The organism is Pantoea sp. AS142 (assembly GCF_037152305.1).
Classification (GTDB): domain Bacteria; phylum Pseudomonadota; class Gammaproteobacteria; order Enterobacterales; family Enterobacteriaceae; genus Pantoea.
Window position 1 is genome coordinate 230,429 of record NZ_JBBCMO010000003.1, and the last position, 57,671, is coordinate 288,099.

Consider the following 57,671-nt stretch of genomic DNA (forward strand, 5'->3'; position numbering starts at 1 on the left):
GGCCGCACTCGCCAGCCTGGACGAGATTTTTACCCAGGATATTGCGCCCCATGATGTCGCCGCGATTGTGCTGGAGCCGGTGCAGGGCGAAGGTGGCTTCCATGCAGCACCCGCAGAGTTTATGGTGCAACTGCGTGAGCTGGCTGACCGTCACGGCATTCTGCTGATTGCGGATGAAGTTCAGAGCGGATTTGCCCGTACCGGCAAGCTGTTCGCCATGGAGCATTACCCGGTTAAGGCCGATATCATCACCATGGCGAAAAGCCTGGCAGGTGGGATGCCGCTCTCCGCTGTCGCTGGCCGTGCTGAGGTGATGGATGCCCCTGCACCAGGTGGCCTGGGCGGAACCTATGCCGGAAATCCACTGGCTATCGCCTCAGCCCATGCAGTGCTGGATGTGATTGAAGAGGAGCAGCTCTGCCAGCGCGCTGTTGAACTCGGTGCCCGCCTTGAAGCTGAACTGCAGGAGCAGCAACGCGAACACCCGGACATTGCCGAAGTCCGTGCGCTGGGTTCGATGGTGGCGATGGAGTTCTATCAGCCCAGCACTGCGCAGGCGGTTCAGAAGATGGCAATGGAACAGGGCTTGCTGCTGCTGACCTGCGGGGCCAGGGGCAACGTTATCCGCTTCCTCTATCCGCTCACCATTCCGGATGCCCAGTTCAGTCAGGCGCTGACCATTCTTTCCACAGTGATCAATCACTGTGTCGCCCCCGCCGGACATCCCGTCGTCCCGGCCTGATTTCGCTGGCACGTTAACGCAAGCCTATTCCCTGTTCGTCCGGCCACGCAGGCCGGGCGTCGTCTGGAGACGTTTACATGACGATGACTCAGAATACGAATGAAGATTCGCTGGCTCAAAACCTGAAACCGCGCCACGTGCGTATGCTCTCAATTGCTGGTGTGATTGGTGCAGGTCTGTTTGTCGGCTCTGGCCATGCTATCTCTGAAGCTGGTCCCGCAGTGCTGATCTCTTATGCAGCTGCCGGTGCGCTGGTGGTACTGATTATGCGGATGCTGGCCGAGATGGCCGTGGCTACACCCGATTCAGGCTCGTTCTCAACCTACGCGGAGAAAGCCCTGGGACGCTGGGCCGGATTCACCATCGGCTGGCTCTACTGGTGGTTTTGGGTGCTGGTGATTCCACTTGAAGCCAATGCAGCGGGAACGATTTTGCACGCCTGGTTCCCTGATGTCGCCATCTGGCAGTTCACTTTCGCCATCACGCTCCTTCTGACCATCACCAACCTGCTGAGCGTGAAAAATTATGGTGAATTTGAATTCTGGTTTGCACTGATAAAGGTTGTTGCCATCATCCTGTTCCTCTGTGTGGCGGGTGCGGCGGTGTGTGGTCTGCTGCCTGACAGCAATACCAGTGGCCTGTCTCATCTCTATGACACTCACGGATTTATGCCGAATGGCATCGGCGCGGTAGTGGCTGCCATTCTGACCACCATGTTCTCTTTTATGGGCACAGAGATTGTCACGATTGCCGCCGCAGAGTCGAAAAATCCTGGCAAGCAGATTACTCAGGCAACGAATTCAGTTATCTGGCGTATTGCTCTGTTCTATCTGCTATCGATTTTCTTTGTGGTGGCACTGGTGCCGTGGAACACACCAGGACTGGTTGAACAGGGTTCATGGCAGACCGTATTACAGGCGATGAACATTCCACACGCCCGGTTGATTGTCGATCTGGTGGTGCTGATGGCGGTGTGCAGTTGTCTTAACTCCGCGCTCTATACCTCATCGCGCATGCTCTATTCTCTGTCACGCCGCAAAGATGCCCCTGCTGCTGCTTCACGCACCAACCGCAGTGGCACGCCGTGGGTTGCAGTGCTGCTCTCTACTGCGGCTGCGTTTCTGGCGGTGATTGCGAATTATCTGGCACCCAGCGTGGTGTTTGAATTTTTACTGGCCACATCGGGGGCGATTGCACTGCTGGTCTATCTGGTGATCGCCTTATCGCATCTGGTGTTGCGTAAAAAGCGCGAAAAAGCGGGTGAAATCCTGAGTTACCGGATGTGGCTCTTCCCTGGACTGACGTGGGCCACTATTCTGTTTATCGTTACGGTGCTGATCATTATGTTGTTTGATAAAAAGCATCAGGCAGAATTACTGGCAACCGGCGGTTTAACACTGCTGATTATTACCACCAGCCTGGTTGTGCGTCGTAAAAAGGAAAAGCGTCAGCGAACAAAATATTTTACTCAGCGCTCTTCTGATCCATCCTGATTATCTAACTTTTTTATAAAAAAGAGCCATGCCCGCCTTTTACAGAAAAGGTGGGCATTTCTTTTTGTCCATTGGTGATCAGGTGATAAACACATTAACCCGTTATTGTGCAGGGGCTAATGTGAAGCACATTATCTGCTTATTGAGGTAAATGAGATTCTCCGATGCTGACGGCTAAACTTTAAAAAAGCGTGTTTCATTCAACATAAATAACTGACTAATTAGCCCCGCAAAACACGGGGTGATTCCTTTAGTATCAGCATAACCGTTGCTGCCAATGCATTACATCAAGCAATGCATTACATTAATGCTAAGGAATTAAGTCGTAAACTCAGAGGAAAGTGTTAAAGATAAGTAACGTAAAGTATCCCTTTGCTCTTTTCAGGATTCAGCCAGTGCATTTTTACTTCTACAGGTAAGCTGGATAGCGATTTAGCATTCCTCAGGTCAGCAGTAGTGACAACAGCTTTGCCACTGGCGGGATCATAACAGTCAATCACCACAGGGTTTTGTCCCACATCCATATTACATGAACCATTCGTAATGGCGCCACTGAAGGTGATAGCGCCTGAATTCGAATCCGCATTAACAGGCCCGGCCAGGGTCATCAACAGTGTGGTAAAGCAGATTAAAAATAATTTCATTGTGCGTCCTCTTGAGTATGTATCACCTGTTATCGGCTCACATACCCAAAGATTAAGTGCTGAGTGAAAGAATAAATGTAAATTTTCGAGCACCTGGCTCAATGAAATCCATCAGCAATTTGCTGTTAATAATGATCCCGATTCAGCTAAGTAATGTGAGTGTAGACCATAGCGGTAAAAAAACTTCACGCTTACATTCATTTTTTCTTAATGACTTTGCAGAAAATAATCAAGCCCTTTTTTTATTTAGGTTTTTCAATGATTACCACGCTATATATGGGTCATTTTGTTATCGGAATAGGTAATAATTAATGTTGCCACCGTAAACAGCCGGTTGTTTTTCGCGCCGCAACGGAAACAACGTCGGTGGAAGTAAAGATTTTCATTTATCATGACGGCGTATTCAAAATAAGAAAATTAGAGAATAGTGGCTTTATTCATGTTATCACCATGATTATTAACATTGTCGGAAATGCTTTCAGCTTATTCCAGATACTGACTGAAACGCAGCAAATAACCGTCCGGATCCTGTACCAGCAACTCCCGCTGACAGGCAGTCGTCTCGCCGGTGTTGTAAAGGTTATCGCGTAGCGTCCGATAGAGCGGAACGGCATGCTGCTGCAAACGCGTCAGTACCGCTTCAATGTCATCGACTTCAATCTGGAAATTAATGCCCCGCCCTAGCGGCCAGTCTAATTCGGCGGTGTTCCAGCCCTGCACATGGCACTGCTCAATCATTAATTGCGCCTCTCCATGGCAGAGGTAAGCAAAATCAGGCTGCTGGCGCTGAATTCTCACACTGAAACCCAGCACAACGGTGTAAAAATGCAGCGACGCGGCGAAGTCAGTGACAGTCAGTTCTGGCACCATAGGGTTCCAGTAGAGCTTTTGATTAGCATCCATAACGGCCTCCTTTTTTGTCAGTGACTCTCATCTTTCATTAACGGCTCAGGATCCTGCCTGGCACTTCATCCAGCATCAGTCGCAATGCGGCAGACTGATGGTCTTGTGACAGATAAAGTCCCAATCTGCCAAATGCGTTGCGACTCATAGTCGGGCAGTCACTTCACCTGCTTCCCGTGCGACGGGGCCTTCTGCTCAGTCACCATCGCTATCACGCCATCCGCAATCGTTGCGTCGCACAATAGTGAAGCGGTCAACACGGAAATTCCCTTTGACGGCAACCGCGATTGTTTCCCCACCAGTGAATGGTAAAGTGCGCAGCATTTCAGTGGGTAAATCATGCTGATGCTATTGAGCCGAGGGAACATGCCCGGACGCTATCTTTTAGCCAGATAGCGCCTGTCGTCACGTGCCTGTAAACGCGCCTCCGCTGGCGTGGGGAAAATATAGTGAAACAGATCACGGTAAAAACTCAGGTGCTTTAGTAATCCTTCCTGAATAGATTTACTGATATCTTTGATCAGAAATGCCTGGGTAGTATTGAAGTTAGCCACGCTGAAAAAGGTTTTATCATAGACATTAACCACGCCTTCCCATTTCATCACCTGCTCTTCAGGTAATAAACCTTCCGAAGCGACAAACTTCCCTTTATGGGATTTCACACCTTGCTTACTGACATAGGTGGTTAATGCGTCATAGCCGCGCTTGTTGCGCCAGCGGCAGAATTCATACGGTACATCGTAATGCGGCAGCACAAAGTCCGGGTTACGAAAATGTTCATCCCCAATTAACCCATCCAGTGTGACCGTGAAGTGAAGAAAGTCCTGCAGGAAGTCAAACTGGCGGGTTTTGGTCAGCGTGACATTAATAGTGTAGTGACCTGCCTGCACGTACCAGTAATTGGTAAAGCCCGTGACCAGAATACAGAATGCCTGCCAGTCACTGAGTCTTCGATCCCCTGCCAGCCCCCTGAAACGGCTGATCATCATCCGTGATTTGGGATGCTGATACGCTTTTAGCAGCGGATCGCTCATACCTTTCAGTAACATCAGGCACACTCCTTGATAGATTGCGCTTATCCTGCCACGCCCTTATCAGGGTGAAAAGTGTCGTTGTTCTGAATGTGAGCACATTAAAATCGGGGGGAGGCGTGGAACGTACGACATAATCGGGGCAGAGGGGTGTCAGGTTTAGCCTCGTCAGGCATGCGAGGGTGGCTGGAAGCCTCCGTGATGTCATGCGATGCCAGCCATACGGGCAGGCATGTCAGAGCTTCGCAAGGAATTTCAACATCTCGGGGTTCTGCTGCACCCTGCCGTTCAATAAGACAGCCTGGGCGTCAGGTCTGGCTCTGCTCAGCACCCCGCATCACCACCAGCACCTCATTTAACCGCGCCACCAGTTGACGCACTTTATCAGGAATGAAACGGGCATCGGGGAAAACAGCATACAGATAGCGGTCTGGAAGCCGCCAGGCCGGTAAAATCCGCATCAGCCTGCCAGATGCCAGCGCGTCTGCGCCAATCAGGGTCTGTAAACCGCCGATCCCGAGTCCCGCCGCCAGAGCCTGCATTAATGCATCACTGTTGTTAGTCCGAAACACACTTTCCACCGGCACAGACACCCTTACTGTCGCGGACACCAACTGCAGCGGCGCATCGGGCAACACGCCGCTAAAACGTATGTGGGGATGGTGCTGTAGGTCATCGGGTGTTTGCGGCATGCCGTTACGCGCTATCCAGTCCGGGGAAGCCACCAGCACGGTTTCAACCGTGGTCAGTGAACGGGCAGCCAGTGTGGCGGGCGGCGATTCGCTGAGACGGATAGCCACATCAACGCCTTCCGCAATGAGGTCCGAGAGGCGATCCTCCAGCGCAATATTCAGACGCAGGGCTGGGTGTACCTGCTGGAATGCAATCAGGTGCGGCATTAATCGCTGTCCTATGCCGCTGGGCAGCTGAATATGCAGTTTGCCATGAAGAGGCTGAGACCCGGGGCGCAATTGCTGCTCCAGATCCTCCATCGCGCTGAGCAGTTGCCTGACCTGTTGCAGATAATGCTGACCGTGCTCCGTTAACGCCATAGTTCGCGTGGTGCGATGCAGCAGCACCACGCCCAGCGCCTCTTCTAGCGCGGCAATCTGCTGGCTCACTGCCGACTGCTTCATCCCGTTTTGCCGTGCCGCCGCCGAAAAAGATCCCGCTTCCGCTACCCGAATAAAGGTCTTAATCGCATTCAGCTTATTCTGCATTTATTTATTTTCCTGATAAGTGATATCCGTTTAAGGGGATTTAATCAGAATTAAACGCAGGTGAGAATGCGGTTTCTCTTTAAATAAGGCTGTGAATATGAAAACGACGCAGGGTAACAAGGTAGCGCTGGTGGCCGGTGCCAGCGGAATTGTCGGTCAGCAACTGAGTCAGGCGCTGGTAACAAACCACTGGCAGGTCACCGCCCTGACTCACCGATCAGACTTTGCCGTGAGCGGAACAGACGTCATCGCGGTTGATCTGTGCGATAGGCAACAGAGCCAGCAGCGGCTCTCCTCGCTCAGCAACGTCACACATATCTTTTACAGCGCCTGGCTGAACGCCTCTGACTGGGGGGCGATGGTCGGGCCAAATCTGGCCATGCTGCAAAATCTGGTTCAGGCAATGGAGGACATTGCCCCCCTTGAGCATGTTAGCCTGATGCAGGGATACAAAGTGTATGGTGCCCATCTCGGACGGTTTAAAACCCCGGCGCGGGAGAGTGATCCCGGCGTGCCGGGTGCCGAGTTCAACGCCGCGCAGCTAAACTGGCTGACCGCACAGCAGCAGGATAAAGCCTGGCACTGGAGTGCGATACGGCCCGGCGTCGTTGGCAGTGAACGGCCTGGCAACAGCATGAATCTGGCGCTGAGTCTGGCGCTGTATGCTTCACTCTGTCGCGCGTCGCGGCTACCTCTTCGCTTCCCGGGTTCGCGGGAAACCTGGCACAGCATGGTCGATTTTACCGAGGCCACACTGCTGGCCGACGCCACGATCTGGGCCTCGTGCAACGCTGACGCGCGAAATCAGGCGTTTAATATTAATAATGGGGATCTCTGGCGCTGGAGTGAACTGTGGCCTGTGATTGCCGAGTGGTTTGAACTGGAGATTGCACCGCCAGTTTCGCTGTCCTTCCGACAGATATTTCGGGACTATCGTGCGTTATGGCGGGACATCGCCACTGAGAATGCATTAGTCCAGCCCGATATCCTGGCACTCAGTGATGGTGCCTTCGCTGATTTTGTATTTGGCTGGAACTACGACATGTTTGGCGACGGCAGCAAGATAAGGCGTGCGGGATTTCACGGTTATCGGGCAACAGATGAGATGTTTTGCGATCTGTTTGCACGCTTTCGGACGGCCCGGATCATTCCGTGATGCTCGGTTGATAGCGCAGAACATTAACGCAGAGAGCGAGGATTTCACTCTCTGCATCGGATAGGCATTAGCGCCCTTTTTTCTTACGTCCCGGCTGGACAAAGCGCTTACGTGAGGCACCGTTCGCATCGGCTTTTTCAGCCGGTCTGGCAGCACTCCTGGGCGGTTTCTTTGCGGCAGCGGCTTTCACCGGGGCTTTGGCTTTCTTCGCGGGTTTGTCTTCTGACGAGGAGTTCTCCAGCAGTTTAAACAGCTCAACAAGTTCGTCGTCGGTGAGATCGCGCCATTCCCCCAGCGGCAACCCCTTGAGATTGACGTTCATGATGCGGGTACGCTCAAGCTTCGTCACTTCAAAGCCAAAATGCTTACACATTCGGCGAATCTGGCGATTTAGCCCCTGAACCAGCGTAATACGGAAGACAAAGGGGGCTTCCTTTTTCACTTTGCACTTTTTGGTCACCGTGCCCAGCATCGGCACGCCTGCGCTCATCCCGGCAATAAATTCATCCGTGACCGGCTTGTCGACGGTAACGACATACTCTTTTTCGTGATTATTACCGGCCCGCAGGATCTTGTTAACCAGATCGCCGTGGTTGGTCAGAAAAATCAGGCCCTGAGAATCTTTATCGAGTCGGCCAATCGGGAAGACCCGCTTGCTGTGGTTGACGAAATCGCTGATGTTATCGCGCTCGCCCTCTTCCATGGTGGTGATGATACCCACCGGCTTATTCAGGGCGATCAGCACCAGATCATCTTCATCGCGCGGCTCAATACGCTGACCATTCACCTTCACCACATCGCCTGCAAATACCTGCGCGCCCACAGTGGCGCGTTTGCCGTTAATAAACACGTTGCCCTGCTCAATGTAACGATCGGCGTCACGGCGGGAGCAGATACCGCTCTCGCTGATGTATTTATTAAGACGCGTTGATGACTCAGTCAGCATGGTTCCTCCAAAAAACGCGGACTATACCTTACCGGCGGGGGCTTGCGAAGTCTTTGCGCGGGAAACTTTTACCGCATTTTGCCAGCCTGTCGGCAGCGGGCGTTCACAGGTCAATCGCCATCTCAATACAGCGCAACGCGCTGCCCGCCAGCTTTGACGGATAGAGGCTTTCTCTCAGTTGCTGGAAGTCATGCCGCCGATAAAAGCTCACGGCGTTGGGGGTTGACGCGAGCGTCAGACGGCGATAGCCGCGCTGCAGCGCCTCCGCTTTGATGGAGTCGATGATCAGACCCGCCAATCCCTGTCCGGTGAAGTCGGGCAGCGTAAAAATGGCTTCAACAGTGGCGGCGGCGAGATCCAGCGAACCGGTGGCAACCGGCACGCCGTCCGGACCATCAATCACGAAAAACGGATTCACGCGAATCATCGCAGGAAAGCTGGCGGGCATCCGATCCGGCGTCCAGGCGGCAATCACATCAGGCGGATAGACGTGCTGGCAGCCATGACGAATTGCCAGATTTCGGATGTTCCATAACGTGTGCGCCTCTTCGGGCGATGCCTGTCTGACAATCATGATGTTCTCCAGCTTTGAATCCGTCTGCCAGGTTATCACTGCTGCGCCGGTATATGCGAATGCTGCCTGGCTCGTGCGGCAGCGACCTTTCTACAATGACATGGGATCATGAAATGCTGCCGCATTGGCAACCCGGCTGTTTCCGTACTGCTGCGTTTGCAACAGTTTCTCAATGCAGCTTGTAAATTAACACAATATAAACAGTCGCTTACTCTCTGGCATGATTAATGCTCTACCTTAATGCTTTATACCTGAAAGTTTGGAAAATTTAATATTGCCATTAATTCAGATATATACCAGGAGCAAATTATGTCAGTTACTCAACCTTTGCAGTTCGCCTACTGGGTGCCAAATGTCTCGGGCGGACTGGTGATCAGTCAGATAGAGCAGCGTACCCGCTGGGATGCCGAATACAACCGTAAACTGGCGCAGATCGCCGAACAGGCGGGTTTTGATTATGCGCTGACGCAGATCCGTTTTACCGCCGGATATGGTGCGGATAATCAGCATGAATCGGTAACCTTTTCACAGGATTTACTCAGCCACACGTCGAAATTAAAAGTGATTGCTGCCCTGCTGCCCGGCCCGTGGAATCCGGTATTAGCGGCAAAGCAGATTGCCACCATCAGCCATCTTTATGGGCCACGCATTGCCGTTAACATTGTCAGTGGCTGGTTCCGGGGCGAGTTCAAGGCGATTGGTGAACCCTGGCTCGATCACGAAGAGCGCTATCTGCGCTCAGAAGAGTTTATCCTCTGCCTGCAAGGCATCTGGCGCGAAGAGAGCTTTAGCTTTGCCGGTGACTTTTACCGCTTCCGTGACTACGCAATGAAACCCAAACCTCTGTCACCGCTGCCGGAAATTTTCCAGGGCGGCAGTTCACGAGCGGCGCGCGACATGGCCGCCCGGGTGTCAGACTGGTATTTCACCAACGGTAATACCCCGGATGGCGTCCGTCTGCAGGTTGCGGACATCCGTGAAAAAGCCGGACGCCATCAGCATCAGGTTCGAATCGGACTGAATGGTTTTGTCATTGCGCGGGAGAGCGAACAGCAGGCACAGGCGGTGTTGCAGGAGATCATCAGCAAAGCTAACCCGGATGCGGTGAAAGGCTTTCAGCATGAGGTCAAAAATGCCGGCAGTGCCTCACCCGAAGGAGAGGGAAACTGGGCGAAATCCTCGTTTGAGGATCTGGTGCAGTACAACGACGGCTTTAAAACCAATCTGATTGGCACACCGCAGCAAATTGCAGAACGGATTATCGAACTGAAGCAGGCCGGTGTGGATCTGCTGCTGCTGGCGTTTCTGCACTTTCATGAAGAGGTAGAATTCTTTGGCCGCGAAGTCATACCGCGGGTTCGCGAGCTTGAGGCGCAGTCGGCGCTGATCGAAGCGTGAAAACTGGATGTCAGGGGAAAAAACAGACGCCAGACTTCGCCATGAAAAGCGCAAACGCCTGGCCTTTCCGCAACCTCGCCCGCCGCCATCATCCTGATAGCGGGGGGGCGGCGTATCTCTGTTTATCACTTAGCAAACCAGCCAGGTCAAAAGCGGGCGTTAAGTCCAGCGTTCCAGGTGATCTGATGATAGTCGCTGTTGCCTGTCACCGCCGAAACGCCGGCAAACGCATTCACCGATGTGCCCAGCGGCACACTGGCACCTACAGCCATGTCTATCCAGTTATCATCGCGGGAACCGCTGCTGCGGGTAAAGGCGGTGCGGGTCGATGTCAGTCCGGCGGTCACCGCCGACTCGCTGTCACCAAACTGGTGGTTATAGCTGACCTGCGCCCAGGGATTGATCAGCAGGTCTTTGCTGTCAATGCGCCAGCCCAGTGCGCCGATTTGAGAATGCAGCGTCTGGTCACCAAAGCGCATTGAGGTGCTGCTGCTGCCCTCTTCTTTATAGCCATCGACCTGGGTGTAGTCGAGCGCATAACTGGCCACCGGCCCGGTGGAAACATAGCGACCGAGCGGCAAATCCCAGCCCGTCTGCAGCCGCATCCCCAGCACTTTACCGTCACTGCTGCTCTTTTCCGTGCGGGTCGCAGGCCCCAGTCTGACCTGACGCTCAATATCATCAAAGTTGAGATTGGCATAATGGGCATCAGCATTAATCCATCCCCGATCGAGATAACTGAGCTGACTCCAGAGCGCCACCAGATTGCCGCGTAAACGGTAATCGTAACGCGGTGAGGGATCCTGACGTTGCGAAGTGGCGGAGAGCATCGCCCCGGCTTGCCAGTGATCGGTCAGTTGATAGCCCACACCCACGGTGCCGGTGGCACTGATGGCATCGCCATCCAACAGGCTGTCGCCGCGGAAATCGCGCTGCTGGCCGGCATAACCGCCGAAAACGGTAAACTCTCCCGCGCTGGCGGGCTGCTGACGCTGCTGTTGCAGATGGCCATCCAGCGTACTGTGCGCATCGCCCACCAGTACCGACGGCGCCTGACTCAGCGCTGCTACCTGTAACGGTGCATTCAGCACCGACTGAATATAATCGGCAATCAGCGCATGAACTGTCGGGCTGGGATGGAGTCGATCGGCAAACAGATACTGTTGAGCTTGCGAAAATCCTGGCGTCGAGGCGGTACAGTCCATTGCCGAGACGCCTGGCGGGCAGGCCATTCCGGCCGTATTGCTCAGTCCATACAGGCCGGGATGATCAATCACCTCATTAAACAGGCCATTAATATCCACTCGCACGATGTTCCCGCGTGCTGCCACCAGCCCCTGCTCTTCAGCCTGATTGTAACGGTCAGTCAGTGCTGCTGCCTCCTGACTGAGTAGCTGCCAGGCGGCAATCAGCTGTTGCGCAAGGGCCGCCCGGATAAGCGGAATCGAAGAGATCTGTCCGGCCGCCTCGCCAAGAGCAGTTTCAATCGCCTGCTCTCTTGCGGCACGGTCAGGGGTGGTGGTGGTGCTCAACGACTGAAACAGCGCCGCCGTGGCAGGTTGTGCGGCTGGGCCCAGGGTCTGAAGAATCGCCTGCAGCAGGGCGGGCGTTGCCCCCACATTGGGCACAGTGGGCACAATCACCGTTCCGGCGCCAGCATTCAGCAACCGGCTGATCTGTGAGGCCGCCGCACTGGCGCTGTTATCCACTATCTGTGCGGCAGCAAGTGGCGAAAGGGCTGCCGCCGCTAAATCATTGCCACCAATCCAGTGGATATAGAGCCCTTCCGGATCAGCCCGTCCGCCACGTGCTGCAAGATAGCTATCAAGCTGATCCTGCGTGTTTAACAGGGGGTTGATCGCCGACACCGCGACTGCGCCGCCCTCGGCATAGTTGCTTCCGCCCTGGGATGAGGGCCTCAGGGTATCACCCAACGACTGCGCCACGATCTCGTCATAGAGCGGATGTGTCGCGCCATCATAGGTAAATCGTCCTACATTCCCGCCATCACTGAGGCTATCGCCAAAGACGGTGACATCGCTCCATGCCGCCGCAGGCAGCGGCGACAGCAGGCTCAGGGTCGCAAAGCAGAAAAGGTATTGCGCGTGAAGGGGTTTCATCAGCAGCTCCGCACAAATCAAATTTTGGTGAGAAAAAGAGTAAGAACTGCCCCTGGAGGCGCAGCACGCTGTAAGCGTAGTCGTCTGAGTAGATTGGCAGCAGAAAAGGCGCGATCGCGCTCGCAAAGCGGGGAAATTTGACGTAAAGATGAGCCATGACCTTCCGGCTGACATGAAATACCGGTCAGCAGCGGGCACGGCTGAGTAACAGAAACTACTTTTTGCTGGCGGGTTTCAGCCCACGATAGAGATCCTGCAACCGTTTCATGGTTTTAACAGTGCGCTGCGGCAGCGTAGAAGCAACCGACAGGATCAACATCTCCAGACAGACCATAATCGTGCCGTGCAGGGGAATGCGCCCTTTTTCACCGCCTCGGGGCACATTGATCACCACATTCGCCTCGCGAGCGAAAAAAGAGTCGGTGGCGTGGGTCAGCAGAATAATCGGAATACCAAGCCGTTTCGCTTCACGTACCACGGTAGTGCCTTCCCGGTGAGCCGACTGTTGCGCCATCATCACCAGCACATCGCCACGCTGCAGCGCCAACATCTGCTCTGCCAAAGCAATACCGGCACGATTGAGTGAAAAGGCAGGCAGACCGATGCGGTTCAGCAACCGCACGCTGTAATCTGCCAGAATACCTGAGGCATTAATGCCAAAAATAGCCACTTCCCGCGCTTCACCCAGCAGCGCCACGGCATCCGCTGCCGCCACGCGATTCTGCGGCTGCGACAACGCCTCACAGGCGTGTCGGTGGCCCTCCAGCACAAAGTCGATAGCGCTGTTGACGTCGCTGGTTACCTCACTGACGGTAGTGATCATCTTATCTTCGGAGGTCAGCGAGGGGCCAAACCAGGCCTTGAGTGTCTGTTTCAGATCGCGCAGTCCGCTAAAACCCAGCGCCTGAATGGCGCGGATCACGGTGGCATCTGAAGTATGATTCGCCACGGCGATCTCCATTGCAGTGCTCTCCAGCACCGTTTCCCGCTGTTGATCGATATAGCGTGCCACCGCCAGTAGACGGGGAGAGAGCTGCTTTTCGCGGGCGCGAAGGCGGTCTGCCACCACATCCACTCTGTTTCTAACTGCCCGGTTCTGTTTCATGCCACTCCTGCTGCTGGGGTCAAAAGTCCTGAAAGTTCCTCGTCGGTCTGGCTCAACGGATGCGTTCTGGACCGAAAAGATGTAGTAAAACCGTAATGCTGTTTTCTATTTCACCCGCAGAATATGTGGATTTAGCCTACCCTGCCATCTTTTAATCTTAAAATAATCTTTTTTTTCAAGGAAATAAAACTAAAACCAAACCCTGATTAAGTAATAATCGAAGCAGCAAACATGTAGTGATTTACTCTAAAATTATGTTTACTACTACATTACCGGATGTTTGAATGATTCTCAATTACAGATGAGAAGTGTTGTCGTCCGGTCGGTGTAAAGCCCTTACTCAAACCTGATGCTGACCTTCTTTGTTTAACGACTGCATATTGCAAAACACCTCCAGGTAGCCCTGCCTGACAGACAGTTTGTCAGCCATAAGGGCGTTGTTTGCTTCAGAAACAGCCAGCTTCAGAAACGAAAAGAAAAATGAAAAACAGTACAGACACCCGATATCCGGCCCGACACCCCGCTCTGGTCGTGGCAATCTGCAGCAGCATCATGCTGCCACAGGTCAATGCAGCAACCGACAGCACCCCCGATATGACCGTAACCGCTGATGCCAGTTCAGAGGGAAACTACAGCGCCAGCCAGAGTAGCGTCGCCAGCAAAATGCCAACCGCGCGGGTCGATGAGGCGCAGTCGGTCAGCGTGGTCACGCAGCAGCAACTGGACGATTACCAGGCAAGCTCACTGGCGGATGCGATGCGCTTTGTCAGCGGTGTGACCGAAGCGAACACGCTGGCTGGCACTGAAGATGGCTTTGTACGACGCGGGTTTGGCAGCAACGCCGATGGCTCCATCTACCGGGATGGGATCCGCAGTAGTCAGGGGCTGAATTTTGATGCCACGACTGAGCGGGTTGAGGTGCTGAAAGGCTCGTCCTCTCTGCTGTACGGCATTCAGAATCCGGGTGGCATTATCAATGTGGTCAGCAAAAAGCCGCAATACAGCTGGCACTCTAGCGTCAGCGGACGTTACACCAGTGAAGGTGGTGGTGCAGGCACGCTGGATGTCACCGGTCCGCTGGGCAACGGCTTTGCCTTCCGGCTGATCGCCGAAAAGCAGAATCAGGATTACTGGCGCAACTTTGGCAGTGAAGAGCACACACTGCTGGCACCGTCGCTGCAGTGGTATGGCGAGCAGGCCAGTTTTCTGATCAGCTATGCCGACTACCGCTATGACATTCCTTACGATCGCGGCACGGCCTTTATCGATGGCAGGCCGATTGATATCGGTTATAAAGATCGTCTGGATGACAAAGCCAATCACGCATGGGGCCATAACAAAACCCTGAATGCTCACTATGAGTGGCAGTTTAATGATGAGTGGCGCACCCGGTTAACGCTGGGCTGGAATCAGCGGCGCTATGACAACAATGAAGTGCGCGTGACGGCGGTGAATGCCAGCAGCGGCGTGGTGACGCGTCGGGCCGATGCCAATCGCGGTTTTAACCATAAAACCAAATACCTGAGCTGGGACCTGCTGGGCAACCCGGAGATTATGGGCATGTCGCACGCGCTGGTGGTGGGCACCGATTATGAGATGAACCAGACTTATCGTGCCCATCAGTATTTGGGCAATGTCAACCGCCAGTTCAATTACTTCAATCCCGACTATGATCAGCTATCACCGGTCACTGACGCCAGCACGGAAATTAGCGCAGCAGCTAATAATCTGAACCGTATTCATAGCCGGTCGATCTACGCCAAAGACAGCATTTCGCTTTCATCTGACTGGATTGCGGTGCTGGGCGGACGTTACCAGCATTATGAACAGCGCGCCTCCCGCGGTTTTGATCCGCAGGTGGAAACCCTGAATGACGAGGGCAATAAGTTTCTGCCGCAGGCGGGAGTGATCTACAAATTCACGCCTGACCTCTCTTTCTACACCAGCGTCAGCAAGTCGTTCACGCCGTCAACCGACGTGGATGATGATGGCAATGTCGGCAAACCGGAACAGGGCACCAACTGGGAAGTCGGCAGTAAATGGCAGCTTTCACCGAAACTGTTCGCCAGTGTGGCGCTCTATCGGATAGATGAGAAAGCGATGTCGCTGAATATCAATGGCAGCACGCGAGCCATTGATAAGGCGCGCTCGACCGGGGCTGAATTTGAGCTGAATGGCGAGATTTCACCCGGCTGGGATTTGAATGCGAATTACAGCTATGATCAGGCGGAAATCGTCAGTGATCGGGTTAATCCGGATAACAACGGTAATCGCTTGCAGAATGCGCCGCGTCATGCCGGTGCGCTCTATCTCAGCCATGAACTGCAGGTTACCGGTCTGCCTGGCTCACTGCGACTCGGCGGCGGCGCACGCTACGTTGGCAGCCGTGCAGGTGATCCCGATAACAGTTTCACCCTGCCTGACTATGTGGTGGCAGACAGCTTCGTGGCGTGGAATAACCGCCTGTTCGGTGAAAAAACCCAGCTGCGTCTGAATCTCAATAACCTGTTTAATAAGCACTATTACAGTTCAAGCGGCGGCAATCTGCGCGTCCGTGAAGGTGAAACCCGCAATCTGATGGTACAGGCCCGTGTTGAATTTTAAATGGCTACGCTGTGCGCTGCTGATGCTTACCGTGATAGTGGCCAGCGCCGGGGCGGATGCACGCACGCTGACCGACATCACCGGCCGCCAGGTTACTATCCCCGATCATCCGCAGCGTATTGTGCTGGGTGAAAGCCGGATGCTCTATAGCGTCGCGCTGCTGACGCCCGGCAATCCCCTGCAGCATATCGCTGGCTGGCCGCAGGATCTGAAAAAGTATGATCCCCAGACCTGGCAAATTTTTGCCAGTAAGTTTCCGCAGATGGAAGATATTCCGGTTCTGGGTCTGGATGGCGTCAATGACATGAATCCCGAACAGGTGATCGCACTGAAACCGGACCTGGTGATCCTGCCGCAGCTGGCGCGCGGCAGTGAAAGCGGAGCAGTGCTGGAGAAGATGCTCAGCGCGGCGCATATCCCGGTGGTGAAGATCGATCTGCGGGTTGAGCTGCTGAAAAATACCGAGCGCAGCATCACCCTGCTTGGCGAGGTGCTGAATCAGCCACAGCGGGCGGCTGACTTTAATCGCTTTTACCACAGCCATATGCAGCGCATTGAGAGCCGGCTGGCGCGCTATCACGGCCCTAAACCTACCGTACTGTTGCAGCTGCACCTCGGACGGCGCAGTGAATGCTGCGTGACCTCGGTGAATGGTAATCTTGGTGAGTTGCTGCGGTTTGCCGGGGGCGATAACATCGCCAGTCAGCAGATAAAAGGGGTGTTCGGGCGGCTGAGTGAAGAGCGCGTGATTGCCGCACAGCCAGACTACTACTTTGCCACCGGCACCGGCAGCGCTGATGAGGCGGGGGCACTGAAACTCGGCCCCGCCGTCACGGCGGCGCAGACCCGGCAGAGCCTGCTGGCACTGACCAGCCAGCAGAATGCGCTAAAGCAGCTGACGGCATTGCGGGACGGTCACGCCGGGGCAATCTGGCACAACTTTTACCTCAGTCCGTGGCACGTAGTGGCGACAGAATTCTTCGCCACCACGCTCTATCCGCAACTGTTCCGTGATGTCGATCCTGAACAGACATTGCGGCAGATGTTCCGTGATTTCCTGCCGATCCCCTGGTCGGGCAGCTACCTCTACCGGCTGGCACCCGAGGCGACGCCGGGTTCAGGCGGCTGACTGCCCGCGATTCTTCACCCGGACGATATCGGCCATCACCGACAGCGCAATCTCTGCCGGAGTTTTGCTGCCGATAGGCAGGCCGATGGGCGCATGGATGCGATCCAGTTCGGCACGATCCATTCCGGCGATTCGTTGCAGTCGCGCCCGCCGTTTCTCGCTGTTTTTCGCCGAACCCATGATGCCGATATAGAAGGCTGGCGTGGCGATCGCTTCCATCATCGTCAAATCGTCGATGCGAGGATCGTGGGTCAGCGCCACAATCGCCACCGCCGCGTGCGCCCCGTTCAGCTCCAGCCAACGTGCCGGGTGCTGTGACACCAGCGTCACGTTATCCGCGCCGCTAAAGTGACTCTCCAGCTCCGTCAACATTTGCGGTCGGTGCTCACAGACCCGCACATGAAAACCCAGGATCTGTCCAAGCCGGATACACTCAAACGCCACGCTGGAGTAGCCTGCGATCAGCAGTTCCGGTATCGCGCCTACGGGCAGTAACATCAACTGCTCACTGGCATCCAGCGCAGGCAGCCCCCGATCGGTGGTGATCACTTCCCACTGCGCGCGTTCGCCGGGGCGTAGCATTTTCACCATCGGCTGTTGCCCGCTTAGCGCGCACTGCATTGCCGTCAGCAGCGCCAGCGTGGTGTCATCGGGCGGCAAATGCTCAATGACGATCTCCAGGCTGCCACCGCACGGCAGGCTGACGTCAGGACGTATCCCGCCCTCGCCGTACCGCACCCGTTGACTGCTGGCGCGATAGGCACCCGCTGCCAGCTGCGCCAGAAAATCCTCTTCAATGCAGCCACCTGATAGCGAGCCACAGTACGCGCCGGTTTCATTAACTGTCATCAGGGTGCCCGGCGCGCGCGGCGAAGAGCCATAGGTGCGCAACACCGTGCAGAGCCAGACCTGCTGGCCCGCCTGATAACTGCGCATTGCCGCATTAATCACGCGTTGATCCAGCGTTATCATGAAAACTCCTTTATTAACTGGAGATCGGCGGGGAGATCGATATCACACAGGCAGCCGCGATCGTGAAGCGGCAGCCGAAGGGCCGATGATCTGACCGTCGCCTGTGGCCCCGCATCGCCCTGTAACGTGCTCAGCATCGGGTAGCAGCGGTGCTGAAAGCCCACCGGATGGCCCGGCCTGCCGTCGATCCACGGTCTGACGATCGGGGCATCCGCCAGCGCAGCGCTGACGGCGCGGTAACTTTCAGACGTGACAAAAGGCATATCGCCCAGCGCAATCAGCCAGCCATCATAGTCGCGGCTGGCGTTAACCCCCGCGGCGATCGATTCGCCCAGCCCGCCGCTGTCACACAGCACCAGGGTCGCCTGCGTGCAGAGCGCCTGAACTGCAGAAGCGTCCGGGCGCGTTACCACAAACAGGTCAAGCCCACTGGCCGCCGCCTGCTCCAGCGTGCGTTGCAGCACCGGTTTGCCATCCAGGTCGGCCAGCAGCTTATGCTCACGCGCCTGCTGGCGAAAACGCCGACTCAGCCCCGCAGCCAGCACAACCAACGCTATCTTCACTCTTTCTCTCCGCTAAGCGTGAAAAACGGGCGCAGGCTTCAGCCCGCGCCCGCATATCCACAGATCAACCTGCTGGCAGCAGGTCAGGCACAGGCTCAGATAATCTTATCGAGAGTAATCGGTAAGTCGCGCACCCGCTTGCCCGTAGCATGGAAAACCGCATTACTGATCGCCGCCGCCACGCCGACGATACCCAGCTCACCCACCGCTTTACCGCCCATGGTCGTCGCCTCAAAATCGGGCTCACCAACGTTAATAGTGGTAATGCTCGGGATGTCGCTGTTAACCGGTACCAGATAGTCCGCCAGGTTGTTATTGATCACCCGACCATTGCGCGGATCGACGATGCCCTCTTCCATCAGCGCCTGACCGACGCCCATAATCATGCCGCCAATCCACTGGCTGCGCGCCAGTTTCGGGTTGTAGAGACGACCGCTGTCGAGTGCTGCCACCATCCGTTTAACCCGGATGGTGCCGAAATCTTCATCAACCCGGACCTCAACAAACTGCACACTCCAGCTGTGGGCAGAGAACTTTTCGGGCTGGGTGCCGTCATTAAGGTTACGCACCATCTTGTCGCGCTCGCTTTCTGACATATCGTCCGGGAAGGTGCCGCCTTTCACCGTCAGACTCTCTGCCGGGGACAGCGTCGCCAGCTGAGCATAGGAAACGGCGAGATCGCTGCGCCGGTTATGCTGTATCCCGTCGCCATTCAGCGTGAGCTGAGACACAAGTGTGCCTTTCAGTGGCGACTGTGGCAGTTCGCTGGCCAGCTTCAGAAGCTGGTCGCGCATCCGTTTGGCCGTGTCATTAACCGCCGCGGTCACGTTGCCCGCCAGCTGCGACCCCCCCGCCACACCCGCACGCGGCAGCGCGGTATCACCCAGCTGAACTTCAATGGTGGTGGAGGCAACGCCCAGAATGTCGGCAGCGGTCTGCGCCAGAATGGTATAGGTTCCGGTGCCGATATCCGCACCGGCGCACTGCACCACAAAGTTGCCCTGCGGCGTCAGAATGATTTTCGCCTCTGCCGGCAGTTTGTTGACCGGATAGGTGCCCGAGGCCATGCCCCAGCCAATCAGTTCACGTCCTTCGCGCATTGAGCGCGGCGTCATGATGCGCTTGTCCCAGCCAAAGGCTTCAGCCCCTTTCTGATAGGCTTCTTTCAGGCGACGCGAACTCCACGGCAGATCGAGCTGATAATCTTTGTCCGCCCAGTTGCGCAGACGCAGCTCCAGTGGATCGATGTTCAGGGCATAGGCCATCTCATCCATCGCCACTTCAAGACCAAAAGCGCTGGGATTTTCGCCTGGCGCACGCATCCAGCCTGGCGTTACGGTGTTGATCGGCCTGACCTGATGCTGTGCGGAGACGTTACCCACTGCATACATGCGGGCAGTGACTTTGCTGCAGTTTTCAGCGAACACATCAATTAATGACGTTTCACTGAAGCTGCGCTGGATAATCGCCTGGATTTTGCCGTCACGCGAGGCGCCCAGCTCCAGCTGCTGTGAGGTGGCAGGACGTCCACCGAGGCCGGTAAAGGTCTGCGGACGCGTCAGCGACACTTTGATCGGACGCTTCAGCGCCCGCGATGCGACACTGGCCAGCGCGACGTGAGTATACGGCACCGGCTTTGAGCCAAATCCACCGCCGACATAAGGCGAAATGATCCGCACGTCTTCAACGTCAATGCCCATCCATTCGGCAATTTCCGCCTGCGCGCCCGCGACCCACTGGCTCGGCTCCCAGACAGTAATGTGTCCATCCTGCCACTCAGCAACACAGGCGTGTGGCTCCATCGGCATGTTGTATTCGCGCGGTGTGGTATAGCGCTGACTGAGACGCACCTCGGCCTGCTGCATTGCTGTCTGGGCATCGCCCATCTCGATATCCTGCTTCGACACCGGTTTCGGCTCGACGCCCTCATCAGTAGCAAAAATGAGCGCAGGTGAGGTTTCATACTCAATTTCCACCAGCGTGGCAGCATACGTCGCCTGCTCGAAAGTCTCTGCCACCACCAGACCAATGTTCTGACCGTTGTGAATAATCACATTGTCCTGAATCGGGGTGTAGGTTGACTGCGCCGCACCGCCGTCCGCAATCGCGGTAGGTTTGTTGATCTTCAGTTTGTTCAGATGGGTATAAACCGCCACCACACCCGTTGCCTGCTGCGCTTTATCAGTCGACATTCGGCTGATATGGCCGCTGGCGACGGTGGACTGGATCACCACGCCATAGAGCGGATTTTCCGGCTGATGTTCTACCGCATACCGCGCCTCACCGGTCACTTTTACTTTGCCGTCACCCCGTGAGCGCGCAGTACCCAGTCCCTCAATCGGGCGGGTAGTTTCAGTCTCAGGCGTGGCTGTATCACTTTGCAGATCAAGGTCAGTACGGGCTGCCGCTGAGTTCGCCGCCGTCGCCATTTGTAAATCCCGAGGCGATTTTTCGTTTACGTTACTCATGCGGTTTCTCCTGCTGCCATCAGCGCGCGTGCAATCACACGCGGCACCAGTTTCACTTTATAGGCGTTGTGGTTCAGCGCCTGCGTCTCCTGTGTCATCAGTTCTGCCGCCTGGAACACCGTCTCTTCATTGAACGGCTGGCCCTCCAGCGCCTGCTCCACCGATCTGGCCCGCCAGGGTTTGGTCGCCACGCCGCCCAGCGCAATATGCACCTGACGCATCACGCCGTTCTCCAGCGTGAAGCCTGCGGCTGCACTGGCTGCAGCAAACTCATAGGAACTGCGGTCACGGACTTTGAGGTAGTGTGAGTGACGGAGAGAGGGTGTTTGCGGCACTTCGATTGCCACAATGATCTCATCCTCGCGCAGATCATGCTCCAGGTCAGGCGTGTCACCCGGCAACAGGAAAAAATCATCAATCACGATACGACGGGTTTCGCCCCGCTGATTCTGCACGACCACCATGGCGTCAAACGCCACCAGCGCGACCGCCAGATCGCCGGGATAAACCGCGATGCAGCTATCGCTGGCACCCAGGATCGCATGATTGCTGTTGACGCCATCCCGTGCGGCGCAACCGGAACCGGGATGGCGTTTGTTGCAGGCTGTAAAGGTCGCCGGATCCCGGTAATAGGCGCAGCGGGTACGTTGCCGTAAATTGCCGCCCAACGTGGCCATGTTGCGAATCTGTGGCGATGCGGCCTGCCACAGACTGCCATAGATAGCAGGCGCGTTTAGCTGGCAGGCGGGATGATCAGCCAGTGCGCTCATGGTAACCAGCGCACCGGCAGTGATTTTCTCGTCGTCAAACTGCACATTTTTAAGCGCAGTTAATCCGCTGACGCCAATTAACTGTGGTGGCGTGAAGACTCCGCACTTCATCAGATCAAGCTGCGTGGTGCCGCCCGCCAGTAACTGGCCGCCTGACTGCTGTTTCAGGGCTGCTGCCTCGTCAGGCGACTGCGCGACTTTCCAGCTGAATTCATTCATGCGGACTCCTTTGCCATCTCTGCTGCGGCCTGTTTAATCGCATCCACGATGTGGGGATAAGCGCCACAACGGCAGAGGTTGCCGCTCATATATTCACGGATCTCATCTTCCGAACCCGCATGGCCCTCTTTGATACAGGCGACGGCAGACATAATTTGCCCTGGAGTACAGTAACCACATTGGAAAGCGTCATTTTCCACAAAGCAGCGTTGCACCGGGTGCAGTTCACCTTCGCTTGAGGCCAGTCCTTCAATGCTGGTCACTTCGGCGCCGTCCGCCTGAACGGCCAGCGTCAGGCAACTCAGCACCCTCTGCCCATTAATCAGCACCGTGCAGGCACCACACTGCCCCTGATCGCACCCTTTTTTGGTACCGGTCAGGTTAAGATGCTCACGTAGCGCGTCGAGCAGTGTGACGCGCGGATCGACCTGCATCTGTTGAGAATGGCCATTGACCTGCATTGTTAGCGATATTTTTTCCGACATTGTCTGCTTCCCATTGTTGGGGGCTAAAAGATGTAATTTTTATAGGTATGTTTCTGACAGGATTTGAATCGGGGAAAATCGTGATAACCCTAATCTCTACGCGCGTATCTCTGTGTTAAGGTTTAGCAGCTTTTTGGCAACCTGGCGGGCATGTCAGGAAAAAGTCAGCGTTTTCTGATGCGGAAAGGAAAATAAAGCGTTATAAAACCTTCGATATAGCGCTTTTAATCTTTTGATTTTATGAATTTTATTTAAAAATAACTTTGTCTGTTGCGCTCACAGGGTTTATACAGCTGTCTCATTAATTATTCCGCAAAAAGTGCTCACCTGAAGCACACTTTCAGGCTTGCTATCCAGTCAGGCAGCAAAACTGTCTGTAACATCGAAAATTACCTGTATCGGCAGCGTGAACTGTTCTATCCGGTCAGCGGGGCGACGCTAAAAGCAAAATTTAGTGATTTGTTCTCTCTGGCGGTGAGGGTAGAGGACCGCCGCTTCACCCGGGCTGCCGCAAGACCGGGGGTGTCGTAATCCACCCTGAGCCACGCCATTCGCGCTCTGGAAGAGCGTCTGAACCTATGCTTACTCGCGCACCACACGCGTTGCGTGGCCCCGACAGAAACGGGTCAACGGCTGATTAACGCGCACGCCGCGCTGGTCAGCGAAATCGAGACCAAGCGGGTCAATATGGCGAATGGTCTGGGTAAAGTTTCAGGCAACATTCGCCTCACCGCAGGCGAATATGCGCTGACCTCCACACACTCTGGCCACTGCTCAAGCCCTTACTGCAGCGCTACCCGATGTAAATGTGGAAGTGTCAGTGGTTAACAGCCTGACCGATACTATCAGTGGCCGTTTGACGCGCGCGCGACTGGGTGAACAGGTCGAAAAAGATAGAGTGGCGGTGCGCATCGGGCCGGACTGGAATAGGAACGTGGTGGCAGCCAGCAGCTATTGCGATCGGCATGGCAAACCTGCAACACCCTATGATTTACAGCGGCAGAACGGTATCCATCAGCGGCTACCGACGCCGGGGCCTCTATAGCGGGGAATGTATGCGTGATGGCAAAGAGTTCTGAGCAAAATTCAAGGCCAGTAAATCTTTAATCAACTCTCATCGCGCAATGATGCGATGCTGAGTGGGATGGGGACCGGCTATGTGCCGCAGGATAGCGTTGCGGAACACCTTCAGATTGGCCGTCTGGTGCAGGTGCTGGCTGAGTGCTGTGAACCTTTCCCTGATGATTCCCTTTACTATCACAACCGCAGGCAGCACACCCGCGCTTTTGATTGAGGCGGTTCACTATCGCGGCTGAGTGTCAGCCGCGATAGCCAGTCAGCGGGCATTAAGCCGCTGACGTTCCAATTGCCGGGTTTTACGGCCCGCAATCACCATCGTAACGACAAACACGAGCGCAAACAGCACCACAATGGTGGGTGCAGGCGCGCTGTCGATAAAGAACGAGAGATAAACGCCGCTCAGCGACACCAGCACCGACACCACGACCGCCACCAGTAGTGCATGTGAAAAGCGGCGGGTGATCAGAACCGCGATAGCGCCAGGTGCAATCAACAACGAAATCGACAGGATAATCCCCACCGCCTTCAGCGTTGCCACAATGGTCAGCGATACCATGCAGAGCAGTCCGTAATGCAGCCAGCGTGCAGGTAAGCCAGCGATCTGTGCCTGCTGGGGATCGAAACTGAATAGCATAAAATCACGCCATTTCACCGCAATCACTACGACGATCACCGCTGCGATAATCGATGTCTGAATAATATCAGCGCGGGTAACGCCCAGCATGTCACCAAACAGAATATGATCGAGGTGCACTTCAGGTTTCACGGCGATGTAGAGGATGAGTCCCACCGCGAACATGCCGGAAAATACGATTCCCAGAACCGTGTCCTGCTTGATGCGACTGTTGTCCTGCAAAAAGCCACTTGCAACAGCACAGAATAGTCCCGCAACAAATGCACCCACCGCCAGCGGCAATCCCACCATCCAGGCGAGCACAATGCCCGGGAACACCGCATGGCTCATGGCATCGCCCATCAGCGCCCAGCCTTTCAGCACCAGAAACACCGACAGCAGCGCACAGGGGATCGCCACTACCAGCGCGATAAGCAAGGCACTGTTCATAAAAGCGAACTGGAAAGGTTCAGCCACCCACATCAGTCAGGCTCCTTTTGGATAGATGGCGGCCACGACGCCGGTTAGCCAGCAAGCCATGTTTTGGCGCAAAAACAAACGCCAGCAGGAACAGCAACGTCTGCGCCACCACGATGATGCCGCCCGTTGCACCATCCAGATAGTAACTCGCCCATGCACCGAGAAAACTGGTGATGCTGCCCATCGCGACTGCAATCATCAGCAGCCGCGGAAAACGATCGGTAAGCAGCCAGGCCGTCGCGCCTGGCGTCACCACCAGACAGATCACCAGAAACGCACCGACAGTTTGCAACGCCGCTACGGTTGAGACCGCCAGCAGGGTAAAAAAGAGGAGTTTCAACCGTTCAGGCCGCAGCCCGATGGCGCGCGCATGGTTCTCATCGAAAAAGGTGACCATCAAATCTTTCCACTTAAAGAGCAGAATGAGGATCGACAGCCCGCCAATCAGGGCCAGCTGGAGAATATCCTCTGGCGCAATCGCCAGAATATTGCCGAGCACAATGGTCTGAATGTTTACGGCAGTCGGATTGAGCGACACCATAAACAGGCCCAGACCAAAGAAAGAGGAGAAGATCAGGCCGATGATTGCATCTTCTTTTAAGCGGGTACGCTGATTGAGTAACAGCATGCTGCCTGCCGCCAGCCCACCCGAGAGAATCGCGCCCAGCGCAAACGGCAGACCCAGCATGTAAGCACCCGCGACACCCGGCACGATAGAGTGTGAAAGCGCATCACCCATCAGCGACCAGCCTTTAAGCATCAAATAGCTGGAGAGAAACGCGCAGAGTCCGCCCACCATGGCGGAAACCCACATCGCGTTGAGCATGTAGTGATAACCAAAGGGTTCCAGTAACAGCAGCATGGTCAGTTCCCCTCCTCTCGTGCGGCACGTGGCATGATAAAAGGTCGTTCATCGTCGGTGATGATTTGATCGTCCACCCCTTTCACCATCACATGCCGCAACACCCCGCTGAACGCGCGCTCAAGGTTAGCGCCGGTAAAGGTGGTCCGGGTCGGGCCGCTGGCCAGAATGGTGCCTTTTACCATCACGGTGTAATCGCAGAATTCCGTAACCGATCCCAGGTTATGGGTAGAAACCAGCATGGTCTTGCCTTCATCGCGCAGTTCACCCAGCAGGCTGATAATTCTGGCCTCGGTCTGAACATCCACACCGGTAAACGGCTCGTCCAGCAGGATAATGCTGCCCTGCTGGGCAATGGCGCGTGCCAGAAACACCCTTTTTTTCTGTCCGCCAGAGAGTTCGCCAATCTGACGATGGCGATAATCCAGCATATCGACCCGCGCCAGCGCCTCAATAACCCTCTCCTGGTCGTGCGGTTTGGGACGACGCAACAGACCCATGTGACCGTAGCGACCCATCATCACCACATCTTCCACCAACACCGGAAAAGACCAGTCCACCTCTTCCGCTTGCGGCACATAAGCCACCAGACTCTGACGCAGCGCCTGGCGGGTCGGCATGCCCAGCACCGAGATGCTGCCGCTGGCTAACCGGACAAATCCCATTAGCGCTTTGAATAGCGTTGACTTGCCTGAGCCATTCACCCCTATCAGCGCCGCAATTGATCCGCCCGGCACGCTGAAGCTGGCATCATGCAGCGCGGTGTGACCGTTGCGATAGGTCACCGTGACATCGGAAACCACGATGGTATCTGTCATTGCGTTTTCTCTCCGGCTTCAATGCCCTGCACCAGCGTCTCCGTGGTAACTCTGAGCAGATCAAGATAGGTTGGCACCGGTCCCTGAGCATTGCTTAACGAGTCGACGTAGAGCACGCCCCCATAATGCGCACCGGTTTCGCGCGCGACCTGACGGGCGGGCTTGTCCGACACGGTGCTTTCGCTAAACACCGCCGGAATGCTATTTTTCCTGACCTGATCGATCACCTTCCTCACCTGCTGCGGCGTGCCCTGCTGGTCAGCATTGATCGGCCACAGGTAGAGTTCTTTCATGCCCAGGTCACGTGCCAGATAGGAAAATGCCCCTTCGCTGGTCACCATCCAGCGCTTCTCCTCCGGGATGTCGGCAATCTGCTGGCGTAGCGGACCCAGCGCAGAGGTAATTTTTTGCTTATAGTCGGCAGCGTTCTGTTGATAGGTTGCCGCATGAGCCGGGTCATATTTCACCAGCGCATCACGAATATTATCTATATAGATCAGCGCATTATCCGGTGACATCCAGGCGTGCGGGTTCGGTTTACCGTTATAGGGTCCCTCGCCAATGCCCATCGGTTCAATGCCGGCAGAGACCACCACTTCCGGCACCCCATCCAGATGCTGATAAAAGCGCTGAAACCAGCGTTCGAGATTTAGCCCGTTCGCCATAATCAACTGCGCGCCCTGCGCCCGTTTGATATCGCCAGGTGTCGGCTGATATTCATGAATTTCAGCACCCGGTTTAGTAATGGAAGTGACCTCTGCAGCATCACCAGCCACGTTCTTTGCCATATCAGCAATCACTGTAAAGGTGGTCACAATCTTAAATTTTTCTGCTGCATAACAGCTGAGTGACATCAGGGTCGTCAGCAGAGCGCTCAACAGCATCGTGGTTGTTTTCTTTGTCAGCACCATAGTGCGACCTCCAGAGATGATTAAAATGACAACTAAATTAGCACAGGCTATTTTTTATAGCACAGGCTATAATTTTTCGGAAGAGTACGCTTTGTGAAGTTTCTTCAGTGCGCTAAGTCTGATGTCTATTTTTGTAAAAAATAAAATTAAGCAGCTGATAAACAACGTTTTAATTTGCGTTCTATCAGGGGTGCCGCCAAGGGGTTCACTGCCTGTTTCGGCAGAGTAATCCACGCCTGAATAAATGGCGGAATGAGGTGAAATAATGAAAAGAGAGGCCGCTTAGCATGGCACTAGCAAAAAAAATTAATTCACTGCTGAGCAGCAACCTGGCCGCACTCACAGCATTTCAACAATTAATATAATCTTATCGATAGGCTGAATTGATTAAGTTTCGTAAATTTTTTTGCTACAGTTAATGTTACTTACCGCAATCACTCAGGAGGATAATTTGTATTTTTCCAGCGACGAAAAAGCGAATGTCATCATTGGCGAGGCCGCGATGAACCTGTTTAACGCCGGTCAGGAAGTGAACGTTGAGCTGCTGATTAATGAGCTACAGGTTATGGCTGGATCTGAAGTGAATGAGCAACGCCTCGAACAGTTGCAGCATGCGCGCAAATGGCTGATGGGCTTTAAAACCATTGGTTCGCGTAGCACTGGCCCGGCCAACTGGCTTTCCTCCACCCTGGGTAAAGAGACTGCGATGCCTGTTTCAGCTGATGACATATTCTTTAAACAATGACCTTTTTTACCCTTCGCTGCCGACCTGACTATTCAGGTCGGCAGCGAAGGGTGATAACGGTACAGGAATCTGGTACAATTTTTACCTCGCCCCACTCCCTCGTAACACACTGATTCAACAGTCATAGCATTTTTTGCATAAAAAAATTAACACCAAAAATCCAAAATCCTGTACAAGTTTTTGAAAGATGTATAACTTGCGCATCCAGAGCGTGATACATTTTAACCCCCTGAGGACATTAGCATGCGTCAGAACGGACAAACCCCGGAAGCGATTAGTGACATTGCCCGTTACTTCAATCAGGCTAGCTCCCCTTCGCAACAGGAGACACTGGGTTCGGTTGTCGTGGAAATTCTGCGCGCAGGTCATAGCCTCAGCCGTAAAGCAATTTGCAGTAAATTGCTGCTGCGTCTTGAACGCTCTGTTACGCCCGAAGAAGAGAGCCATCTGCATGAGCTAATCGCGCTGCTTTTCCGTCGCGTTGGCTAAGGCCATTTCACTCTTGTAATCGTTATTCAGGACGCCAGCGTTAACCATTCAGCCAGGACGATTTAACAAAGTTAAAAAGCCCAGTTCTGCTTTCCCGTATCAGGCGCAACCAGTCGCGCCCGCAGATGCATACGGATCAGCAGCATGGCCATTGATTAGCAATCAGAGATGCAAGTATGTACAGAAGTGAAGATGAGAAACTGACAGATGTCATAATCGGCGAAGCCGTTCTGACATTGCTCAAGTCAGACAAATCGGTGTCCAGTAATGCCCTGATCGAACAGCTTGAGCTCATGGCCGCTGATGCCGATGACAATGCAAAAGTGGCGATTATCCGCAAAGCCATCACCGAAGTCCGTAACGGTATGATTGCAGCGCGTAAACGTGTAAAGGGTGACCTTGCCGAACGCGAGAATACAACACACCGTATGAACAGTGACGGCCCACCAGATGGATCGAAAAAGCACTAACTGAAGGGGTTGCTTACCTGATACAGGTGGCTAATTTTAAGCGAAGCGGCAGCCTGAATGAAAAATGCTTTATGGCTGGCTGGATAAAACGAAGACAACGAATGTGCTCGTTGTTGACTTTCCGCAATGCGTCTGACTAATTTTCTTCTGAGAATGAATAATCATGCAACACTCTTCATCAGATTTATCCATCATTGAGTATTTTCGCAGTGAAGGCGATTTGCTTGCTCCTGAAACCGAACTGTTGGGCGCAATAATTCGTGACATTGTGGCTGATGAGGGACGCGTGACCAATAAATCGATCATCCTTTATCTGATCGCTGAACTCGAAGGCACTTCAGACGTTGTTAAAATAGATGTACTGCGCAAGACACTGGAGATTGTGGTAGGCCGCACGCCAGACGATACCGGCTTCTGATACCCCGCCCTGCGTTACAGCCAGTAACGCAGGATAAGCTGCCCTCCTTTCATGCTTATAGATTTCCTTCATCACGCCTGCTGACTACCAGACGCCCCTCTGCCCCTTATCAGCGAATAAAATGCTGCAGATCCTGATGGCGTTACAGTTATTTAATTTTTCGTCCGCCGATTCCACTTTTTATTTCAGATAATACTCATTCAGGGAAATAATGATTGCATCCAATGAAAGTCTCTTTCGTTATTAAAATATCCACCAGGTGTTATAGATCATTGCCGGGAAGCTTTGACTGACCTTAATCATTTTATAATAAGCTGAGGGTTGAATTAAAAACAATCTATAAACTGACATTAGCCTCAGGTGCAGTTAATGCCACAATGACTTAATGCACCTTATTCTTACCGGTGCGAAGGGACGGGAAATGAATCGGGCAAACGTCAGCGATGGCGCCAGTCACCGGCGCCATCAACCTTAATGCATCTTGCGGGTAAAAAAGCCTATCGCTTCCTGACATAATGCTTTCAGTCTGCTATCACGCGTCTCTTCGCTCAGGCGAAACAGGGCGTCCGTAATGTCATGAAAATGAACCGGCTCTCCTGCCTTGATCAAATCACTGACCACCGCGCCGACCAGCGCACGGATCTCGTTATGATTGTCGTACTTCACACGACCTCCCCACGGTGTATGCATGTACAGTCTATCATTAGCTGGCGCCAAAAAACATAAAAGCCCTCTTAGCAGAAATATAAGCGAAGCGGCAAAGCGATGATTAATTATACAGACCCAGAATATTATCTGCCGTTATTTTTACGCGGCCCCACTCTGAACCGTTTAATAGTTAAAACCGGGTCACAATAGCTACAATATATTACTGTCAGAACGTCCGGGTATTCAGGGTCGTTAACCCCGCGAAAACGGTTTGATAATCTGTAGGTCCGGTAAGCCAGGTCCCCAGACTGCCAGAATCCTCTTTTGATTATTCACCAGGCCGGCTGGCCGGTCTGTCGTACACTGATATCAGAAGGTCAGATCAATCGCGGTTATTGGCCCGCAATATGATAAAACTGTCGTTTACTTCCGGTGTAACGAGTAGCACATGGCCAGATTCACCCTGAAACAGATTGCTGCCCAGTCAGGTCTTAGCCTGGCGACCATTGATCGTGCCCTGCATCAGCGCGGCAACGTGCATGCCCGGACACAACATCGAATCCAGCAGGCGATAGCGGATCTGGAACTGATGCAAAAAGCAGGGCGCGCCAGGGGAAGAACACTCTATTTCGACGTGATCATGCATACACCTGACCGCTTTCAGCCACTGATACGTGAGGCACTCAGCAGTCAGATTGCCAGCTTCGCCGCCTTTAAACTTCAGCTACGTTTCCACTTCGGGGCGAATCTCACGGCAGAAGCGATTAACACGCTGCTGAACAAAAAGGCGTTTCACAGTCACGGCGTCATTCTTAAGGCGGCCTGTTCTGGAGAGCTTAATCCCACCCTTGAATTGCTGCTGAAACAACGCGTTCCGGTGGTGACCATGATGAGTGATTTACCTGGCAGCGCGCGCCTGCGCTATATCGGGATGGATAATTTTGATGCCGGTAAGGTAGCGGCTTTTCTGATGTCAAAATGGCTGCGGGTTCGCCGATCCCATATCGTTGCGGTGACCGGCAGTCGCGATTTTATTGGCGAACAGGAGAGAATCCAGGGTTTTCAACGTGCGATGCAGCAGTTTGCGCCACAGCATCAGGTCAGTGTGGTGGCAGGCGGTTATGGCATTGACGCCCGGATGTATCAGTCGGTGGCGCAATTTTTACAGAGCCATACGGATGCGGATGCAGTCTATACGGTTGGCGGTGGCAATCCCGGCATACTGCGCGCTTTTGCCGAACAAAAACGTCAGGTTAACGCCTTTATCGGTCACGATCTCGATCAGGAGAATTGTGAACTACTGCAAGCCGGTAAAATTGATGCGCTGATCGAACATAATTTGCAGCTTGATGCGCTGCACGCTTTCAGAACGCTGCTCGAGTTTCATGGATTCTTGCCCGCATCAGAACCACCCGCGCCCTATTCTAAAATCAATATCATCACCCGTTACAACATGACGGCCTGAAGTAGTCAGGCGGTTAACGAGCCCTGCTCATAGCCGCTTGCGGACAGCGGGGCTACTCCTTCTCCCTCCCGTCAGTGATGACACTTCGCATGACCCTTTAAACGCAGGCGTTAATAATGAAAATTATGGACGAACACAAGCGCCTCAAACGCAATTGATGAATAACCATGACTTATGCTCTCCTGGCTTGATATATAAAGCTGGATTTCATGCTTTGATTGCCGTTCAGTTTAAAAAATTTTGTTAACATCGAAATTAACTTTTTTGTTAAGCGAACTAAAACAAAACGTCCGAATTTCTACAGGAAAAATCGGTGACCTATAAATCTTTCATCCTGATTCTACTCACCACAACGCTTATATCTGGCTTTCTGCTTCTGCCAGGCCTGAGCAAGCTGAAGCACAATCCTGAGATTGACTCTTTGGCCAGCAACCCCGATCTTGCCTTTCAGGTTTTTAGCCAGTGTAAAACAGACGTAGCTGACGAGAAGCGTTGTTACGACGCTTACAGCGCAGCCGTCAATCTTGCGAACTCAACGGATTGCTCATCTGAAGGGATTAGACAGCAGTTCAAATTCAAAATGCTGGTTGAGAACAACGTCGTCCGCACCGTTAATGATGAGATAAAAAAGGTTTGCCCGAATGCACGCATCAAAATCTCTGAAGGCTGATTCAGGCGAAATCATCTCATGCATACGCGGACATGATGTTAATCATGCGGCTACAGCTGGTGATGCTTAACAGCCAGTCCCAGGGCAGAACAACCCTGGGACTGGCTGGATTAGTAAAGGCTTCTGCGGGTACGCTGAACGGTGACGGCAATGGCCGTCAAGGCCACCAGCATCAGAAAGACGCCCAGTCCTATCATTGCGTTAAAGCCATAAGCTTTGAACAGCAGCAGACCGGCAATACAGCCGCTCAGGAAGGAGAACACCGTGGTCAGATGGGTGTGCAGAACCTTCTGGAAGAAACGACGATCGTCGGTTTCAAGATGTACAGCGTGCGCAGTGTGAGCAAAGATCCACGAACCCAGCGCAATGCCCGCATCGGTCAGTGTGCCGGTAATATGGGTCGATCTGACGCGGCCATTGGAGAGTTGCGTCGAGGTCGCATTGTGAATCCCCATTAAAAAGCCCAGCATCACCAGGACTTCCCCGTTAAAGCTTGGCCGGTAAAACACACTCTCAAAGATCGATGCTGCAGTCAGCGCTGCCCCTTCCGCCAGAATGATCAGACAGAAAATGGTGCGTAACTTATGTTTGAGCCCCATCACTACCGCCAGCCGGGCAACGGTACAACCCAGCACAAAGGCAATAATCAGCGCCATTAAAAACAGCATCATATGGAGGTCGCTGGTGGTGACTTCCGCGGAGATTTGCGACGTGTTACCGGTCATATGCGAAGGGAAAAATCCAAACGCGCCCAGCGCCATGGCATTAAGAATGCCGGCTGTGGTGGCCAGCACCAACGCCAGCAGTCGGTCTTCGGTATGCGAACGAACTTTCTTCTTTTTTATCAGCACAGGCTTCCTCACATCAGGTAAATACAAAACGTTTTTTATAAGGCTTCAAGCATACAACCTGATGGAAATTATTCCTGTCAGAACCAGATAACTCTGATGAAATAAGCCATTAATTTTGCTGATTTTTATAAAGCTGATTCAGTTTACTTTTAAAAGTGTCAATGACGCGATGAATGACCTGCGGATAATCACCAGGGAGGTTGATAGTCAACTTAGTCAACGATAAAGCGTTGCGCGCCTGTGGATGCTTAGGATCGATGTAGTTCAGCCTCGTTCGCGACCTGATAGCTGAGGCCCGGTGTCAGCACGAAACGGCGGCCATCGGCCAGTTCAGACCGACCTGGCCGGCAGTGTCCTGGGTACGCAGGACGTGGATAACGGTAACACCGTCAGTCTGAACGACGACGGTACGGAGGACAGAAGCCAGGTGGTGACCCATCCCTGGCAGTATGAGGTTCCCTCCCTGCCAGGTCGTCCGGTGAGCGTGACCGAACAGTTCATCGGTGAAGCCGCCCTTACCAGGGCGCATTACGTCTATGCCGACCACCACGGATGCAAAAGGCAACCTGACGCGGGTGACATACGACGTGGCGGGCCTGCTGTCAGGTTGCTGGCGCAACCAGCAAGTTTTGAAGCTGCCATCACGGGATAGTGCAGCTATTCCTTGACGCATCAGGTCGGGCCTGAACAGTCACTGAATACATCCCATCACGAGCCCCCCTGATACACAAACGGCGATTTTCACTTACACTCAACGGATTAATTTCATGCGCAGTTGCTGCGCGATGTTGTGAGTATGATGTCGAAATCCCAATCTGATGTGGTATTAGCCCGGTTTTCACCGGCCACACGACGTTGGTTTTCTGCCGCGTTTGCTGCCCCGACACCAGTACAGCAGGCCGCCTGGCAGGCCATCGCCAGCGGAGAACATGCGCTGGTGATCGCCCCTACCGGCTCAGGAAAAACACTGGCGGCCTTTCTGACCGCCATCGACACGCTGTTTCAGGTCAGAACCGGCCAGCCCGCGCTCACGCGAGAAAACACGACCCGCATTCTCTATATTTCCCCTGTCAAAGCACTGGCCGCTGACGTGCAGCGCAACCTGAATCAGCCGCTGGCAGGCGTATACGCCGAGCGGCAGGCGCTGAATGACCCCGAGCTTATCCTGAACATCGGGATGCGCTCCGGCGACACTCCCAGCGCAGAACGCGCCAGGCTGTTGCGCCGCCCGCCCGATATCCTGATCACCACTCCCGAGTCGCTCTTTCTGATGCTGACATCAAAAGCGCGCACGACGCTGCAAGGCGTGATTACAGTGATTGTCGATGAGGTGCATGCGGTGGCGGGGTCAAAACGCGGTTCCCAGCTGGCGCTGAGCCTTGAGCGTCTTGATGCGCTGTTGCCACAACCTGCCCAGCGTATCGGGCTTTCTGCGACGGTGCGACCGGTGGAGCGTATCGCAGCCTTTCTTGGGGGCTGTCAGCCCGTGCAGGTGGTTAATCCGGCCGCCGACCGCACGCTACACCTGACGATTGAGGTGCCGGTCGAGGATATGACAGATATTGCCAGCCCTGGTGACCTGACCAGTGAAGCCACGCCTGCCAGTGGATCGATCTGGCCCCATATTGAAGCGCGTATTTTGCAACAGGTGATGGCCCATCGTGCCACGCTGGTGTTTGTGAATTCGCGTGGCCTGGCAGAAAAACTTACAGCGCGACTTAACGCTCATTATCTCTCCCGGCAGACAAACGCTGACGATCAGGAGGCAGCCTCTGACGACAGCGACGATCTTATTGCCCGCTCACATCACGGTTCCGTTTCTAAGGAGCAGCGAGGCGAGATTGAAGCCGCCCTGAAGCAGGGCAGGTTGCGCTGCGTAGTAGCGACCTCCAGCCTGGAACTTGGGATTGATATGGGGCCGGTAGAACTGGTGATCCAGGTGGGCGCACCGCTGTCGGTCGCCAGCGCATTACAGCGCGTTGGTCGTGCTGGACATCAGGTTGGCGGCGTATCAACCGGCATCCTGTTTCCGCGCACCCGACGCGACCTGCTGGACTCAGCCGTGACCCTGCAGTCGATGCGGGCGGGCCAGCTTGATGCGCTCGCACCGCCGCGTAACCCGCTCGATATCCTGGCGCAGCAGACGCTGGCGGCCGTCGCAATGGATCCGTTGCAGGTTGATGAGTGGTACACGCAGGTCTGCCGGGCCGATCCGTTTCGCGATCTGTCACGTCGGCTGTTTGATGCCACGCTCGATATGCTGGCCGGAAAATTTCCATCCGACGCCTTTGCTCAACTGCGGCCGCAGTTGGTGTGGGATCGTCTGAGCGGTATTTTGACGGCGCGACCTGGCGCGCAGCATCTGGCCGTGACCAGCGGTGGCACCATTCCCGATCGCGGCATGTTCAGCGTGGTCCTGCCGGAAGGAGAAGAGCAGGCTGGCTCACGCCGGGTCGGCGAACTGGATGAAGAGATGGTGTATGAATCACGGGTTAATGACATCATTACGCTGGGTGCCACCTCATGGCGGATACAGCAGATTACCTACGACCAGGTGCTGGTTGTACCCGCGCCTGGTCGTCAGGCTCGTCTGCCTTTCTGGCGCGGAGAAGGCGTTGGCCGCTCGGCTGATTCCGGTGCCAGCCTCGGCAGGTTTCTGCGTCAGCTGAACACCGCTTCACCGGACTCTGCGCAAGAACAGCTTCGGGCGCTGGGACTGGATGCAAGTGCGGTGACGAATTTGCTGGCCTTGCTGGCAGAACAGCGCAACGCGACCGGCGTGCTGCCGGATGATCGCACGCTGCTGGTTGAACGCTGCCGGGACGAAATCGGCGACTGGCGGTTGATCCTGCATTCGCCGTGGGGAAAACGGGTCAATGCGCCCTGGGCGCTGGCGATTACGGCTCGTATCCAGCAACGCATGGGCATTGATGCTTCTGTTGCTGCCAGCGATGACGGCATCGTTGCCCGCTTTCCTGCCAGTGAGGGACAATTACCTGGTGCTGACCTGTTCATATTCGACGCCGACCTGCTCACCCAGGAAGTCACGGAAAGTGTCGGCCAGTCGGCGCTGTTTGCCGCACGCTTCCGTGAATGTGCCTCACGCGCACTGCTGCTGCCAAGACGTAATCCCGGAAAACGATCGCCGCTCTGGCAGCAGCGGCTGCGCGCCGGTCAGCTGCTGGAAGTCGCACGACAGTGCGACGATTTCCCCATCCTGATCGAAACTGCACGCGAATGCCTGCAGGATGTCTACGATCTCCCTGCGCTGCACCAGCTGATGGAACAGTTGGCACAGGGCAGCGTAAAACTGGTTGAGGTGACGACCGAACAGCCCTCCCCTTTTGCCGCCCCGCTGTTGTTCGGCTATGTCGCAGAGTTTATCTACGCCAGTGATGCCCCCCAGGCAGAACTGCGCGCTTCACTACTGGCGCTTGACAGCAATCTGCTGGGTGAACTGCTCGGCCAGACCAGCAAGCGTGATTTACTCACAGCTGACGTCGCTGAGCAGGTTGAACGGGAGCTGCAGCGCGTCAATTCCCGCTATCAGGCACAGCGAACCGAAGGCATCATCGATCTGCTGCGCGAGCTTGGCCCGCTCTCTATTGCTGACCTGGCGGCACGTTTTAGCGGCAACGATCAACAAGTCGCTGAGGCGCTGACGCCGTTCGCTGCTGCCCGACGGGTTATCCCGGTCACACTCGCAGGCGAGGATCGCTGGGCAGTCATTGAAGACGCGGCCCGCCTGCGCGATGCGCTGGCCATCGTGCTGCCTGACGATCTGCCCGAGACATTTCTGGAGCCGCAGGCCGATCCGCTGCGCGATCTGATTAGCCGATACGCCCGCACCCATACGCTGTTCACCGCCCAACAACTGGCCACGCATTTTGGTCTCGGGGTGGCCATAGTAAATAAGATGCTGCTTTCCCTCCATCAGCAGGGCAGCCTGATGAATATGGGCGCGGCAGCGGGCGAATCTGAAGCAGAATGGGTCTCCACAGCGATTTTTAAACGGCTGCGATTACGCGCACTGCAATCAGCTCGCGAGGCAACCCAGCCTGTTCCACCCGCTGCCTGGGTCAGCCTGCTACTGGAACGTCACGGCGTGCTTAACCAGCAGCGCGAAGTGCATCAGGGCGACGGCGGTCTGTTGCGAGTGATTGAGCAGCTCGCTGGCGTGCCGTTACCGGCCTCGCTGTGGGAGTCACAAATCCTGCGAGCCCGAATAGCCGACTATCAGCCCGCAATGCTCGACGAATTGTTAACCAGTGGCGAGGTGATCTGGTGCGGACATAAAGCGCTGGGTCAAAATGATGGTTTGATCTCACTTCACTTCACTGAATTTGCCGCTGAAACCCTGCCGGTGATTGGCAGCACGCAGCCTCTCACGTCGATTCAGCAGAACACTCTTGACGCATTGAGTCGCGGTGGCTCGTGGTTTGTTCATGAGATCATGGCGCAGATGCAAGAGGTTGAGACGCAACCCACCGACATCTATGACGCGCTGTGGCAACTGGTGTGGCAGGGCTATGTCACCGCCGATAGCTGGATTGTGGTTCGTGGGCTGCTTAACACGACAAGCGTCATCCGTTCACGTCCCGCGCGTACCCTGCGCACCCGTTTTGGTCAGCGCTTCACCTCAGGTGCGCTTCCCGCGCGCCGTCCGGCGGTCACCACACTGGCTGGCCGCTGGTCGCGGGTTAACCGACAGGCCGTTACGCCTGCCCGGCTTGCCGTGTCGCTGGTGGAAAATCTGCTCGACCGTTATGGGGTGATCAGCCGTGGCTGCGTGATTGCAGAGCCGATCCCCGGAGGATTCCCTGCGTTACAACCGGTGTTACGCAGTATGGAAGATGCCGGACGGCTGCTGCGCGGCCGGTTTATCACCGGTGCGGGCGGTGCGCAGTTTGCCGACCACCAGACCATTGAGCGGCTGCGGGCACTGGCTGAAAATCCTTTGACCGCTCCAGAGGCTGTGGCGCTGGCCGCACCTGACCCGGCGAATCCGTTTGGCGCGATGCTGAGCTGGCCTGTCCATGCCAGCGGCACCCGCCCGACCCGACGTCAGGGCGCACGGGTGGTGATCGCAGGCGGGGCGCTGATACTCTATCTGAAGCCAGGAAGTAAGGAGTTGCTCACGTTTACCCGTGATCTCACACGGCTTGAGGCCGCAGTGGCGGCGCTGGGCGCGGCGCTGAAACGTGAAAAGTCTGCGAGTTTCACGCTGGAGACGGTGGATGGTGAACCGGTGTCGCTGTCACCGCTGCTTAACGCGTTGCGTCACGCCGGTTTTTCGCGGGTGCCACAGGGGGTTAGCTGGTATAGCTGAGTTTTTTCGCGCACAAGTCGATTAAGGCCAGAATCGGTGCAAGAATTATGCGCCGATCGTTGGCGTGAAGCGCTGCGGGCCGGAAAAAGTCACCCACCGGGTTGCAGTCGCGGTTCTGGCCTGCTGCTATCGAGGGCTGGCCTGAGCCACGCATCAAACAGAGAGATCACACCACTTCCGATGATGGCCGGCTCTACCGCCAGCTCCATTGCGCCGCCGACTGTGACCACCAGCAGTCCGCTGGTTTCAATGCTGATGGCTTCACCCTCACGCCTGACGTTCATGTCAGCCATGAGACCACTGGCATAACGTCCACACAGACAGTGATACTGGATTAAATCGCGTGGATGACCCGGGTGGCCATATTCAGCAAGACAAGCTGAAGAGACAGCCAGCGCGAACCGCTACTGTCGGGGGCCAATCGGCCACGCCACCCTATCCGGCTCCAGCCGCTCACCCTGGCGTATCCCGGCGTCACACCTGCCACAAAAGCATTTTGAACGCGATTCTCCGCAACAATTTCCTGCCGGATATCGCGATAACGCCGCAGGAATTCCGGCACCAGCGCGGACAGCAGCATCCTATTCGATCGCCATTGAGGCTGGCGTCAATCATATCGACACCAGCGACGTTTACGGCCCGCACGAAACCAACCAGCTAATTAAAAAAGGCGCTTTTCCCTTATCCGCAGAATCTCCCCATCGTCACCAAAGTGGGAACCCGCCGCGACGCGAGAGGCGGCTGGCTGGCTGGCAGCGATGGAGCCGCAGGCGCTGACGCAAGCTGTGGAAGATAACCTGCGCAACCTGAAGCTGGACGTGATTGAGGTGGCGAACCTGCGCAGTATGTTACATCCGGCCAGACCCAAAGAAGGCTCTTTGACGCCACAGCTGGAAGCGCTGCTGGCATTACAGGCGCGCGGGCTGATTCGCCATATAGGCCTGAGTAACGTCACTGCCACGCAGATTGCAGAAGCGCAGGCGATGACGCCGATTGTCTGCGTGCAAAATATGTATAACCTGGCGCATAGACAGGATGATGTGCTGGTGGATCCACTTGCACAGCAGGGTATTGCATACGTGCCGTTTTTCCCGCTGGGCGGCTTCTCTCCATGACAATCGGAACAGCTTAATGAAGCAGCTGCATCCCTGAATGCCACGCCGATGCAGGTCGCGCTCGCGTGGCTGCTGCGGCGCTCACCCACTGTTCTGCTGATCCCGGGTACCTCATCACAGGAGCACCTGCAGGAGAATCTCGCCAGCGGCAACCTGTCACTGTCGGATGAGGTGATGGAAAAGCTGAATGCGCTCTAACATCAGGCCCGCACCGTACGGGCCTGATGATCTCTTCAGAAATGGCTGAGGCAGGCTGCGAGTTGCGGTTTGTCACTGCAGCTGATGTGATGATCGATTCGGTTAATCATATAGGGGTAAAACGGGTTAGAGGTGGCGCGCATAATCGAGTCCAGCCCAACAATCAGCACCGCACTCTCCCCACGCAACGACAGTGTGCCAAAGCTGATACCAAACTCATTTTTCTGCGCGGGCGCACTGCCATATAAACTATCCTCAGCCGGGAACGGAATCGCGACGTGCGACAGGGAGTAGAGTCCCGCAGGATAGTTCATTGCCAGTGGCTTAATCCGTTCCTGATTGTCACCGGCAGGCACGCTTTTTGTCACCATTTCGAGCGACGTGGCGGAAGCATTAGTAATAACCGTGGAAGCATAATGGCGACGGGTAGCAGGCAATAGCTGATTAACCGCCGTGTATGAAGAGTGGCGAAATAACGGACTCACGCTGACTGCCTGATTGATATCAAACAGCACCAGTTCGCTGCCATTTTCCGGCAGGGAGTTATAAAGCGAACGGATTACTGAAGGCGTACTGACGGTGGAATCCATTACCGACTGAAAAGTCAGCACGGGCGGGAAACCGAGCAACTGCTGATTACGCGCGTAATGCAGGATCTCTTTCTGCAGCGCCTGCGTCAGCAAAAAAGTTTGTCGGGCGGCGTGTACCGGAAAAGAGTTATATTTAAACGGATTAAACTCCGGCACGATATTCAGCCAGGCCGTTTTCGCAAAGGCCGGGAATACAGAAGGCAGTCCGGCAATACCTGCGAACCGGGCAAAACGGGTTACACCTATCATCGGCGATAACAGTATTAGTTGCTGCGGATGGCGCAGCGTGTGATCGCCCAGGCTGTCGAGCGCATATTTTACCGCCAGCGCACCACCGTTGGAGAAACCCACCAAATGCAGCGGCGTCTGCGTGCCCGCCAGTCGAGTCGCTTCCCGCACGGCCAGGCGTGTGGCAGCCATCCAGTCTGGCCAGTCTACATCCGTCAGACCCGCCGGCACCGTGCCGTGACCCGGTAATCTGATCGCCACTGCCACATACCCCTGCTGACGGTAGGCTTCTGCCACATGACGCAGACTATAAGGACTGTCGGTCAATCCATGTAACAGCACTACCGCGCCGCGCGGCGTGCCCGTCGGACGCAGAATATAGGAACGGTTCCAGTCCGGTGCGAAATGACCCGGGTAGATCATGCTGCCAGAATAGTATCGGTTGAGTGGCGTTTTCTCGTCCGCATCTAGTTTGTCACTAACCTCATGCTTCATCTCATCGAACAAATGATTTTCTGTATTGACGTAATCGGCGTACGTCGCTTTATCGAGTTGTTCCACTGTCAGTTCATGCGGAATCCAGGTGTGCCAGCGATGTAACTCTGGCCCACGCTCCGCTTCATAGATTCGGATAATCAGCAGCAAGAGTATCAGCAGTCCGGCCGCCACCGCTAAGCGCCAAATCCTGCCTGTAAAGGGTTTCCATTTCCGGGTCATCAATCCTTTCCTAAAAATTAAAATCCATAACGAAACCACGCGAGTAAAACGTCGCCATTCTTGTAAGTGCCCGGAAAATTGTTATTCTGCACATCCAGCGCCTTATATCCGGCAGAGAAACGCAGCAGAATGACGGGCAGCGGAAAAGCGTTACCAAAATCTTCGTGAGCATGATACCCACCATTAATCCAGCCCCAAAGCGAAAGTCCTGATTCGAACCGGGATACGCGCCCTTCTCCCAGCCATAACCTATAACCGGCGGCCATTCGTTGTATGAATCTTCAAATACCATCACATAAATCGTTTTTTTCTTTGTCGTTTATAACGCGGGCATGCCAGCTGATCAATGGCAGGTAGAGATCGGCGTGCTGAGGTGCGTTCCAGGTCTGCACAACATCGACAGTGAATCCATGCCAGCAGGTGGAGATGGGGCGTGTTCGGTATGCAGCGGTCCAGTGGTCAGCAGTACAGCACTCACTATCATTAGTTAAAATTTTCATGGTGTACCCTGATCAACGTACGCAGCAGATGAAAAATGCGTATAGCGCAGAGCCTGTTGCAGTCTTTGCCAGCGGACAGGATTCGCTTAACCTGCGGATAGTAAAAGAATACGAGCAGATCTTTTAGTCGGGCTTCGGCGATTTCAGACTGAAATCGCCAGCCTTGCATGATAACCCATCAGAAGAATCATGCTGATTACAGTGAATGTTGTCTGCTTTTGCTGACAGAAAAATGAATGAGATCGTGAAATGAATGCGATGCAGCGGTGAGCAGGTAAGAAGGTGAAACCGGATTCAGCCGCTGGGCTGAATCCGGTGGGAGGCTTATCAGGCTTCAGCCTCTTGCGGCTTTTCACCAAACTTCTCTTTCATGTGTGACTCAATCTCCTCCAGGCTTTTTCCCCGCGTCTCCGGGACCATCGCCATCACGAAGACCAGCGAACCGACGTTAATTGCGGCAAAGATGAAGAAGGTTGTGCTGCCGGCATATTCCATAATCGGTGGGAAGCCAAACGCCACTATAGCGTTAAAAATCCACTGTAATGAGACAGCGCCACCGGTTAATACGCCACGCAGCTGCATCGGGAACAGCTCCGACATCATCAGCCAGTAGACCGGTGAGATGCACATCTGCATGCAGAACAGGAACAGCAGAATACAGGCCAGGGCAAGATAGCTTTGCATCAGACTGGAACTCATAAAGGTCATTACGCTGCCCAGCATGATCTGAGCAGTGACCACCAGACATAAGCCGGTAATCAGCATGGTGCGGCGCGGGAAGCGGCTGATTGCCCAGATGCCGACACAGGTCGCCAGAACAGAAACTACGCCGTTACCGATAGTAGCGGCAATGGAGGCACTGGTACCCAGGCCAGTCGACTTCAGGATAATCGGCGTATAATACATAAAGCCGTTGACGCCGGTGAACTGTGCAACAAAGCCTAGTCCGACACCGATGATCATCAGTCGGATGACCCACTTCTCGCGGATCAAGGTTTTCGCATCCGGCCCGCGTTCAGCCGCCCTTGCCTGCTTCTTCATCTGCGCCATCTCATGACGCACCTCACGCGGTGTTTCACGCAGATACTTCAGGATTTTTTTAGCCTCTTTCAGGCGCCCTTCCGCTACCAGCCAATGAGGCGATGCGGGAACGAAGAAAGTGCCAACAAAAAGCAGAAAACCGGGCACCATTGCAATTGCCAGCATATAGCGCCAAAGGTGTTCATCATGCAGCAGGTAGCTCAGCAGCGTACTGGCAACATAAGCAATGAGCTGCCCGGTGACGATCATCAGCTCATTGCGGCTAACCAGTGGCGCACGCAGGCGCGGTCCGGCAATTTCGGCGATAAACACCGGCACGGTAGAAGAGCCGCCACCGACAGCAATCCCCAGCAGGAAACGCATTGCCACCATGACGTTGACGGAGGGTGCCAGAGCAGTACCCAGTGAACCCAGCACAAAAATGACCGCCAGGCTGCGTAATGTAATACGACGCCCAAAACGGTCGGAGAAAAAACCACTCAGGAAAGAACCGACGGCGGCACCGAACACCAGCGAAGAGGCCACCAGCCCTTCGGTGAATGAGTTCAGGCCGAGGCCACCCTGATCGGGCGGTGAGCTCATATAAGGTAGCGCACCCGAGATAATCCCGGTGTCATAACCAAAAGCCAGCGCGCCCATTGTGGCAACCAGCACGACCAAAAAAATACGCTGGCGTACCGTATCGGCAGGCGCGTGATCGCCCGCATCACCAGATTCTGGTGTATTCATACTCATAATATCCCTGCCATTAACAAGTTAAACATCCGTTTGATTAAATTTCATACGGAATAGAAATGGAAAAAAATTTCCGATAGTGTAAAGAAGTGTAGACGGTATTTTTAAGTTAGCATTTAGCAATGCGATTTTTAGGATGGGGATGATCAACTGAAGAAATTAACCAACGTAATAGTAATGTTGAGAAAGTTGTTCTGACAGCAAATTAACACGCTAAGTTCGACCTGACTCCGGTCAGGATAATGCACGACCCGATGAAACGGTGCAAAGCCGCACGGCCAGATCCGATGGTGAGGCCTGACGGGCAGACTCGCCTGTCCTGGCAAAACTCTGACCAGTTTCCCGCTGCGCAGAAAATCCTCAGCCATATCAATTCTGATCGCGCCCCTGCCGGTAGCGATACGGAACCCTTTATAATGAGTCTTCTGAAGTGGACAATGCCACTTGAAAAAAAAGTTACGATGATTACAGTTGACGCTTCTCAGTGCGGCTCTGGTTGGGCTAAAGCCGCCTGAGTTGCTCAGCATGGTGGGCACGGTGGTACTCAATTTAGTTCTGTAGGCCGCCCAAGCCATCGCACTCTCACGGAGAGACAGACATCCTCGGCTGGCCACCGATATGACCAATCGCCTCTTCTTTCGTCGAGCCATCGACCCGGTAGTTGAGCACCACGGCCATAGTGATGTACTGGTCAATAAGATGGTTATTTCACAGCCGGTTAAAACACTGCAAATTGGGAGCGGGGATTACCACAGTATTCTCGATCTTAGTCCGCGCGGCCCCCTGCTGATGTCTCAGGTGGGGATCCCAACCCTGCGGCAGCATTATCTGCCTTTTCTCAGTATCAGCACAGCGCAGCGGCGGGATTGTCAGCGGCACGCACCATAGTGCAGCCAAAGCGGGCGTAAAGGGCCGGACTAAAGCGTGGGTGCGCGAGTTTGGCGCCGACCAGATACGCATCAGTGCCCTGACACCCGGCATGATTCAGACGGAGTTAACCGGTGGTTTATTACAAGATAAACACTGCCACGCATCCTCGACAGTATTCTGCTCGGCCGATTGGGTATCGCCAGCGACATTCTCAACGCCGCACGATTTCCCACCGGTAATTTCTCTGGTTATCTCATCGGTATCACGCTGAATTGAAACGGGCATGCGGATCCATTAAACCGTGCCCTTCTCTGACCGCCCTTCTGACGGTCTGACGTCGGGTGTGAACACCATGACCACACTTACTATGCGCGCAGCTAATGCTGCTCGCGATATCACCTATCGCGACATTGGCTGCCGCCTGATGCTCTGCTATCTCTGCCTCTATCTGGAACACGTCAATGTCGTTTTCAGTAAATTAAAGAAGATGAATGAGTGGTTACTCAACGGAACCGTATAGGGACTGGATACAGTGCTCTTTTTCATCGGCTATTGCTTTTTTTAGTGCCTGGTAACCTGATTCTGATCCGGGGCTTCGTACGCCGCTGGCATATGATTGTTCCGATGCTGATCTGACACCCCTGACTAACGCTGGACACGCTGCTGAGCCATAGCTTCTGCATATCACCGCACTCCCTCTGTAATGTGCCGCTGCGGGCATTCTATCTGCCTCATCGATTTTCTGGATGTTGCTCACCAATCTCTTAGGCGGCATCGCCGCTGTGAACTGTATTACCCCTCTGGCCGGTTTTTTCTCTCCGTGGCTTACTGATGCCATCACCACCGCAATCAGTGCACCGGCTTTTGAAATGTATTTTATTGCTGCTGTCCCGCTGGGTGGTACGCAACTGCCGCGCTCCCCAGTTGCGCCTCATCATTTGCGGTACCACATGGGCTAAGGAGTGGCGTTTCTGGGATGCAAGGAGAAAACCCACTTTATTCAGGTCGAAGCTAACGGATAGGACACGGTCCTGACCACACCTGAGCACGGAGTCCGAGATGAGATCACTTCCGCAAAAAAAATCTGACTGCATTCGTCATGATTGATTAGATTGCTGCAGAGGGTTAGCCCACAAATTCTGTTTTCTTTAGGCATGCACGACTCCCTGTTGCAGAGAAGTGCTCAGATAGAGTCGGGCTGCCGGACGATTTAAGTAAATGCTTGAGGCAGGGGAAGCGCAACATTTTAACCTGCTGGTTATCACCGCTGAAATCGATTGATAACAGGCAGATTAGGCCAAACCATGGCGGGGCTGCTACTGCGAAATTATGTGGCACCGCGCCTCAAACAGATTGCTTTGCCGAATGCATTTCTGGCGGCGGGCGCATCACCGACACAGCATGACCGTTATGGCATTTCAACGAATGGAGGGATAAAGCAAATTACCGCAGGTTCAAGGCCTGATTCCTGTTTAAACCGCGCATTGCCCGATTCTTTATCTATACCTTCTGTACAACCGTGGTAAATCTTCTCTCTTCGCTGCATCCGGTCCCTTTACAATGATCTGTTTACTGATTGCAGTGGTCAGCACGCTCTGCGCATTAGCACCGATACTGATAGTCGGGTTCAGTACGTAATGAACAGCATTAATCCTGATTCACTGTAAACAGCTCTTCATCTGTCATAACCCTTTGCCCGGTGACCTTGTCGTGATTTTCACCATTCAGTAAACGCGGTCGTTCACTTTACCTCCTACAGTGAATCTGATTCCTGACAGCTAAATTGTGGTTGTGACTGCGCACTGACAACAGTTTTATGTTCATCAGGTTTAGGGGGTATTAACCGCCAACGTCAGGCGTTGTATTCCGCATACTTAGAAAATAATTTTATCCAGAGAGAAAAGTTATCCACTTTTTCTGTGGATAAGTGAGGGATATTTTCTGAGTATCTTTTTTCACATTCTGTTTATATCTTTGCTGTCAGTAGGTGGCGCGTATTTTACGATGTCACCAGTTCGCGACTCAGCGAGAAAAGAGCAGTTTTTACCTGCAAGCATGGCGATTTCAGGCTGAAATTCTTTTATCTTCTACATAAAAAACAATCACTTAAATTTAATAGCTTTATGGCGTAGTTATTCGCGGTAAAAGGCTATACAGAGTGATTAATTGAATATCTTAAGCAGGATGGCGGTTACTGAGGATTAATGAAAGGGGATTGGTCACTAATGAACCAGCATCAAAAAATCTTTACTTGCAATATTGCATCCGTTGAATGGGCCATGGCAGCACTGAGATTAATCAACGCTGACTTCATGTGAAAAAAACACGCTATCTCTCTTCATGATTAACGCAACGTAAAAAGGGCAGTGTCAGTGTCAGTCGGAATGGCGATTCCATGTGATTCCGAACCAGGTCCATCTCATCAAATCATTAAAATTCAATAAGTTAACACAAAAACATGTTTACAATGGCTGGCGATTTCAGCCTGAAATTCGCCTGCCACACATCTCTGTAATCGACTGTTGACCAAAAAGGTAAAATGAAAGCCAGCGTTTGACGCTGGCTGATTTTGGATGAGTTAACGATTGAGATATTTTTTCAGCGTCTCAGCGATGACTTTATCCAGCTCTTCCTGCAACTCTTTTGACTGCCTGTTAAATTCATAGCTGAACATCCGTCCGCGCACTTTTTTACGGGCGAAGCGATCTTTATCAGCAAAAGACCAGAGCGCAGTTGCCTGAGTTTTGTCTTTCTCGGGTTCTTTGATCAGGGTCTGGCTGCGCTGCCGAATCAGACGCAGGATATGATTTTTAAGCTCATCCTCGGCCAGACCTTCGCGGGCACAGACTACATCAATTTCAGTTGAAATAGAGTTGATTAAGGTTTCAATGCTTTGCCCTGATTCACTTAACTTGTCAGCAGCCTGCAGCAGCGCTTTATAGTCGGGATAGGTCAGCTCAGCGTGATCAGGAAAGAGCAAGATAAGATCGGCTGGAACACTTGCCGCCTGCAATGCACGTGTCACTTTTGCCTGTGATAACCCCTGGTTTTCAGCTATCTCTTTTTGCGACAACCCGCCATCCTTTAGCGTTAAGAGACGCATTCCTACTTCACGCAGATTATGTTCCCGTGCCGTCTGAATATCCTGTGCCAGTCTGCGTGCCTCATCCGCGGTGATAGCGGCATCTGTAACCAGCACGTCCAGACCCGTTTTGCAATAAAGCGCGGCAGCACGGCGACGAGAACCGTCGAGAATCTCGATACGGTCATCACGCATGACACCAATGGCTGGGAAGAACTGCTGGAGCTTGATGGTGCGAATAATGTCGCGCAGCGAGTCGGGCGTCAGGCCTGCCTGATCGCGACCATTGGTTTCCATTGTTACAAAAGTTTTGCTTTCAACGTCGCTGGCACCAATTCGCTCAAAACGAAACCGGGCGCGCTTGCCCGTGGCCAGAACGAATGTCTGGTTATGCTGGTTGTCTGGCGTCTCCGTTTCCAGTGGAGTCTGGCTGAAGGTTCTGCCAATCGTAATTCTTTTTGCGCTCATACAAACCTCAGTTCAGGCGAATAAATTCGATACGGTCGAAGACGGCTTTTGCAAAGTCCTCAGCGGCAGATCGTGCATTTTTCAACGCTTCGCTGCTGCCAACGTAGGTCGAAGGATTGGCCGAGATAACCGTATCAAAGGACTCACCACAACGTTCGAAACCATCAAGGCGGGGAAGGGCAGCATCAAGCATATCGCCGCCAAAAATCTCTTTTGCCAGGCTGTGGCAGAGTTTATGGTCAGCCTTGTTCGAGAGCTTGGACATAAAGCCGATGTTGCCCTGCAGGCGACAGGTTGCACCGGAGTCTTCAATAATTCCAATCAATTCCGGAAGACGTGTCAGGTATTTCAGCGTCGAATGAAAGTCGACCTGAGCCGGTGGTACCGGGGTCATCAGCAAATCAGATGCCGCTATCGCGTTCTTCAGAAAAGCATCAAGATGTGGGCCGCTGTCGATAAAGATAAAGTCATAATCTTTTTTCAGCTTGGCAATGACATTGTCGTACAAAACGGCATGCACGTTCTGTTGTGGCAGATGTTCAGCACAAAGCTGATCCCAGCTTGAGGCGATAAAGGCGTCATCGATTGAGGCAGGCAGCACATCCACACCCGGAATAATCGACGGAACGATGAATTCGTTTACCAACTCATCACGAGAGACATTCTGCAGCATCGCCTGCGCCGCTGTCGCTTCCACCAGCCCTACCGAGCGCTCGTGATTTAAAAACATAGTTGCAGAAGACTGCGGATCGAGATCAATGACCAGAATGCGTAAATCTTCAAAGAGCAGATGAGGATGCGCACGCAGCGCATGTGCCAGCGAGACGGTAGAAACCGTTTTAGAGACGCCGCCTTTCAGATTTCCGACAAAAATAGTGTAAGCATCACTGTGGCGATCGCGATACTTCGGTACACCACGATGATGATAGATATCGATAATGTTCTGAATTGACATAGCATATTTTACAGAAGAACCTGCCGCGCGTTTATCAAACTGATAACCACTCTCTTCCATCTCATTGACTGCATAATCTACACTGGCGCGTGTCAGTTTGGGCAACTTTGCTAATGCCGCTTTGGCATAAACCTGATAGTAGGTATTTTCATGCAGTTCCTGCTTTTGCGCCTGGATTTGCTCGGTGAGGCTTAACAGCATGCGCTCTGAACGCTGTGCAACCTTCATCACCTGTTTTTCATCATTAGCCATAGTTGCTCCAAACATGTAGGATTTATGACTTTATACAGAAATCCTGCACATGAGGCAATAATTTATCCTCTCAACATAATCTGCGTTTTTATGTCATAGCACCGTTTTTGGTGAGCTTCATCACATATCCTTACAGCCCACACCAACCCTGCATGTCAAATATGGTCAGTGTTCACTGTAATCAGCAGTCCATTCACTGCAGTGAGTAAACAGGTCTAAAAATCAGCAGACAAATCAGATGCAACCTGAGAGCAGGGGGAAATGGTGGCAAGGAACAGCGTTGACAAACCAAACGTTCACTGTAATCAGTAGAGTCAGATTCGTATCAGGTGATTTTGTAGGAAGGACGTAAGCATTATTGAGACTAATGGGTATTTAATCAGTTGTTATATGAGTTACAGCGGATTTTTACCGATAAATAATTCAAACATTCACTGTAATCAGTAGCTTTTCAGTGAGGAGTTTCAGTTTGAGGTAACATTCACTGTAATCAGTAACCTTGCTCATCAGGCGGCGGGTTTTGGGCTACTGACATAAACCTTCACTTTAGTCAGTAGTGATCTGGTAAGAGATCCTTAGCGGGTCATTAAAGCATCGGCATCAGATGAGTGAACATACACCCGCCGCCTCAGTACAGGCTTTATTCAGCAGCTCCGAAGAGAAGCGCCCATTAACGTTTACTGTAATCAGTGATGCCGGACAGGGGAGAACATTCACTGTAGTCAGTAAAGCTAGCATGACCTCGCTAACATTCACTGTAATCAGCACAGTAACTGGGTTCTTATAAGGCAAAGGTTTAGCCTCTAGTATCGTGAACTGAAAATGAATATTTTAGCGGCCCCTGATTATGACAACGCTCAGGCAGCTATGCATCAACTCGAGAATATCAGCACTGCACCCAATGACTTCGCTCTAACGTTCACTGTAATCAGTAGCAGGTGAGAATGTTGGGTCACATTTCAGCAAACATTCACTGTAGTCAGTAGGGCGTTCACTGTAATCAGTATGACGTCAGTATTCGATCACGACAGAAACCAAACCTCTCTCATCTGAAGATTCAGGTAGCAACGTTCACTGTAATCAGTAGTCGACACGGCAAGCAGTCTAAAGGGGTAATATACAGGTAAGGGTTCTGCCTGTTAGAGAACATTCACTGTAATCAGTAACAGTGTCACGCTGGTCACGCCCTAAGCGTAAACCGCATCAATTCCTGAATAGTGCTACAGCCAGTAATGATCTTTAATAACAGCACAGAGCGCTGACATTCACTGTAGTCAGTGAAAAGGTTCACTGTAATCAGTAAAGGCACCATCGCTAACCGGACTCTGTACATTCACTGTAATCAGCAAACACCGAATAAGTTAGTGCTGACAATAATGTATGTGAGCACACACTTACTTCCAGGCGCATACGAAGAGGCAGGTTAGGAATAAAGGGGCAGGGTAGCGGTGTCGCATAGTACCCCGGATACTGATTACAGTGAACGTTACTGATTGCAGTGAATATCCGGACTGTACTGATTATAGTGAATGGGGGAAGGGATTGAGCAATGTTACCACCAAGGGATAAAGTGACACTGCCACGCTGAAATGCTGATTACAGTGAACGCGCGTTATTAATCATCAAACTCGATCTCATCCAGAGAATCGATACTCTCCAGATTATTGATGCCATCGAGCTTAGGCGTGCGGCTGTGGATAATGAAAAAGACTGAGCGCCCACGCTTCACTTCTGAGTAATCCAGATAGCCAATCTCTTTCAGCTGCTCCATAGCGCGGCGTACCACATGGTTTTGCGTGGTGGTCTTAGAGCCGAGATTGAGGCGCATACGCAGGCGTGCAAGCGAAATAGGCGCTGGATTAGTCGGCAGACTCTCCAGGAAGGTATAAAGCGCCTGAGCAGACTCTTTTCGCTTAAGACGGGATATCGCACGGAGCTGTAGCAGCACCTTGTGATCGAAATTGTAGAGTTCGAACAGCTTAGGATCGGCCTGAATGCGCACAATATCTTTTTCGCGATCGTAATAAGCAGACTGAACAAGGTGGGTATGGTACGCCTTGCCGTTGCCTTCAAAGGAGAGAGTATTTGTCGCAATGCGGCGTAAAGAGGCATCCAGGCGCTTACGCAGCGCGGCTGAAGAGTTGGCAGAGGGAATGCCACACATCTTCACAAAATCGATAAACGGCAGCGTGACCGTATCGCCTTTGGTCGGATAGCGGGAGAAAGATTGAATAATCCCCGCCCAGGTTTTGAAATCGTTATCCATATCCAGCCGCGCGCCGGTAATGGTAATCTTTTCGTAGCCTTCTGCTTTCACCAGCGTGAGGTTCTTTAGCTCTTTAGTGGCATCCGTTGATGCCATCGCACCGGATTTACCGCGAGCGGTCGATTTCAGCGTTGGCACGAACAGCCCCAGACGCATTAACGCCACGGGCTGAACGGTATTATTCTTGTTGGGATGAAGTTGAATAACTTCACCACTGTTTTTCGTTACTGACAGAAAAGGTTCTAATAACGCTTTGTTTTCGTTGTCTTTATCTGCCATGGCGTAAGATCTTCATTCTGTGGATGAAAAGGATCGTTTTCTGACTACAGTGAACATTAGCACTGTTTACAGTGAACATTCTACCAGGTACAGTGAATAAAGTACTGATTACAGTGAACACTTTACTGATTATAGTGAACGCGACCACCCTTCCAGCCCTTGTGGGGCGCGGCCTGCAGCGATCGGGGATCTCTTAGGATCTCTCTAGGATCTATTAAGGATCGCTTTTTAGGATCTGGGGGCTGTATAAGTGGATAACTGCCTTTTAAGACTTACTGACCGAACGCAGAATCGCTTCACAATGGGGCAGCACTCATCGTTGTTCACGTCCATGAAATTCATACCATTCAGGCACTGAGGCAGATGTAAATTTTTCACTACTCTGAAACTCACAAACAGTCTGCGTCATTTGTCTGTCGTAATTATGGGTAACGAAACAGAGTGCTTCTTTCCATCACGCACCTGTGATAGATCTGCACTGCGCCATGACGGGACGTATTTCATCAGGCTGATATCCCGTGTATAGGTTTTCAGCTAATTCACAATCATCCGCGCTATTTTGCACAACAGTAAAACAGATAATCGCCGCACAGGATGCAATCAAAAGGATCGCGGTGCTGAAACGCTATACTCATCTGCGATTAGCATCTCCTTGATCACCGCTGCTGGATTGTTCGCCCCCACCGTACCTTACTCTGGCGACAGCTTTACACCACGCCCGCGGTAAACCAGAAAACACCATCTGAGAGTGCCACTCTGAATTACACATTTTCAGGCAGCTCACTATCTCACGCTACGTCAGCGCCTCAATGTCCTGCTTTTCAGTATTATGGTCGTGATAACTCTTTCACCCAGCGTAGTGCACAAGCCGGGAACAGGTTATCAGTGTCTTCTTCACATAACGACCCGGATATCTCACGGTTTTTGCCATGCGATGTATTTCTGGACAGGTAGACATTCTGGCATTTTCCTCTGACCTTAAATATAAGCTCGCGCCCCGGAGCGTATGTGGTGATATGCAGCTGGGATGCATAGAAGCGCAATACCACTGCCAAAACTTACAGTGGACACGGACGCATATTCCTTCATATCACTGGTACGGGGGCCGAAAGTGGCCACTTTGGGGACGGCTTCGTTTTCTATATCACGCTGGTCACACGCATCCAGAATGAAAGACCAGCAGGGGTTGTGGGTGTAGCGTAGGGTAATGCCTTACAGCATGGATCGGATCAATTCTCTGTCTGCTGTGGACGGCTGTGTGCCCCCATATTGCCACTATGCTCGAGTATGGCACTTGCGACCGTTGCAGGCGGCGCATCCACGGGCTTCATCAGCTTCATCCCGTCCCATTCGCGTTGTGAAAAATTATCAGCTTTAACAAAGAGCAGAACGGTACCCCAGTTTTGGCGGGTGGCGGCTTTTTCAATTTGCGGTCGGCAGGCTGTCCCGCCCTTTAATTTTTTCCTCAAAAGACAACAAATGTTGATCCATTTGCCTATAATTTGTAATTAAAAGTAGTCAATGTTGTTATAACATCAGTACCAAAAATCAATGAAGCATAAATTAATTATCTAATTATCTAATTATCTAATTGTATGATTTTCATGGTTTTTTTGGCGGGCGCATTAAGATTTACACATGGTTTTACCGACAGACTAGTAGTAATTGATCTGTTAACTATCGTATTTCTTTCAAACAATGCCTGGAGAATCTGATGTCACAACGATCATTACTTACAGCATCAATACCGATTTGCCTGCTAATTAATTTCAGTGCAAATGCTGCAGATGTTATCTACACACCTTCAGCGACGCTTGATTATATTACTTATATAAATACCCTTCCTATTAACGGAAATTTAATTGCTTCATCTGAATTTACGACTGGACATGATACTCTTATTAATCAAGGGTCTGTATCGGGTAATGTAATTAATAATGGCGCTATTTTACAGTTAGGGAACGGCCAGGGCGTTACCGGCTCTTCGGGCATCATTTCTGGAAGTCTGATCAATTCATCTTCGGGCACCGTAAACGGTTTATTTAATGTTATAGGTAGTACTGTCTCCGGCGATTTGGTTAATAGCGGTACTGTTCTTGGTGAGGCACTTAACACTGGCACTATTTCTGGTTCATTTATTAATTATGGTAATTTCGGTAATGACGGGGCTTTTTCAAAAGTGGAAAATATTGGAACTGTCGGTGGCAGTCTGATAAATGCTGGCACCGCCAGGGGGGTGATTCTGAACGCCGGGAGTATCAGCGGCAATCTGGTTAACGAGGGGACTATCAGCAGCGACCCAGGAATTGACAGTAATCAGAGGGGCACCCTGAATAACGCCGGGGTCGTTGAGGGAAACATCGTCAACACTGCTACAGGGACAATTAATGGTAGTCTGCTCAATGATTCTGCGGGTGCTGTCGAGGGAGATATGGCTAACTTTGGTCGTATCCTTTCTGACGGCAACCTTGCGGGGGACATGGTCAACCGTGGTTCGGTTGTGGGATCAATGGTGAATGCCGGGACAATTGGCGTCTTATCTTCTTCCACCGTATCCGGAATGTACAATGATGGAACTATTGGTAAAGACATGACCAACCTCGGTACTGTAAATGGGGCAATGAACAATAACAGGTTCGTAACGGGCAATATGATTAATGCAGGAATTGTTGATGGCGATCCGGTAAGCGACAGACAGGATGGCGGCAGTATGTCCAACAAGGGTACGGTTAACGGCAGCATGGAAAACGCCACCGGGGGCACACTTACAGGTGAAATGGTCAATGACTCAGGCGCATTAATCTCGGGGGATATGATTAACGCGGGTACCATTACTGTTGACGCCACTGAGGTAAACGTTGGCCGGGCTTCAGGTAATTTCAGAAATGATGGCAATATTAGTGGCAGTTTAATTAATACCGGTACAGTTCAGGGCGGTATCGCTAATACAGGTTCAGTCGCGGACAGGTTAATAAATACGGGAACCGTTAAAGGTGATATTCTGAATGCCGGAATTGTCAGTGGCGGTATATACAATTCGGGGACGGTTGAAGGTGGCATACAATTGCTGGATACATCGCTGACACTTGAAGGTTATGAAGCCTCCATTGCCGGAAATATCACGGGTAGCGACCTGTCGGTTATTCATGTAGGTACCGCTGAAAATGCGGCAGACTATATTGCCTCATCAGGTAACGATGCGACGACAGGAACGATCTCTATTGCACAGGGCAGCCGTCTTGAACTTTCTGATGGCGTGCAGTGGACCGCATCGTCCTCGCAGTCAGATGCTATCAATAATAGCGGAACCATTATTCTTAATAATAACAGCATCCTGAATGGTAACCTGACTAACTCAGGAACCCTGAGCCTGAGCGATGACAATAGCGTCTCAGCAACCATAAACGGCAGCGTTGTAAACGCCGGCGCATTCATCCTCAATCCCACACCCTCAAGCGCCGGGAATACTTTGACCATCAATGGAAATTATGATGGACAGGACGGCAGTTCGGTTTCCGTTGGAAGCGTGCTGGGAAGTGACAATTCATTATCTGATAGACTCGTGATTACAGGTAATACAAGTGGAAGCAGTACCCTTTATGTTGCAAACGAAAACGGTTCTGGTGCCCAGACACTTGAGGGAATTGAGCTTGTCAAAGTAGAGGGGATTTCCTCCGGTTCTTTCACCCAGGGAAACCGAATAGTCGCGGGTTCTTATGATTACTCTCTAGTGAAAGGTGCCGATGGCTGGTACCTTACATCTTACTATGTAGCTCCTACTCCGAATCCGAATCCGAATCCTACCCCTGGCGCTCAGGCGGTCCGTCCTGAAGCTGCCACTTATGCTGCTAATCTTCAGGCCGCAAACACCCTGTTTCTGATTAGTTTACATGACCGTGAGGGTGAAAAAGCTTATGCAGAAAATTCCGGAGGATTGTGGTTACGCCAGGAAGGTGGACGTGACAAGGTCAGAATGTCGGACAGCCAGAATAAAACTGCCGCCAACCGCTATGTGGTTCAGTTAGGAAGCACATTATGGAAAAACACGGTTAGTGACAAAGGCAGTTTTGAGGTGGGTGCGATGGGAGGTTATGCCAGTCAGAGCAGTCATACGCAAAACAGCCTGACAGGATATCGCTCTAAAGGTTCTGTTAATGGATACAGTACGGGATTGTATGCCACCTGGTACCAGGATGCGGAAGCAAAATCCGGGCTTTATGCTGACACCTGGCTTCAGTATGCCTGGTTTAACAATGAAGTGAAGGGAGACGACCTTGCTCCCGAGACTTATAACAGCCGTGGATTCATTGGATCTGCTGAATCTGGTTATAACCTGCAGGTTGGAAAATGGACGACCCGCACAGGCATGCAAAATACGGTCTGGTTGCAACCTCATACCCAGATAATCTGGAGCGGCGTACGGGCAAACGATCATACCGAAACTAACGGTACACGCGTCACCGCAAACGGTGAGGATAATGTCCAGCTGCGATTAGGTATGAGAGCATACATCAATGGAAAAAGTGCTTTAGACAGAACAAATTCCCGCGAATTTGAGCCATTTGTTGAGGCAAACTGGATTTATAATACTCACCAGTATAGTACTGCTCTGAACGGTGACGTTGATACACAAAAGGGTACGCGCAATGCGGGTGAACTTAAAGCAGGAGTTGAGGCTCGTGTCAGTGATAAGATGTCTCTCTGGACAAATGTCGCGCAAATCATAGGCGGAAAAGGGTATAGCGATACACAAGGCATGATAGGCGTACGGTATGCCTTTAAATAATATTTATCAGGTTTTTTGAAAATCTTTGGAATCTGTACTGACCATGGAGTGAATGCCCCTACGCCGATAATGCGTTACATCAAAAAGGATATGGGCAATGTCGAAAGGACTCGATTATCCGAAACACCGCAGCTGGCTCAGTTATTTCTGATTGCCCGTGAGCCAGCCAAATAAATCTAAACTGAGACCAACCTCAACAACATACTTAACCCGTTCATTCGTTCATTTGTTCGTTCAAATGATTGTTGATGTTGCGCTCAGTGTACGAGAGGGAGCCTGAACCCGGCTATGCTAAAAGCGTCAGTAAAGGCTGCAACGGGCAACAGCCTCAATCGTTTATTCCCAGGGCACTCACCTCCCTGTACCCTGAACTGACCATTGTCAAGAAGTCCGCGACGTAGCAGCATCAGAACGGTAGCAATCAGCTCTTTCATGGAACTCTGCACAGCATGTATTCTCAACTAGTAAACAACTTCATCACTATTATTCATTTTTCATCACCAATTATGGCGCGTATCGTTTCTGTATCACTCACAGAATGAGGAAAACGACACCATGACTGAACATGCCCTATCACGTAACCCCGCAACAGGTGAAATTCTGGCACGCTATCCTCTGCTAAACAGCGTCGAGCTGGAGCAAACACTGGCAGCAAGCGCATCTGCTTTTGCAACATGGCAACACAGCAACATCACAGACCGGGTGCGCGTATTGCGTCAGCTCGGCGAGCAGATCCGTCTGCGTGAACCGGATCTCTCCCGCATGATCACGCTGGAGATGGGTAAACCTATTGCACAGGCCCGTGCTGAAGTTCTGAAATGCGCTAACTTATGCGACTGGTATGCAGAATATGGCCCTGCCATGCTGGCCGATCAGCCGACTCAGATTGCCGACGCGTGGCAGCGATTCCGTCCCATCGGGGTGATACTGGCTGTGATGCCATGGAATTTCCCCCTGTGGCAGGTTTTGCGAGGCGCGGTCAGCATGATACTGGCTGGCAACACCTATCTGCTGAAACACGCGCCTAATGTCATGGGAAGCGCCACACTGATGGCTGAGCTGTTCAGGGCAACTGACCTGCCGGCAGGAGGCTTTAACCTGATCAACGTCGACAACGAGGGTGTCTCCGTGGCAATCAAAGATGACCGGATTGCTGCAGTAGCAGTAACCGGCAGTGTGCGGGCTGGTGCTGCAATCG

At 53.0% G+C, this 57,671-nt stretch carries 46 protein-coding genes and 4 pseudogenes (2 of these 50 running past the window's edge); 22 read left to right on the forward strand and 28 right to left on the reverse strand.

The window, feature by feature from the left end:
• Positions 1-742, forward strand: partial view of a 4-aminobutyrate--2-oxoglutarate transaminase gene (gene gabT, locus WFO64_RS09065; RefSeq protein WP_337010901.1) — the 3' portion only. The gene continues 545 nt to the left of window position 1, outside the view; only the last 742 of its 1,287 coding nucleotides appear in the window; the start codon falls outside the window, past its left edge; it ends in the stop codon at positions 740-742.
• Between the two features lie 83 nt (positions 743-825).
• Complete coding sequence (gene gabP, locus WFO64_RS09070) at positions 826-2,235, forward strand: GABA permease (protein ID WP_442956142.1); 1,410 nt, start codon at positions 826-828, stop codon at positions 2,233-2,235.
• Between the two features lie 344 nt (positions 2,236-2,579).
• Here gabP and WFO64_RS09075 read toward each other — a convergent pair whose 3' ends face one another.
• From WFO64_RS09075 to WFO64_RS09090, 4 genes are all read right to left on the reverse strand, one after another.
• Positions 2,580-2,879, reverse strand: a complete 300-nt coding sequence (locus WFO64_RS09075; RefSeq protein WP_337010905.1) for a type 1 fimbrial protein — start codon at positions 2,877-2,879, stop codon at positions 2,580-2,582.
• Positions 2,880-3,362: 483 nt separating this feature from the next.
• Positions 3,363-3,782, reverse strand: a complete 420-nt coding sequence (locus WFO64_RS09080; protein ID WP_337010907.1) for a bleomycin resistance protein — start codon at positions 3,780-3,782, stop codon at positions 3,363-3,365.
• Between the two features lie 377 nt (positions 3,783-4,159).
• The gene (locus WFO64_RS09085) at positions 4,160-4,831 is read right to left on the reverse strand and encodes a hypothetical protein (RefSeq protein WP_337010909.1); all 672 of its coding nucleotides are present in this window, start codon (positions 4,829-4,831) and stop codon (positions 4,160-4,162) included.
• Between the two features lie 290 nt (positions 4,832-5,121).
• Positions 5,122-6,033 (reverse strand): LysR family transcriptional regulator, encoded by a 912-nt coding sequence (locus tag WFO64_RS09090; RefSeq protein WP_337010911.1) that lies wholly within the window; start codon positions 6,031-6,033, stop codon positions 5,122-5,124.
• A gap of 97 nt (positions 6,034-6,130) precedes the next feature.
• Between WFO64_RS09090 and WFO64_RS09095 the strand changes: the two genes are divergently transcribed.
• A complete protein-coding gene (locus WFO64_RS09095; protein WP_337010913.1) occupies positions 6,131-7,189 on the forward strand; it encodes an SDR family oxidoreductase in 1,059 nt (352 codons plus the stop codon).
• A gap of 67 nt (positions 7,190-7,256) precedes the next feature.
• Here the strand turns inward: WFO64_RS09095 and rluF are convergent, their stop codons facing one another.
• Positions 7,257-8,135 carry a 23S rRNA pseudouridine(2604) synthase RluF gene (gene rluF / locus WFO64_RS09100; RefSeq protein WP_337010915.1) on the reverse strand — a complete coding sequence of 293 codons (879 nt, stop codon included), beginning with the start codon at positions 8,133-8,135 and terminating at the stop codon, positions 7,257-7,259.
• A gap of 103 nt (positions 8,136-8,238) precedes the next feature.
• Positions 8,239-8,709: a GNAT family N-acetyltransferase gene (locus WFO64_RS09105; protein ID WP_337010917.1), complete on the reverse strand. Its 471-nt coding sequence runs from the start codon at positions 8,707-8,709 to the stop codon at positions 8,239-8,241.
• 309 nt (positions 8,710-9,018) lie between these two features.
• On the opposite strand from WFO64_RS09105, the gene sfnG reads away from it, so the two are divergent.
• A complete protein-coding gene (sfnG, locus tag WFO64_RS09110) occupies positions 9,019-10,107 on the forward strand; it encodes a dimethylsulfone monooxygenase SfnG (RefSeq protein WP_337010919.1) in 1,089 nt (362 codons plus the stop codon).
• Positions 10,108-10,253: 146 nt separating this feature from the next.
• On the opposite strand, the gene WFO64_RS09115 is transcribed toward sfnG, so the two are convergent.
• Positions 10,254-12,227: an autotransporter outer membrane beta-barrel domain-containing protein gene (locus WFO64_RS09115; protein ID WP_337010920.1), complete on the reverse strand. Its 1,974-nt coding sequence runs from the start codon at positions 12,225-12,227 to the stop codon at positions 10,254-10,256.
• A 214-nt stretch (positions 12,228-12,441) separates the two neighbouring features.
• Positions 12,442-13,332: a MurR/RpiR family transcriptional regulator gene (locus WFO64_RS09120; protein WP_337010922.1), complete on the reverse strand. Its 891-nt coding sequence runs from the start codon at positions 13,330-13,332 to the stop codon at positions 12,442-12,444.
• Between the two features lie 480 nt (positions 13,333-13,812).
• Here WFO64_RS09120 and WFO64_RS09125 point away from each other — a divergent pair, with 480 nt between their 5' ends.
• Entirely contained in the window at positions 13,813-15,936 is a 2,124-nt protein-coding gene (locus WFO64_RS09125; RefSeq protein WP_337010924.1) for a TonB-dependent siderophore receptor, read from the forward strand.
• Between the two features lie 22 nt (positions 15,937-15,958).
• Entirely contained in the window at positions 15,959-17,065 is a 1,107-nt protein-coding gene (locus tag WFO64_RS09130) for an ABC transporter substrate-binding protein (protein WP_337011046.1), read from the forward strand.
• Here the strand turns inward: WFO64_RS09130 and WFO64_RS09135 are convergent.
• The 5 genes from WFO64_RS09135 to WFO64_RS09155 all read right to left on the reverse strand — a co-directional run bounded on the left by WFO64_RS09135 (position 17,054) and on the right by WFO64_RS09155 (position 22,518).
• Entirely contained in the window at positions 17,054-18,037 is a 984-nt protein-coding gene (locus WFO64_RS09135) for an XdhC family protein (protein ID WP_337010926.1), read from the reverse strand. The two genes, WFO64_RS09130 and WFO64_RS09135, sit on opposite strands and share 12 nt — an antisense overlap.
• Positions 18,034-18,600 (reverse strand): nucleotidyltransferase family protein, encoded by a 567-nt coding sequence (locus WFO64_RS09140; protein ID WP_337010928.1) that lies wholly within the window; start codon positions 18,598-18,600, stop codon positions 18,034-18,036. Before WFO64_RS09140 ends, WFO64_RS09135 begins: the two co-directional genes overlap by 4 nt.
• 95 nt (positions 18,601-18,695) lie before the next feature.
• Positions 18,696-21,068 carry a xanthine dehydrogenase family protein molybdopterin-binding subunit gene (locus tag WFO64_RS09145; protein ID WP_337010929.1) on the reverse strand — a complete coding sequence of 791 codons (2,373 nt, stop codon included), beginning with the start codon at positions 21,066-21,068 and terminating at the stop codon, positions 18,696-18,698.
• Positions 21,065-22,057, reverse strand: a complete 993-nt coding sequence (locus WFO64_RS09150; protein ID WP_337010931.1) for an FAD binding domain-containing protein — start codon at positions 22,055-22,057, stop codon at positions 21,065-21,067. The genes WFO64_RS09145 and WFO64_RS09150 overlap by 4 nt, the downstream gene beginning before the upstream one ends.
• Positions 22,054-22,518 carry a (2Fe-2S)-binding protein gene (locus WFO64_RS09155; RefSeq protein ID WP_337011048.1) on the reverse strand — a complete coding sequence of 155 codons (465 nt, stop codon included), beginning with the start codon at positions 22,516-22,518 and terminating at the stop codon, positions 22,054-22,056. Before WFO64_RS09155 ends, WFO64_RS09150 begins: the two co-directional genes overlap by 4 nt.
• 435 nt (positions 22,519-22,953) lie before the next feature.
• Between WFO64_RS09155 and WFO64_RS09160 the strand changes: the two are divergent.
• Positions 22,954-23,858: pseudogene (locus WFO64_RS09160) on the forward strand (LysR family transcriptional regulator).
• Positions 23,859-23,878: 20 nt separating this feature from the next.
• Here the strand turns inward: WFO64_RS09160 and WFO64_RS09165 are convergent.
• From WFO64_RS09165 to WFO64_RS09180, 4 genes are read right to left on the reverse strand one after another with little or no spacing between them, the layout of a single operon-like run.
• Positions 23,879-24,718 (reverse strand): metal ABC transporter permease, encoded by an 840-nt coding sequence (locus WFO64_RS09165; RefSeq protein ID WP_337010933.1) that lies wholly within the window; start codon positions 24,716-24,718, stop codon positions 23,879-23,881.
• Positions 24,705-25,577: an iron/manganese ABC transporter permease subunit SitC gene (gene sitC / locus WFO64_RS09170; RefSeq protein WP_337010935.1), complete on the reverse strand. Its 873-nt coding sequence runs from the start codon at positions 25,575-25,577 to the stop codon at positions 24,705-24,707. The genes WFO64_RS09165 and sitC overlap by 14 nt, the downstream gene beginning before the upstream one ends.
• Positions 25,578-25,579: 2 nt before the next feature.
• On the reverse strand, positions 25,580-26,395 hold the full coding sequence (locus tag WFO64_RS09175; RefSeq protein WP_337010937.1) for a manganese/iron ABC transporter ATP-binding protein: 816 nt from the start codon (positions 26,393-26,395) through the stop codon (positions 25,580-25,582).
• The gene (locus WFO64_RS09180; RefSeq protein WP_442956140.1) at positions 26,392-27,306 is read right to left on the reverse strand and encodes a metal ABC transporter substrate-binding protein; all 915 of its coding nucleotides are present in this window, start codon (positions 27,304-27,306) and stop codon (positions 26,392-26,394) included. The genes WFO64_RS09175 and WFO64_RS09180 overlap by 4 nt, the downstream gene beginning before the upstream one ends.
• Before the next feature lie 451 nt (positions 27,307-27,757).
• Here WFO64_RS09180 and WFO64_RS09185 point away from each other — a divergent pair, with 451 nt between their 5' ends.
• The 4 genes from WFO64_RS09185 (at position 27,758) to WFO64_RS09200 (ending at position 29,428) form a co-directional block, all read left to right on the forward strand.
• Positions 27,758-28,051: a hypothetical protein gene (locus WFO64_RS09185; RefSeq protein WP_337010939.1), complete on the forward strand. Its 294-nt coding sequence runs from the start codon at positions 27,758-27,760 to the stop codon at positions 28,049-28,051.
• Between the two features lie 243 nt (positions 28,052-28,294).
• A complete protein-coding gene (gene ycgZ / locus WFO64_RS09190; protein ID WP_337010941.1) occupies positions 28,295-28,540 on the forward strand; it encodes a regulatory protein YcgZ in 246 nt (81 codons plus the stop codon).
• Between the two features lie 176 nt (positions 28,541-28,716).
• Complete coding sequence (locus WFO64_RS09195; RefSeq protein ID WP_337010943.1) at positions 28,717-29,010, forward strand: hypothetical protein; 294 nt, start codon at positions 28,717-28,719, stop codon at positions 29,008-29,010.
• Between the two features lie 163 nt (positions 29,011-29,173).
• Positions 29,174-29,428, forward strand: coding sequence for a biofilm/acid-resistance regulator YmgB/AriR (locus tag WFO64_RS09200; RefSeq protein ID WP_337010945.1), 255 nt, complete (start codon positions 29,174-29,176; stop codon positions 29,426-29,428).
• A gap of 471 nt (positions 29,429-29,899) precedes the next feature.
• Here the strand turns inward: WFO64_RS09200 and WFO64_RS09205 are convergent, their stop codons facing one another.
• Complete coding sequence (locus WFO64_RS09205; RefSeq protein WP_337010947.1) at positions 29,900-30,094, reverse strand: hypothetical protein; 195 nt, start codon at positions 30,092-30,094, stop codon at positions 29,900-29,902.
• 430 nt (positions 30,095-30,524) lie between these two features.
• Here WFO64_RS09205 and WFO64_RS09210 point away from each other — a divergent pair, with 430 nt between their 5' ends.
• Together WFO64_RS09210 and WFO64_RS09215 are read left to right on the forward strand one after the other, a co-directional pair.
• Positions 30,525-31,541 carry a substrate-binding domain-containing protein gene (locus WFO64_RS09210; RefSeq protein ID WP_337010949.1) on the forward strand — a complete coding sequence of 339 codons (1,017 nt, stop codon included), beginning with the start codon at positions 30,525-30,527 and terminating at the stop codon, positions 31,539-31,541.
• A gap of 313 nt (positions 31,542-31,854) precedes the next feature.
• Positions 31,855-32,211 (forward strand): hypothetical protein, encoded by a 357-nt coding sequence (locus WFO64_RS09215; RefSeq protein ID WP_337010951.1) that lies wholly within the window; start codon positions 31,855-31,857, stop codon positions 32,209-32,211.
• Positions 32,212-32,321: 110 nt separating this feature from the next.
• On the opposite strand, the gene WFO64_RS09220 is transcribed toward WFO64_RS09215, so the two are convergent.
• Positions 32,322-33,062 carry a YoaK family protein gene (locus WFO64_RS09220; protein ID WP_337010953.1) on the reverse strand — a complete coding sequence of 247 codons (741 nt, stop codon included), beginning with the start codon at positions 33,060-33,062 and terminating at the stop codon, positions 32,322-32,324.
• A gap of 248 nt (positions 33,063-33,310) precedes the next feature.
• A pseudogene (locus tag WFO64_RS22550) lies at positions 33,311-33,397 on the reverse strand (DHCW motif cupin fold protein); the annotation flags it as partial.
• On the opposite strand from WFO64_RS22550, the gene WFO64_RS09225 reads away from it, so the two are divergent.
• Positions 33,361-33,714, forward strand: coding sequence for a hypothetical protein (locus WFO64_RS09225; RefSeq protein ID WP_337010955.1), 354 nt, complete (start codon positions 33,361-33,363; stop codon positions 33,712-33,714). The pseudogene WFO64_RS22550 and the gene WFO64_RS09225 sit on opposite strands and share 37 nt — an antisense overlap.
• Before the next feature lie 147 nt (positions 33,715-33,861).
• Positions 33,862-38,391 carry an ATP-dependent helicase gene (locus WFO64_RS09230; protein ID WP_442956143.1) on the forward strand — a complete coding sequence of 1,510 codons (4,530 nt, stop codon included), beginning with the start codon at positions 33,862-33,864 and terminating at the stop codon, positions 38,389-38,391.
• 89 nt (positions 38,392-38,480) lie between these two features.
• Here the strand turns inward: WFO64_RS09230 and WFO64_RS09235 are convergent, their stop codons facing one another.
• Positions 38,481-38,684 carry a hypothetical protein gene (locus WFO64_RS09235; protein ID WP_337010959.1) on the reverse strand — a complete coding sequence of 68 codons (204 nt, stop codon included), beginning with the start codon at positions 38,682-38,684 and terminating at the stop codon, positions 38,481-38,483.
• A 41-nt stretch (positions 38,685-38,725) separates the two neighbouring features.
• A complete protein-coding gene (locus WFO64_RS09240) occupies positions 38,726-38,971 on the reverse strand; it encodes a hypothetical protein (protein ID WP_337010961.1) in 246 nt (81 codons plus the stop codon).
• Between WFO64_RS09240 and WFO64_RS09245 the strand changes: the two are divergent.
• Positions 38,944-39,704: pseudogene (locus WFO64_RS09245) on the forward strand (oxidoreductase). The gene WFO64_RS09240 and the pseudogene WFO64_RS09245 overlap by 28 nt on opposite strands.
• A gap of 35 nt (positions 39,705-39,739) precedes the next feature.
• On the opposite strand, the gene WFO64_RS09250 reads toward WFO64_RS09245, so the two are convergent.
• From WFO64_RS09250 to WFO64_RS09260, 3 genes and pseudogenes are all read right to left on the reverse strand, one after another.
• Positions 39,740-41,239 (reverse strand): alpha/beta hydrolase, encoded by a 1,500-nt coding sequence (locus WFO64_RS09250; protein ID WP_337010963.1) that lies wholly within the window; start codon positions 41,237-41,239, stop codon positions 39,740-39,742.
• Between the two features lie 17 nt (positions 41,240-41,256).
• Positions 41,257-41,531 (reverse strand): annotated as a pseudogene (locus WFO64_RS22555) (hypothetical protein).
• A gap of 535 nt (positions 41,532-42,066) precedes the next feature.
• Positions 42,067-43,515 carry a sugar porter family MFS transporter gene (locus WFO64_RS09260; RefSeq protein WP_337010965.1) on the reverse strand — a complete coding sequence of 483 codons (1,449 nt, stop codon included), beginning with the start codon at positions 43,513-43,515 and terminating at the stop codon, positions 42,067-42,069.
• 618 nt (positions 43,516-44,133) lie between these two features.
• On the opposite strand from WFO64_RS09260, the gene WFO64_RS09265 reads away from it, so the two are divergent.
• From WFO64_RS09265 to WFO64_RS09280, 4 genes are all read left to right on the forward strand, one after another.
• On the forward strand, positions 44,134-44,403 hold the full coding sequence (locus WFO64_RS09265; protein ID WP_337010967.1) for a hypothetical protein: 270 nt from the start codon (positions 44,134-44,136) through the stop codon (positions 44,401-44,403).
• Positions 44,381-44,656 (forward strand): SDR family NAD(P)-dependent oxidoreductase, encoded by a 276-nt coding sequence (locus tag WFO64_RS09270; protein ID WP_337011052.1) that lies wholly within the window; start codon positions 44,381-44,383, stop codon positions 44,654-44,656. The genes WFO64_RS09265 and WFO64_RS09270 overlap by 23 nt, the downstream gene beginning before the upstream one ends.
• 81 nt (positions 44,657-44,737) lie before the next feature.
• Complete coding sequence (locus WFO64_RS09275) at positions 44,738-44,905, forward strand: hypothetical protein (RefSeq protein WP_337010969.1); 168 nt, start codon at positions 44,738-44,740, stop codon at positions 44,903-44,905.
• 226 nt (positions 44,906-45,131) lie between these two features.
• Complete coding sequence (locus tag WFO64_RS09280; protein ID WP_337010971.1) at positions 45,132-45,344, forward strand: hypothetical protein; 213 nt, start codon at positions 45,132-45,134, stop codon at positions 45,342-45,344.
• 1,619 nt (positions 45,345-46,963) lie between these two features.
• Here WFO64_RS09280 and WFO64_RS09285 read toward each other — a convergent pair.
• The 3 genes from WFO64_RS09285 to WFO64_RS09295 form a co-directional block, all read right to left on the reverse strand.
• Positions 46,964-47,935: a ParB family protein gene (locus WFO64_RS09285; protein WP_337010974.1), complete on the reverse strand. Its 972-nt coding sequence runs from the start codon at positions 47,933-47,935 to the stop codon at positions 46,964-46,966.
• A gap of 7 nt (positions 47,936-47,942) precedes the next feature.
• On the reverse strand, positions 47,943-49,142 hold the full coding sequence (locus WFO64_RS09290) for an AAA family ATPase (RefSeq protein ID WP_337010976.1): 1,200 nt from the start codon (positions 49,140-49,142) through the stop codon (positions 47,943-47,945).
• Positions 49,143-50,757: 1,615 nt separating this feature from the next.
• Positions 50,758-51,687, reverse strand: a complete 930-nt coding sequence (locus WFO64_RS09295; RefSeq protein WP_337010978.1) for a RepB family plasmid replication initiator protein — start codon at positions 51,685-51,687, stop codon at positions 50,758-50,760.
• Positions 51,688-53,401: 1,714 nt separating this feature from the next.
• On the opposite strand from WFO64_RS09295, the gene WFO64_RS09300 reads away from it, so the two are divergent.
• Together WFO64_RS09300 and WFO64_RS09305 are read left to right on the forward strand one after the other, a co-directional pair.
• Positions 53,402-56,473 carry an autotransporter outer membrane beta-barrel domain-containing protein gene (locus WFO64_RS09300; protein WP_337010980.1) on the forward strand — a complete coding sequence of 1,024 codons (3,072 nt, stop codon included), beginning with the start codon at positions 53,402-53,404 and terminating at the stop codon, positions 56,471-56,473.
• Between the two features lie 555 nt (positions 56,474-57,028).
• Positions 57,029-57,671: the 5' end (the start) of an aldehyde dehydrogenase family protein gene (locus tag WFO64_RS09305; protein WP_337010982.1), read on the forward strand. Its footprint extends 728 nt past the window's final position; only the first 643 of its 1,371 coding nucleotides appear in the window; its start codon is at positions 57,029-57,031; the stop codon falls past the right edge of the window.

Coding starts and splice junctions, on each gene's coding strand:
- gabP (WP_442956142.1), top strand. CDS start 826: ATGACTCAGAATACGAATGAAGATTCGCTGGCTCAAAACCTGAAACCG.
- WFO64_RS09075 (WP_337010905.1), bottom strand. CDS start 2,879: ATGAAATTATTTTTAATCTGCTTTACCACACTGTTGATGACCCTGGCC.
- WFO64_RS09080 (WP_337010907.1), bottom strand. CDS start 3,782: ATGGATGCTAATCAAAAGCTCTACTGGAACCCTATGGTGCCAGAACTG.
- WFO64_RS09085 (WP_337010909.1), bottom strand. CDS start 4,831: ATGTTACTGAAAGGTATGAGCGATCCGCTGCTAAAAGCGTATCAGCAT.
- WFO64_RS09090 (WP_337010911.1), bottom strand. CDS start 6,033: ATGCAGAATAAGCTGAATGCGATTAAGACCTTTATTCGGGTAGCGGAA.
- WFO64_RS09095 (WP_337010913.1), top strand. CDS start 6,131: ATGAAAACGACGCAGGGTAACAAGGTAGCGCTGGTGGCCGGTGCCAGC.
- rluF (WP_337010915.1), bottom strand. CDS start 8,135: ATGCTGACTGAGTCATCAACGCGTCTTAATAAATACATCAGCGAGAGC.
- WFO64_RS09105 (WP_337010917.1), bottom strand. CDS start 8,709: ATGATTGTCAGACAGGCATCGCCCGAAGAGGCGCACACGTTATGGAAC.
- sfnG (WP_337010919.1), top strand. CDS start 9,019: ATGTCAGTTACTCAACCTTTGCAGTTCGCCTACTGGGTGCCAAATGTC.
- WFO64_RS09115 (WP_337010920.1), bottom strand. CDS start 12,227: ATGAAACCCCTTCACGCGCAATACCTTTTCTGCTTTGCGACCCTGAGC.
- WFO64_RS09120 (WP_337010922.1), bottom strand. CDS start 13,332: ATGAAACAGAACCGGGCAGTTAGAAACAGAGTGGATGTGGTGGCAGAC.
- WFO64_RS09125 (WP_337010924.1), top strand. CDS start 13,813: ATGAAAAACAGTACAGACACCCGATATCCGGCCCGACACCCCGCTCTG.
- WFO64_RS09130 (WP_337011046.1), top strand. CDS start 15,959: ATGCTTACCGTGATAGTGGCCAGCGCCGGGGCGGATGCACGCACGCTG.
- WFO64_RS09135 (WP_337010926.1), bottom strand. CDS start 18,037: ATGATAACGCTGGATCAACGCGTGATTAATGCGGCAATGCGCAGTTAT.
- WFO64_RS09145 (WP_337010929.1), bottom strand. CDS start 21,068: ATGAGTAACGTAAACGAAAAATCGCCTCGGGATTTACAAATGGCGACG.
- WFO64_RS09150 (WP_337010931.1), bottom strand. CDS start 22,057: ATGAATGAATTCAGCTGGAAAGTCGCGCAGTCGCCTGACGAGGCAGCA.
- WFO64_RS09155 (WP_337011048.1), bottom strand. CDS start 22,518: ATGCAGGTCAATGGCCATTCTCAACAGATGCAGGTCGATCCGCGCGTC.
- WFO64_RS09165 (WP_337010933.1), bottom strand. CDS start 24,718: ATGTGGGTGGCTGAACCTTTCCAGTTCGCTTTTATGAACAGTGCCTTG.
- sitC (WP_337010935.1), bottom strand. CDS start 25,577: ATGCTGCTGTTACTGGAACCCTTTGGTTATCACTACATGCTCAACGCG.
- WFO64_RS09175 (WP_337010937.1), bottom strand. CDS start 26,395: ATGACAGATACCATCGTGGTTTCCGATGTCACGGTGACCTATCGCAAC.
- WFO64_RS09180 (WP_442956140.1), bottom strand. CDS start 27,306: ATGGTGCTGACAAAGAAAACAACCACGATGCTGTTGAGCGCTCTGCTG.
- ycgZ (WP_337010941.1), top strand. CDS start 28,295: ATGCGTCAGAACGGACAAACCCCGGAAGCGATTAGTGACATTGCCCGT.
- WFO64_RS09195 (WP_337010943.1), top strand. CDS start 28,717: ATGTACAGAAGTGAAGATGAGAAACTGACAGATGTCATAATCGGCGAA.
- WFO64_RS09200 (WP_337010945.1), top strand. CDS start 29,174: ATGCAACACTCTTCATCAGATTTATCCATCATTGAGTATTTTCGCAGT.
- WFO64_RS09210 (WP_337010949.1), top strand. CDS start 30,525: ATGGCCAGATTCACCCTGAAACAGATTGCTGCCCAGTCAGGTCTTAGC.
- WFO64_RS09230 (WP_442956143.1), top strand. CDS start 33,862: ATGTCGAAATCCCAATCTGATGTGGTATTAGCCCGGTTTTCACCGGCC.
- WFO64_RS09235 (WP_337010959.1), bottom strand. CDS start 38,684: ATGGCTGACATGAACGTCAGGCGTGAGGGTGAAGCCATCAGCATTGAA.
- WFO64_RS09240 (WP_337010961.1), bottom strand. CDS start 38,971: ATGCTGCTGTCCGCGCTGGTGCCGGAATTCCTGCGGCGTTATCGCGAT.
- WFO64_RS09250 (WP_337010963.1), bottom strand. CDS start 41,239: ATGACCCGGAAATGGAAACCCTTTACAGGCAGGATTTGGCGCTTAGCG.
- WFO64_RS09260 (WP_337010965.1), bottom strand. CDS start 43,515: ATGAGTATGAATACACCAGAATCTGGTGATGCGGGCGATCACGCGCCT.
- WFO64_RS09265 (WP_337010967.1), top strand. CDS start 44,134: ATGACCAATCGCCTCTTCTTTCGTCGAGCCATCGACCCGGTAGTTGAG.
- WFO64_RS09275 (WP_337010969.1), top strand. CDS start 44,738: ATGACCACACTTACTATGCGCGCAGCTAATGCTGCTCGCGATATCACC.
- WFO64_RS09280 (WP_337010971.1), top strand. CDS start 45,132: ATGTTGCTCACCAATCTCTTAGGCGGCATCGCCGCTGTGAACTGTATT.
- WFO64_RS09285 (WP_337010974.1), bottom strand. CDS start 47,935: ATGAGCGCAAAAAGAATTACGATTGGCAGAACCTTCAGCCAGACTCCA.
- WFO64_RS09290 (WP_337010976.1), bottom strand. CDS start 49,142: ATGGCTAATGATGAAAAACAGGTGATGAAGGTTGCACAGCGTTCAGAG.
- WFO64_RS09295 (WP_337010978.1), bottom strand. CDS start 51,687: ATGGCAGATAAAGACAACGAAAACAAAGCGTTATTAGAACCTTTTCTG.
- WFO64_RS09300 (WP_337010980.1), top strand. CDS start 53,402: ATGTCACAACGATCATTACTTACAGCATCAATACCGATTTGCCTGCTA.